This is a genomic window from Glutamicibacter sp. BW78, from assembly GCF_002332245.1.
Classification (GTDB): domain Bacteria; phylum Actinomycetota; class Actinomycetes; order Actinomycetales; family Micrococcaceae; genus Arthrobacter_H; species Arthrobacter_H rhombi_A.
Genome location: NZ_NRGU01000042.1, coordinates 1 through 57,671, shown reverse-complemented (window position 1 = coordinate 57,671; position 57,671 = coordinate 1). Strand labels below are relative to the sequence as shown.

The 57,671-nt window shown below is 65.4% G+C and carries 49 protein-coding genes and 4 tRNA genes (1 of these 53 running past the window's edge); 28 read left to right on the top strand and 25 right to left on the bottom strand.

Going from position 1 to position 57,671, the window contains the following annotated elements; translation table 11 throughout:
- Both CIK75_RS15290 and tadA read right to left on the bottom strand, forming a co-directional pair.
- Nucleotides 1–596, bottom strand: the 5' portion of a protein-coding gene (locus CIK75_RS15290) for an ATP-dependent Clp protease proteolytic subunit (RefSeq protein WP_086993745.1). It extends 19 nt beyond the left edge of the window; 596 of the gene's 615 nt are visible here — the first part of the coding sequence; the start codon lies at nt 594–596; the stop codon falls past the left edge of the window.
- 100 nt (nt 597–696) lie between these two features.
- Complete coding sequence (tadA, locus tag CIK75_RS15285) at nt 697–1,179, bottom strand: tRNA adenosine(34) deaminase TadA (RefSeq protein ID WP_256382366.1); 483 nt, start codon at nt 1,177–1,179, stop codon at nt 697–699.
- Between the two features lie 47 nt (nt 1,180–1,226).
- On the opposite strand from tadA, the gene upp reads away from it, so the two are divergent.
- Complete coding sequence (gene upp / locus CIK75_RS15280; RefSeq protein WP_086993742.1) at nt 1,227–1,865, top strand: uracil phosphoribosyltransferase; 639 nt, start codon at nt 1,227–1,229, stop codon at nt 1,863–1,865.
- A gap of 24 nt (nt 1,866–1,889) precedes the next feature.
- Here upp and CIK75_RS15275 read toward each other — a convergent pair whose 3' ends face one another.
- Nucleotides 1,890–3,464: an ATP-binding protein gene (locus CIK75_RS15275; RefSeq protein WP_241895500.1), complete on the bottom strand. Its 1,575-nt coding sequence runs from the start codon at nt 3,462–3,464 to the stop codon at nt 1,890–1,892.
- Nucleotides 3,461–4,201 carry a response regulator transcription factor gene (locus CIK75_RS15270; protein WP_086995100.1) on the bottom strand — a complete coding sequence of 247 codons (741 nt, stop codon included), beginning with the start codon at nt 4,199–4,201 and terminating at the stop codon, nt 3,461–3,463. The genes CIK75_RS15275 and CIK75_RS15270 overlap by 4 nt, the downstream gene beginning before the upstream one ends.
- Before the next feature lie 601 nt (nt 4,202–4,802).
- Between CIK75_RS15270 and CIK75_RS15265 the strand changes: the two genes are divergently transcribed.
- Both CIK75_RS15265 and CIK75_RS15260 read left to right on the top strand, forming a co-directional pair.
- Nucleotides 4,803–5,615 (top strand): winged helix-turn-helix domain-containing protein, encoded by an 813-nt coding sequence (locus tag CIK75_RS15265; protein WP_086995097.1) that lies wholly within the window; start codon nt 4,803–4,805, stop codon nt 5,613–5,615.
- An 83-nt stretch (nt 5,616–5,698) separates the two neighbouring features.
- Nucleotides 5,699–6,223 carry a histidine phosphatase family protein gene (locus tag CIK75_RS15260; RefSeq protein ID WP_086995095.1) on the top strand — a complete coding sequence of 175 codons (525 nt, stop codon included), beginning with the start codon at nt 5,699–5,701 and terminating at the stop codon, nt 6,221–6,223.
- A 10-nt stretch (nt 6,224–6,233) separates the two neighbouring features.
- On the opposite strand, the gene CIK75_RS15255 is transcribed toward CIK75_RS15260, so the two are convergent.
- The 4 genes from CIK75_RS15255 to CIK75_RS15240 form a co-directional block, all read right to left on the bottom strand.
- Nucleotides 6,234–6,872 (bottom strand): TetR/AcrR family transcriptional regulator, encoded by a 639-nt coding sequence (locus CIK75_RS15255; RefSeq protein ID WP_086995092.1) that lies wholly within the window; start codon nt 6,870–6,872, stop codon nt 6,234–6,236.
- The gene (locus CIK75_RS15250; protein WP_086995089.1) at nt 6,869–9,124 is read right to left on the bottom strand and encodes a YhgE/Pip domain-containing protein; all 2,256 of its coding nucleotides are present in this window, start codon (nt 9,122–9,124) and stop codon (nt 6,869–6,871) included. The genes CIK75_RS15255 and CIK75_RS15250 overlap by 4 nt, the downstream gene beginning before the upstream one ends.
- A complete protein-coding gene (locus CIK75_RS15245; protein WP_086995087.1) occupies nt 9,121–9,768 on the bottom strand; it encodes a hypothetical protein in 648 nt (215 codons plus the stop codon). Before CIK75_RS15245 ends, CIK75_RS15250 begins: the two co-directional genes overlap by 4 nt.
- Before the next feature lie 108 nt (nt 9,769–9,876).
- Nucleotides 9,877–9,953 (bottom strand) — tRNA-Arg (locus tag CIK75_RS15240).
- A gap of 283 nt (nt 9,954–10,236) precedes the next feature.
- Here CIK75_RS15240 and CIK75_RS15235 point away from each other — a divergent pair.
- The 3 genes from CIK75_RS15235 to CIK75_RS15225 all read left to right on the top strand — a co-directional run bounded on the left by CIK75_RS15235 (nt 10,237) and on the right by CIK75_RS15225 (nt 13,637).
- Entirely contained in the window at nt 10,237–12,081 is a 1,845-nt protein-coding gene (locus tag CIK75_RS15235) for a phosphoenolpyruvate carboxykinase (GTP) (protein ID WP_086995123.1), read from the top strand.
- Nucleotides 12,082–12,255: 174 nt separating this feature from the next.
- Nucleotides 12,256–12,783: a PadR family transcriptional regulator gene (locus CIK75_RS15230; protein ID WP_086995084.1), complete on the top strand. Its 528-nt coding sequence runs from the start codon at nt 12,256–12,258 to the stop codon at nt 12,781–12,783.
- Nucleotides 12,780–13,637 (top strand): alpha/beta hydrolase, encoded by an 858-nt coding sequence (locus tag CIK75_RS15225; RefSeq protein WP_198962462.1) that lies wholly within the window; start codon nt 12,780–12,782, stop codon nt 13,635–13,637. Before CIK75_RS15230 ends, CIK75_RS15225 begins: the two co-directional genes overlap by 4 nt.
- Before the next feature lie 151 nt (nt 13,638–13,788).
- Here the strand turns inward: CIK75_RS15225 and CIK75_RS15220 are convergent, their stop codons facing one another.
- The 4 genes from CIK75_RS15220 to CIK75_RS15205 all read right to left on the bottom strand — a co-directional run bounded on the left by CIK75_RS15220 (nt 13,789) and on the right by CIK75_RS15205 (nt 17,419).
- A complete protein-coding gene (locus tag CIK75_RS15220; RefSeq protein WP_086995081.1) occupies nt 13,789–14,970 on the bottom strand; it encodes a globin domain-containing protein in 1,182 nt (393 codons plus the stop codon).
- Between the two features lie 88 nt (nt 14,971–15,058).
- Complete coding sequence (locus CIK75_RS15215; RefSeq protein WP_086995077.1) at nt 15,059–15,499, bottom strand: Rrf2 family transcriptional regulator; 441 nt, start codon at nt 15,497–15,499, stop codon at nt 15,059–15,061.
- 25 nt (nt 15,500–15,524) lie between these two features.
- Nucleotides 15,525–16,007 carry a hypothetical protein gene (locus CIK75_RS15210; RefSeq protein ID WP_086995074.1) on the bottom strand — a complete coding sequence of 161 codons (483 nt, stop codon included), beginning with the start codon at nt 16,005–16,007 and terminating at the stop codon, nt 15,525–15,527.
- The gene (locus tag CIK75_RS15205; RefSeq protein WP_086995118.1) at nt 16,004–17,419 is read right to left on the bottom strand and encodes a phosphomannomutase/phosphoglucomutase; all 1,416 of its coding nucleotides are present in this window, start codon (nt 17,417–17,419) and stop codon (nt 16,004–16,006) included. The genes CIK75_RS15210 and CIK75_RS15205 overlap by 4 nt, the downstream gene beginning before the upstream one ends.
- A gap of 98 nt (nt 17,420–17,517) precedes the next feature.
- Here CIK75_RS15205 and CIK75_RS15200 point away from each other — a divergent pair, with 98 nt between their 5' ends.
- A complete protein-coding gene (locus CIK75_RS15200) occupies nt 17,518–19,650 on the top strand; it encodes a RecQ family ATP-dependent DNA helicase (RefSeq protein WP_096224581.1) in 2,133 nt (710 codons plus the stop codon).
- Nucleotides 19,651–19,679: 29 nt separating this feature from the next.
- Complete coding sequence (locus CIK75_RS15195; protein WP_143413357.1) at nt 19,680–20,669, top strand: hypothetical protein; 990 nt, start codon at nt 19,680–19,682, stop codon at nt 20,667–20,669.
- Between the two features lie 37 nt (nt 20,670–20,706).
- On the opposite strand, the gene CIK75_RS15190 is transcribed toward CIK75_RS15195, so the two are convergent.
- Both CIK75_RS15190 and CIK75_RS15185 read right to left on the bottom strand, forming a co-directional pair.
- Nucleotides 20,707–20,795 (bottom strand) — tRNA-Ser (locus CIK75_RS15190).
- A gap of 61 nt (nt 20,796–20,856) precedes the next feature.
- Nucleotides 20,857–22,974 (bottom strand): prolyl oligopeptidase family serine peptidase, encoded by a 2,118-nt coding sequence (locus CIK75_RS15185; protein ID WP_096224579.1) that lies wholly within the window; start codon nt 22,972–22,974, stop codon nt 20,857–20,859.
- Between the two features lie 117 nt (nt 22,975–23,091).
- On the opposite strand from CIK75_RS15185, the gene CIK75_RS15180 reads away from it, so the two are divergent.
- Nucleotides 23,092–25,092 carry an FAD/NAD(P)-binding protein gene (locus tag CIK75_RS15180; RefSeq protein ID WP_241895499.1) on the top strand — a complete coding sequence of 667 codons (2,001 nt, stop codon included), beginning with the start codon at nt 23,092–23,094 and terminating at the stop codon, nt 25,090–25,092.
- A 62-nt stretch (nt 25,093–25,154) separates the two neighbouring features.
- On the opposite strand, the gene CIK75_RS15175 is transcribed toward CIK75_RS15180, so the two are convergent.
- A tRNA-Ser gene (locus tag CIK75_RS15175) sits at nt 25,155–25,242 on the bottom strand.
- Nucleotides 25,243–25,376: 134 nt separating this feature from the next.
- Here CIK75_RS15175 and CIK75_RS15170 point away from each other — a divergent pair.
- From CIK75_RS15170 to CIK75_RS15155, 4 genes are all read left to right on the top strand, one after another.
- Nucleotides 25,377–26,354, top strand: coding sequence for an NAD(P)H-quinone oxidoreductase (locus CIK75_RS15170; protein WP_096224586.1), 978 nt, complete (start codon nt 25,377–25,379; stop codon nt 26,352–26,354).
- A gap of 52 nt (nt 26,355–26,406) precedes the next feature.
- Entirely contained in the window at nt 26,407–26,982 is a 576-nt protein-coding gene (locus tag CIK75_RS15165; RefSeq protein ID WP_096224577.1) for a bacterial proteasome activator family protein, read from the top strand.
- A gap of 2 nt (nt 26,983–26,984) precedes the next feature.
- Nucleotides 26,985–27,440 carry a hypothetical protein gene (locus CIK75_RS15160; protein WP_086995055.1) on the top strand — a complete coding sequence of 152 codons (456 nt, stop codon included), beginning with the start codon at nt 26,985–26,987 and terminating at the stop codon, nt 27,438–27,440.
- Nucleotides 27,441–27,516: 76 nt separating this feature from the next.
- Nucleotides 27,517–28,362: an aldo/keto reductase gene (locus CIK75_RS15155; RefSeq protein ID WP_086995052.1), complete on the top strand. Its 846-nt coding sequence runs from the start codon at nt 27,517–27,519 to the stop codon at nt 28,360–28,362.
- 91 nt (nt 28,363–28,453) lie between these two features.
- Here the strand turns inward: CIK75_RS15155 and CIK75_RS15150 are convergent, their stop codons facing one another.
- Nucleotides 28,454–28,753: a DUF4193 family protein gene (locus CIK75_RS15150; RefSeq protein WP_086995050.1), complete on the bottom strand. Its 300-nt coding sequence runs from the start codon at nt 28,751–28,753 to the stop codon at nt 28,454–28,456.
- Between the two features lie 817 nt (nt 28,754–29,570).
- Between CIK75_RS15150 and CIK75_RS15140 the strand changes: the two genes are divergently transcribed.
- A complete protein-coding gene (locus CIK75_RS15140; protein ID WP_086995045.1) occupies nt 29,571–29,927 on the top strand; it encodes a GNAT family N-acetyltransferase in 357 nt (118 codons plus the stop codon).
- Nucleotides 29,928–30,015: 88 nt separating this feature from the next.
- Here the strand turns inward: CIK75_RS15140 and CIK75_RS15135 are convergent.
- From CIK75_RS15135 to tmk, 4 genes are all read right to left on the bottom strand, one after another.
- Nucleotides 30,016–30,091: transfer RNA gene (locus CIK75_RS15135), tRNA-Thr, on the bottom strand.
- Nucleotides 30,092–30,175: 84 nt separating this feature from the next.
- A complete protein-coding gene (locus tag CIK75_RS15130) occupies nt 30,176–31,702 on the bottom strand; it encodes an alpha/beta hydrolase (protein ID WP_096224576.1) in 1,527 nt (508 codons plus the stop codon).
- Complete coding sequence (locus tag CIK75_RS15125; protein WP_086995039.1) at nt 31,699–32,889, bottom strand: DNA polymerase III subunit delta'; 1,191 nt, start codon at nt 32,887–32,889, stop codon at nt 31,699–31,701. Before CIK75_RS15125 ends, CIK75_RS15130 begins: the two co-directional genes overlap by 4 nt.
- Nucleotides 32,886–33,539, bottom strand: a complete 654-nt coding sequence (tmk, locus tag CIK75_RS15120; protein ID WP_086995037.1) for a dTMP kinase — start codon at nt 33,537–33,539, stop codon at nt 32,886–32,888. Before tmk ends, CIK75_RS15125 begins: the two co-directional genes overlap by 4 nt.
- Nucleotides 33,540–33,629: 90 nt before the next feature.
- Between tmk and CIK75_RS15115 the strand changes: the two genes are divergently transcribed.
- Nucleotides 33,630–34,775 carry a PLP-dependent transferase gene (locus CIK75_RS15115; protein WP_086995034.1) on the top strand — a complete coding sequence of 382 codons (1,146 nt, stop codon included), beginning with the start codon at nt 33,630–33,632 and terminating at the stop codon, nt 34,773–34,775.
- 36 nt (nt 34,776–34,811) lie between these two features.
- Nucleotides 34,812–35,123, top strand: coding sequence for a DUF2516 family protein (locus CIK75_RS15110; protein ID WP_086995031.1), 312 nt, complete (start codon nt 34,812–34,814; stop codon nt 35,121–35,123).
- 10 nt (nt 35,124–35,133) lie between these two features.
- Here CIK75_RS15110 and CIK75_RS15105 read toward each other — a convergent pair whose 3' ends face one another.
- Nucleotides 35,134–35,979, bottom strand: coding sequence for a class I SAM-dependent methyltransferase (locus CIK75_RS15105; RefSeq protein ID WP_179204208.1), 846 nt, complete (start codon nt 35,977–35,979; stop codon nt 35,134–35,136).
- Nucleotides 35,980–36,063: 84 nt separating this feature from the next.
- On the opposite strand from CIK75_RS15105, the gene CIK75_RS15100 reads away from it, so the two are divergent.
- Complete coding sequence (locus tag CIK75_RS15100; protein WP_086995028.1) at nt 36,064–36,810, top strand: phosphoglyceromutase; 747 nt, start codon at nt 36,064–36,066, stop codon at nt 36,808–36,810.
- A gap of 83 nt (nt 36,811–36,893) precedes the next feature.
- Here CIK75_RS15100 and phoU read toward each other — a convergent pair whose 3' ends face one another.
- The gene (gene phoU, locus CIK75_RS15095) at nt 36,894–37,553 is read right to left on the bottom strand and encodes a phosphate signaling complex protein PhoU (RefSeq protein ID WP_086995025.1); all 660 of its coding nucleotides are present in this window, start codon (nt 37,551–37,553) and stop codon (nt 36,894–36,896) included.
- Nucleotides 37,554–37,732: 179 nt separating this feature from the next.
- On the opposite strand from phoU, the gene CIK75_RS15090 reads away from it, so the two are divergent.
- Together CIK75_RS15090 and CIK75_RS15085 are read left to right on the top strand one after the other, a co-directional pair.
- Nucleotides 37,733–38,968 carry an ATP-binding protein gene (locus CIK75_RS15090; protein WP_096224575.1) on the top strand — a complete coding sequence of 412 codons (1,236 nt, stop codon included), beginning with the start codon at nt 37,733–37,735 and terminating at the stop codon, nt 38,966–38,968.
- On the top strand, nt 38,965–39,645 hold the full coding sequence (locus tag CIK75_RS15085) for a response regulator transcription factor (RefSeq protein ID WP_096224574.1): 681 nt from the start codon (nt 38,965–38,967) through the stop codon (nt 39,643–39,645). Before CIK75_RS15090 ends, CIK75_RS15085 begins: the two co-directional genes overlap by 4 nt.
- Nucleotides 39,646–39,747: 102 nt before the next feature.
- Here the strand turns inward: CIK75_RS15085 and CIK75_RS15080 are convergent, their stop codons facing one another.
- On the bottom strand, nt 39,748–40,281 hold the full coding sequence (locus CIK75_RS15080; RefSeq protein ID WP_086995017.1) for a hypothetical protein: 534 nt from the start codon (nt 40,279–40,281) through the stop codon (nt 39,748–39,750).
- Nucleotides 40,282–40,587: 306 nt separating this feature from the next.
- Here CIK75_RS15080 and CIK75_RS15075 point away from each other — a divergent pair, with 306 nt between their 5' ends.
- The 6 genes from CIK75_RS15075 (at nt 40,588) to glgX (ending at nt 47,167) form a co-directional block, all read left to right on the top strand.
- Complete coding sequence (locus CIK75_RS15075; protein ID WP_086995109.1) at nt 40,588–41,070, top strand: CarD family transcriptional regulator; 483 nt, start codon at nt 40,588–40,590, stop codon at nt 41,068–41,070.
- A gap of 112 nt (nt 41,071–41,182) precedes the next feature.
- Complete coding sequence (gene ispD, locus CIK75_RS15070; protein ID WP_241895497.1) at nt 41,183–41,965, top strand: 2-C-methyl-D-erythritol 4-phosphate cytidylyltransferase; 783 nt, start codon at nt 41,183–41,185, stop codon at nt 41,963–41,965.
- Nucleotides 41,962–42,459: a 2-C-methyl-D-erythritol 2,4-cyclodiphosphate synthase gene (ispF, locus tag CIK75_RS15065; RefSeq protein ID WP_096224573.1), complete on the top strand. Its 498-nt coding sequence runs from the start codon at nt 41,962–41,964 to the stop codon at nt 42,457–42,459. Before ispD ends, ispF begins: the two co-directional genes overlap by 4 nt.
- 9 nt (nt 42,460–42,468) lie before the next feature.
- Entirely contained in the window at nt 42,469–43,932 is a 1,464-nt protein-coding gene (cysS, locus tag CIK75_RS15060; RefSeq protein ID WP_096224572.1) for a cysteine--tRNA ligase, read from the top strand.
- 99 nt (nt 43,933–44,031) lie between these two features.
- The gene (gene rlmB, locus CIK75_RS15055; protein ID WP_086995008.1) at nt 44,032–45,021 is read left to right on the top strand and encodes a 23S rRNA (guanosine(2251)-2'-O)-methyltransferase RlmB; all 990 of its coding nucleotides are present in this window, start codon (nt 44,032–44,034) and stop codon (nt 45,019–45,021) included.
- A 13-nt stretch (nt 45,022–45,034) separates the two neighbouring features.
- Nucleotides 45,035–47,167 carry a glycogen debranching protein GlgX gene (gene glgX / locus CIK75_RS15050; RefSeq protein WP_241895496.1) on the top strand — a complete coding sequence of 711 codons (2,133 nt, stop codon included), beginning with the start codon at nt 45,035–45,037 and terminating at the stop codon, nt 47,165–47,167.
- Here glgX and glgP read toward each other — a convergent pair.
- Nucleotides 47,154–49,709, bottom strand: coding sequence for an alpha-glucan family phosphorylase (glgP, locus tag CIK75_RS15045; RefSeq protein WP_096224570.1), 2,556 nt, complete (start codon nt 49,707–49,709; stop codon nt 47,154–47,156). The genes glgX and glgP overlap by 14 nt on opposite strands.
- Before the next feature lie 133 nt (nt 49,710–49,842).
- Between glgP and CIK75_RS15040 the strand changes: the two genes are divergently transcribed.
- The 3 genes from CIK75_RS15040 to glgB are packed head-to-tail and all read left to right on the top strand — an operon-like array spanning nt 49,843 to nt 57,394.
- Entirely contained in the window at nt 49,843–51,912 is a 2,070-nt protein-coding gene (locus tag CIK75_RS15040; RefSeq protein WP_241895495.1) for an alpha-1,4-glucan--maltose-1-phosphate maltosyltransferase, read from the top strand.
- On the top strand, nt 51,912–53,693 hold the full coding sequence (treS, locus tag CIK75_RS15035; RefSeq protein WP_096224568.1) for a maltose alpha-D-glucosyltransferase: 1,782 nt from the start codon (nt 51,912–51,914) through the stop codon (nt 53,691–53,693). The genes CIK75_RS15040 and treS overlap by 1 nt, the downstream gene beginning before the upstream one ends.
- Entirely contained in the window at nt 53,690–57,394 is a 3,705-nt protein-coding gene (gene glgB, locus CIK75_RS15030) for a 1,4-alpha-glucan branching protein GlgB (protein ID WP_096224567.1), read from the top strand. The genes treS and glgB overlap by 4 nt, the downstream gene beginning before the upstream one ends.
- 45 nt (nt 57,395–57,439) lie before the next feature.
- Here the strand turns inward: glgB and CIK75_RS16425 are convergent.
- The coding region (locus CIK75_RS16425) for a hypothetical protein (protein ID WP_206745480.1) at nt 57,440–57,671 on the bottom strand (232 nt) is incomplete at its 5' end.

Sequence of the window (57,671 nt, the reverse complement as noted above, 5' to 3'; positions counted from 1 at the left end):
CCCGCACGGCGGGTCCCGGTCAGGGCGATCGTCGCGTAGTCATCGACGACCTCGTCGATGAAGCCGTAGTCGAGTGCCTCGGCCGCGGTGTACCAGCGGTCGTGGAGCGAGTCCTCGAAGATCCGCTGGACCGGTTGGCCGGTGTCCTGGGCGATCAGGCCCAGGACGGTGTCGCGGGTATGGCGCAAGTCATTGGCCTGGACCTCGACTTCGGCGGAGGAGCCACCGATTCCTGCCGATCCCTGATGCATGAGGATCCGTGCCTGCGGCAGCGCCCGTCGCTTGCCCGGCGTCCCGGCCGAGAGCAGGAACTGGCCGGCGGAGCAGGCCAGCCCCAGGGCCAGCGTGGACACGTCGCAGGGAATGATCCGCATGATGTCCCGTAGGGCGAGCATCGAGGGGACCGAACCGCCCGGGGAATGGATCCACAGGCCGATGTCTGCGGCGTTGTCTTCGGCCAGGGACATGAGTTGGGAGGCGAGCATCATGCCGTTGTCATCGTCGAGCTGGCCGTCCAGGACGAGGATCCGGTGTATCAGCAGGTGTTCTCGCATGTGGCGGTCGAAGAGGCTGCGGGGTTCTGGTTGTTCGCTCATGCCTCCAGCGTGCTCGAGGCATGAGCCCATGTCGTCGTCGTGCTGCCCAGGGCAGCAGGGCGCGGCCGACGGCGGAACGGCTCACGCCGACGTGGTGGATCTAGCGCATGGAGCGGAAGAAGCCGGTCAAGAGCGCGGCGCATTCGTCCTCGCGCACCCCGGGGAAGACCTCGACCCAGTGGTTCAACCGGGGTTCGCGGAGCACCTCGAAGACGGATCCCGAGGCGCCGGCCTTCTCATCCCAGGCGCCGAAGACAACGCGCGGGATCCTGGCGAGCACGATCGCCCCGGCACACATGGCGCAGGGCTCCAGCGTCACCACCAACGTGCACTGCGCCAGCCGCCATCCGTCGTCGTGCCCCGTATCCTTTAGTGCCGCAGCGGCGGCACGGAGGGCCAGAACCTCGGCGTGCGCCGTGGGGTCCCCGGTGGCTTCGCGTTCATTGTGGCCGGTGGCCACGACGGAGCCGTCGGGTCCGATGATGACGGCGCCGATGGGCACGTCTGTGGTGGTTAGCGCCGCCCGAGCCTGCTCCAGCGCCAACTCCATCCACCGTGCGTGGTGCGCATCATCCCGGATCACCCTCCAACCCTAGCGGAGCAGGCGGGTCGTGCTGGTAGTTTTATTGCATGCGCGTACAGGTAGTCGACCACCCGCTGGTGGCCCATAAGGTCTCGGTTCTCCGGGATAAGAACACCCCGTCCCCCGTCTTCCGGCAACTCACCGATGAGCTGGTGACCCTGCTGGCCTATGAGGCGACCCGTGAGGTCAGGACGACGCAGATCGAAGTCCAAACACCGGTCGCCACGACCACTGGGACCGCCTTCGCCAAACCCACCCCCCTGGTGGTGCCGATCCTGCGTGCGGGGTTGGGCATGCTGGAGGGGATGACCCGGCTGGTGCCCACCGCGGAGGTCGGGTTCCTGGGCATGGCCCGCAATGACACGACGCTGGATATCGTCACCTATGCGGAACGCCTGCCCGATGACCTCACGGGCCGGCAGGTCTTCGTGCTGGACCCCATGCTTGCCACCGGTGGGACGCTGGTGGAGTCCATCAAGTTCCTGTTTGAGCGCGGTGCTTCGGACGTCACCTGCATCTGCCTGATTGCCGCACCCGAAGGCCTGGACCGGCTCGAAGAAATTTATGGGGACGATTCACGAGTCCACCTGGTCCTGGGGGCACTGGACGAGAAGTTGGACGAGAACGCCTACATCGTCCCGGGCCTCGGCGACGCCGGGGACCGGCTCTACGGGTTGGCCCACTAACCGACGATCGCCACCGCCCCCGGCCTAGGGCCCGACCGTCGGTGGTTGTTCCGGCCGGGGAGGGACCTCCACGGCCACTGGCAACCGGACCTCGAACACGGTGTGTCCCGGTTCGCTGGACACCTCGATGGCGCCGCCATGGGATTCGACGATGCCGCGCACGATCGATAGGCCCAGACCCACGGTTCCCTCGGCGCCGGATCGGGCGCCATCGCCTCGGGTGAAGCGGGAAAACACGTGGGGGAGGAACTCTTCGTCAATGCCGTGGCCATCATCGGTGACGGTCAGTACCGCAAGGTGTCCATCGGATGAGCGGAAGACCCCTGTCTCGATCGTGGTGCCCTCGACGGTGTGCTTACGGGCGTTGGAGAGCAGGTTGTTCAGCACCCGGGTCAGTTGCCCGGCATCCCCCCGCACGAGCACCGGTGTATCCGGTAGGGATAACCGCCATTGGTGGCTCGGTGCCGCGACCTGGAAGTCCCGGGAGGTCTCTGCCGCCAACCGGGTCAGGTCCACCTCCGCCGCGACGGGCTTCTGTCCTTCGTCGAGCCGGGCCAGGAGGAGCAGATTCTCGACCAGTGAGCCCATCCGGTGGCTTTGCTCGACCACGCGGTTCAGCGAGGTGCGTCCATCGTCGCTGAGGTGTTCGGTGGCTGCCACGAGTTCGGAGTATCCGCGGATGGACGCCAGTGGGGTGCGCAGCTCATGGGAGGCGTCAGCGACGAAGCGTCGCATCCTGGCTTCGGACTGACGGCGGACCTCGAGTGCCGATTCCACATTGTCCAGCAGCGCGTTCAGGGCATGGCCCATGTTCCCCGCTTCGGTGCCGGGGTCGGCATCGGGGGTGGCGACCCGTTGGGCGAGCCGGACTTCTCCGGCGTCCAGGGGCAGCTCGGCGACCGCACCGGCGACTTTCGAGACGCGTTCGAACTGGAGCAACGATCGGCGCACGATGACCGATCCGATCAGTCCGATGGCCACGAGTCCGGAGGAGGCGACCAGCAGGATGGTCATATCCAGGGCGAAGAGCGTGTCGCGGGTGGTCTCCACCGGAAGGCCCGTGATGAGGATGGCGCTGCTGCCAGCGGTGTCGGCTGCGGAAGGGGCGGCGGTGACGGCCATGAGTCGGTACTTGCCCACCGAGAGGTCCTCGGTCACCGGTGCGGCGTCGGGGGTGATGGCTGACAGCTGCTGGGCGTCGTGCTCGTTCAGTTGCTGACGCTGGCCCATTTCGGGGTCGAGGACGCCGCCGATGAGGATCGTGTTTCCGACGATCCGGGCGTTGAGGGTGCCTGAGCCTTGTCCGGGGGTGTTCAGCGGGTCGGGCATCTTCTGGTCCTGGCTGCTCGGGCTGCCATCGAAGCTCGCCGCACGGTTGGAGGCCTGGTGAAGTTGTTCGTCCAATTGGCTGTAGAGGCTGTTGCTCATCACCGTATGGGTGAAGACGCCGATCACGAGGCAGATCAGGGCCAGCAAGCCGATCAGGGATGCGGAAATGCGCGAGCGCAGGGTCCAGCCGTGGGTCTTGGGCGGGGTGGGGACCGGCCGGTCGGGTCGTGCCGGGGGAGTCGGGCGTGCTCCCGGGGAGGGGTGGGTCACGGGGCTGGCTTCAGCACATACCCGGCGCCACGCACGGTGTGGATCATGGGCTCGCGCCCGGCGTCGATCTTCTTGCGCAGATAGGAGATGTACAGCTCGACGATATTGGCTTGTCCGCCGAAGTCGTATTGCCAGACGCTATCCAGGATCTGGTTCTTGGACATCACCCGGCGGGCGTTCTCCATCAGATAGCGCAGCAGGTCGAATTCGGTGGCGGTCAAGTTCACGACGTTTCCGCCGCGGGTGACTTCACGCATATCCAGGTTCATGCTCAGGTCCCCGACGACCAGCTCCGCCGCATCGGCCTTCGCGGCACCCGAGCGCTCGACCAACCGGTGCAGTCGCAACAGCACCTCCTCGAGGCTGAACGGCTTGGTGACATAGTCGTCTCCGCCGAGCGAAAGCCCTTCGATCCTGTTTTCCACCGCATCCTTTGCCGTCAGGAACAGGGCGGGAACCTCGGGCTGAAAGGCACGGATTTTTCGCAGGACCTCAGGGCCTTCGAAACCGGGAAGCATCCAATCCAAGACCAGGATATCCGGGGAGAACGAACGGGCCTCCTGCACGGCCGACGGGCCATCCCCGGCCACCTTGACCTCCCACCCCAGCATGCGAGCCCCCATGCTGACCAGTTCGGCCAACGACGGCTCATCATCGACCACCAGGGCCCGGATGGGGGTGCCATCGGGATGTTCCAGCCGCGGAAGCTGGTTAGGGGAGAACTGCGAGTTCGTCATGTATCGATACTCCTCTGCACCTATAGGGCCAAGCTGGGATTCCGCTGTGACCGAGCTGTGAAGCGCTGACTCCTACAGTACCGGCGGAGTTGCCGGCTGTCCGCATGCCACCAGCTTCCGCCGGCGGACGGATAGTCAAGCGTGTGACCCGGGTTCGGTACTGTTACGCATAAATATGCGTTCCATGTTTTAGGGTCATCATTCGAGTGGTTCGTTGATCAGATCGAACAGTCGATCGACGTGCCTATGCCCAGACCGCGCGATCCAAAACGCTCACTTCAGAGAACTGCATAATGTGAATCACCTCACAAATTCCTGAAATCGTCTCAATATGTGGACAAATGCGATGAATATTACTTGCGGGTTCGAATTATTACGGCAAGACTAGGTCTCGTGAACATCGATCCAGCAGCACTTGCGGCCCCCGGCCCCCGTTGGGGCCACGGTGTCGGACGTGCGCGCAGCTGTTGTCGAATGTCGGCCTAGTTTCTTCCCACCTCCAGAAGACCCGAAGCACGGATGAACCGCACGCCACGACCCTGGCGTCGGCCAGCCGCACCAGACAGTTCACCGACTTTTCGCACAGTTAGAGGTTCCACCAATGTCCGTTACGTCCGGATACGTCCATATCTCCATCCGCAACGCCCAGAACCGCGCCGCTGCTGCCCAGCGCCAGGGCGCAGGCCATAGCGAATATGGTGCTCCCCAGGGATATCGTCAGCTACACGCTGTTCCTTCCCCGCAGGACCACCCTCCGATGACCGCTCCGACTCCTGTCGTTGCCGGAAACGGAACCCCCGGACCGCAGTCGGTCGATCGCGATACCGAGGCCCGCGGCTTCGTCCTCTACGTCGGTCTCGACGAGGCGACGGCCCAGGAGCAGGGCACCTCCCTCGGGAAGCTGGCCACCCAGGTCAGGGCCTTCCTGCAGACCCTCTCGCCCAACGCCCAGACCCATGCCGCCGTGGCCTTGGCCCCGGCAAACGCCCCCGGTGAGAGCATCGACGTCGTGCGTCAGGCACTGGGGGACCCGACGGTTGCCCGACGTCCGCGCGGTGAGGTCATTCGCCATCAGCCGGCAGCCTCGCGTCCCTCGGGCGTGCTGATCGACCTGTCGCGCCGCGAGGTCCACCTGGACGGGGAGACACTGAACCTGACGTTCAAGGAATTCGAGCTGCTCAACTACCTGGTCGAGAACGGTGCGCGCACCGTCGGCCGCGATGAGCTGCTGAGCAACCTCTGGCGCAATGCCGAGGAGATTCCCAATGAGCGAACCATCGACGTGCATATCCGCCGACTGCGTTCGAAGCTCGGTCGCCTGGCCAATACGGTGCGTACGGTCCGTGGCCAGGGCTACCGGTTCTATGAGCATCCCGAGGTCATCGTCTGGGCAGCCCCGGAATACAGCATCTGATTTCCGTTTCATCTCACGACGACGGCGGCGCCTGCCAGACGGGCGCCGCCGTCGTTGTTCCGCGGGGCACCTAAACTGGTCCTATGAGCCAGCACCACCTGAAACGCCTGATGCTCCTGCGCCACGCCAAATCCGACTTCCCCTTCGGGATCGAGGACCATGACCGGCCCCTGGCCAGCCGGGGCAACCGCGAAGCCCCGTTCGCCGGGGCATGGATGGTCGAGAACGGCTGGGTCCCGGATTCCCTGATGTGCTCGGATGCGCTCCGCGCCCGGTCGACCTGTGCCTGGGTGTCCAGCGAACTAGGGGAGAAGGGCCCGACGCCGTATCTGGATTCGCGGATCTACGGAGCCTCGGCCACGCAACTGGTATCGGTGATCAACGAGACGCCGGATACCGTGGGAACACTCCTGGTCATCGGGCATCTGCCCGCGGTCCAAGAGGTGGCGATGGCGTTGGCCTCGGTGGAATCCGAGGAAGAGCCCGTGATGGAACTGGCCACCCGTTACCCGACGTTGGGGCTGACCCTATTGGAGACAGAGAAACCCTGGGCCGAACTTGATGGCCGGGATGCCCGGGTGAGCGGGTTCGTCGTTCCCCGGGGCTGAGGCCCGTTCTTCAGCCCAGTCCGGTAAAGGCGCTCACGGCCTGCACGCAGGTGGCGATGCTCCGTTCGGGGTGGAAGACGTGGCGGTCACGACCGATGATCAGGACCGCTCCGAAGACGGCAGTGGCCATCGCCGCACGGTCGGTGGCTCCGAGGCCCGGGTAGTTCCCGGTCGCGTCGAGGCGGTCCAGTGCCTCCCGGATGACCCCGATGATTTCACTACCCAAGGCGGCGAGGGTCTCGGCCCAATCGCTGGGGGACTGCCACTGCTCGCTGATCCACAGCTGGGCGAAGGAGGGGTACTCGTCCATGAATTCCAAGGAGGCGGCCACCATGTCCCGGAAACCTGCCGCCGGGTCGGGATCTGCCGTTCCCTTCTCCAGGCGTTCGAAGAGCACGTCGGCGCCGAAGCGCATCAATTGCCCGATCAGCTGCGCCTTCGAACCGAAATTATAGTAAACAGTCCCCTTGGACACCCCCGCCGCGGCGGCAATTTCGTCGACCGTGACCCGGTGGTGTCCCCGGTCGCCGATGAGGATCATCGAGGCTTCGAAGAGCCGATGTTTGGAATCGGTGGCCCGGACCCGACGGCGTGTGGTGGCTCCGCCCTCGCGGCCGGCCGGCAGGGGTCCGCTGGAGGGGGCGCTCATGCCGAGAGTTCCGGGTGCAAGGTTTTCAGCGTCCACGTCTTACCCCGATGGACCGCCAGGATGCTCATGGCCAGGCCGATGGCCGCGTAACCCAGCAGGGCCAGCACCAGCGGGGCAAGCCCCTCGAGCGAGGCCCCGTACATCAGGTGACGCAGCCCGGTGATCACATGTCCCATCGGCAGCAGGTTATGGGCCACATGCAGGGGATCGGGAGTGGTCTCCCAGGGGAAGGTGCCGCCGGCGGAAACCAGTTGGAGGACCAGAAGGACGAGCACCACCAGTTTGCCGGGGGTGCCCAGCAGGGCGCAGATGCCTTGGACGATGGCGGTGAACGCGACGCTGGCCATCAGGAACAGCCCCCAGGTCAGCCAGGGGTGGGCCGTCTGCAGGCCGAGGCCGAAGAGCACCACCCCGTAGAGAACCGTCGCCTGCAGCATCGACAGGAACACGAAGGGGAGCCAACCACCGATCGCGATCTTCCAGGACGCCGCATTGGAAGCCAGGGCGCGTTGGGTGACCGGGCGCATGATCTGGACCAGGATGAAAGCTCCGATCCAGACGGCGAGGGTCATGAAGAAGGGGGCGAGTCCTTCGCCGTAGGTTCCCGCACTGGCCTGATCCGCACGATCCACTGAGACCGGATCGCCGATGACATGTGATACTTGGTTCTTTTGTTTATCGGTGGGGTTGGGGACCTCCTTCGTCCCATCGGTGAGCTTCTCGGCGAGGGTTCCGGAACCGTCGACCAGTTGGTCGGCACCGGAGCCCAGATCGCCGACGCCATCGCGCAGATCCGCTGTGCCTCCCGTCAACGTCCCGGTTCCGTCGACGAGGGATGCCGCACCGCCGTCCAGTTTCTTGGCACCGGCCAGAGCGTCCTGCTGCCCGTCCAGCAGGGTGTTCGCCCCGCTGGCCAGCTTCCCGGAGGCGGCCGAGAGCTGCTGGGCGCCGTCCGCGGCATCGGAGACCCCGTTGGCCAGGGCCTGTGAGGAGTCCGCGAGGGTATCGGTGCCCCCGGCCAAGGTGCCCAGCCCGCCGCTGAGCTTCTTGGCGCCGTCGGCGACCTGGCGCGAGCCGGTGCCGAGCTGGTCGATATTGGCCTTGGCGGTAGCCAGGTCCTTCCGGGTCTTCTCGGCCTCCGCGGTCACTCCTGAATCGGCGCCCAACTTCTTGACCGAGGCACGCGCCCTCTCGGCCTCGTCCGCGGTGATCACCTTGTCCTTAATCAGCTGGTCCACGGTGCCGTCGAGTCGGGACTGGGCGTCCTTTTCCAAGGAGGTGATCGTGTCCGCGGCGTTGTCGACCTTGGCGCTGAGTTGTTCGTTGCCGTCGGCGACCTGTTCCGCTCCGGCGGCCAGTTCCTTCCCCGCACTATTGGCCGAGGCGGCACCATCGGCGAGTTGGCGGGTCTTCTGTGGCAGTTGTGCGGTTTTGGATTTCATGGTGTCCAGCCCCGAAGACAGCTGGTCGGCACCGCCCTGGAGCTGGCCCGCCCCGTTGGCCAGTTTCCCGGTACCGGTGACCAGCTTCTGCTGGCCCTCGATGAGGGAGGAGGTCCCGCCCTTGAGCTGATGGGCGCCGTCGTCGAGCTGATTCGCGCCGGAGTCCAACTTTTTGGCCCCGTCGGCCAGGGTGCCGATTCCGTCGTCGAGCTTGACGGTGCCATCGTGGAGCTCATCGGCCCCGTCGGCCGCCTTGGCCATCTGGGAGTGGATGCGGCCGAAGCCGGTCAGCAGGGTGTCAGCGGTTTCGGTGCCGACTTCCTGGGCGACCGTGTTGTGGACCTCCCCGGCGAGCTTATCGGCGAAGGTCCCGACCATGTAGTTATTGGCGTCGTTCGTGGTGATTTCCAAGATGGCCTGCTTCGCGGCGTCAAAGTCCTCCGGGGAGGCCAGATTCTTGGAGAAGTCGGCAGGAATGGTCATGGCGAAGGCGTACTCGCCGGTCCGCACGCCTTCTTCGGCCGCTTCCTCGGAATCCACGACGTTCCACCCGAAGGTTGCATCCTCGAGCAAGGAGTCCACGACCTCGTCTCCGACGTGCAGATCCTTGCCGTCTTGCTGGGAGCCCTGGTCCTCGTTGACCAAGGCCACCTTGACGTTGTCCAGGTGGGAGTAAGGGTCCCAGTTCGCATACAGGTACAGGGCGCCATAGAGCAGCGGGACCAGGGTCATGGCAATGATTGCCATCCACGGCAGGACGCCGCTGGTCATGCGCTTGAGTTCGGAGAGGGCTAGACGAAGAGTGGTCATTCGGGGGACTCCGTGGGGTGGGGGAGGTTATCTGCGCCGGCTTCTGCCACCGGGCCGGTCCACTCGGTGGGGACGGTGCGTACGACGGCGATGATCGCCGGTTGCCGGCGCCCTTCCGCCGTCTGTTCCAGATGGGCGACCCATTCCCCGTCGTTGATGCCGTGCCGATCGGGGGTATCGAAGACCAGCAGGGAGGTGTCGTGCCCTTCCAGGGCCAGATGCGTGAGGATCCGCTGGCGATCCAGCGGATCGATGGCATCGACGAATTCACCGGCCAGATGGGTCAGGTGGTGGCGTTCGAGCCAGGCTTCGATGCTGCTGCGGCGCCAGAACGGCCCGGGGTGCAGTGCCAAATCCTCGGAGACCAGATCCTTGACCTTCAGATGGGCCTCTGGTTCGTTGATCTCGGGGGAGTCGACGATCATGCTGATGCTGCGCACCACCTCCAGAGCCGGATCGCCATTCCAGGCCACCGTGCCGGCGTCGGGACGCATGCGGGCGCTGAGTGCCAGGGCCAAGGCGGTCCGGGTGGTCTGCGGCTCGGCGTGGACCAGGAGCAGTTCGCCGGAGGCCACCTTGAGGCTGGTGGAGTCCACGAGCGGCGCGTGGCGGCCCTGGATGGAAAGTTCGTCTGCAATGAGCACTCCACCATGCTAATCGAACTGACCGGTCAGTTCAATTAGTGATGATGTGGTTTTCGCCGCATCGGGGGTACGCACAAAAAAGCCCCGCCGAAGCGAGGCTTTTTTCTGTGGTGCGCCCAAAGGGATTCGAACCCCTGACCTTCTGTTCCGTAGACAGACGCTCTATCCAGCTGAGCTATGGGCGCTCGGTCTGCGACACCGCCGCTGACCTCGAATAACTATACAGACAGTTGGCGGCGGCGCAAAATCGGAGGTTCCCTCGAAGGGGGTGCCCGGATGATTCACAATACAACTAGACCGGTCTATGTGATCTTAATCACAGTAAGGTCGTTTGAAACCCCGCGAATCCGGGGAAGAACGGCTGCCGGGCCTCCCGTCGGGGCGGCAAGCGATCCGCATCACCTCCAGAGCCTAGCGGCCCCGTCCTAGCATCGAGGGACCAGTACAAGCCCAATGGAGGGAATGGACATGAGCGAGCGCTCCGATCAAACGGTTCTCGACGCAGAGCGTCAGACCGCACCGACGACCCACGCAAAGCTACTGGCCTGGGTCGGCGACATTGTGGAGCTCACGCAGCCGGAGAGTGTCCACTGGGTCGACGGGAGCCAACAGGAGGTCGACCGCCTCACCGCCGAGCTGGTCGACGCCGGTACTCTCGTGAGACTAAATGAGGCGAAGTTCCCCAACTCCTTCGCCGCCTTCTCGGACCCCAAGGACGTGGCCCGAGTTGAAGAACGTACCTTCATCTGCTCGACAGAGGAGCAGGATTCGGGGTTCACCAATAACTGGATGGACCCGCAGCAGATGAAGCCGATCCTGAACGAACGCTTCAGCGGATCGATGCGCGGACGCACCATGTATGTCATACCCTTCGTCATGGGCCCGCTCGATGCCGAGCACCCGCAGTTCGGCGTGGAGATCACCGATTCCGCCTATGTCGTGGCCTCCATGCGGATCATGGCCCGCATCGGCATCGACGTCCTGGCCAAGATGGAAGCCAGCGACGCCTTCTTCGTGCCCGCGGTGCACTCCGTCGGCGCCCCGCTCGCAGCCGGTGACACCGATGTCGCCTGGCCCTGCAACCCCGAGAAATGGATCGTCCATTTCCCCGAGGAGCGGGCGATCTGGTCCTACGGCTCCGGATACGGAGGCAACGCACTCCTGGGCAAAAAGTGCTTTGCCCTGCGGATCGCCTCGGTCATGGGCCGGGACGAAGGCTGGCTGGCCGAGCATATGCTCATCCTCAAGCTCACCAGTCCCGAGGGCAAAAGCTACAACGTGGCGGGGGCCTTCCCCTCGGCGTGCGGCAAGACGAACCTGGCCCTGCTGGAACCGACCATCGAAGGCTGGACCGCCGAGACCTTGGGCGATGACATCAACTGGATGCGCATCGGCAAAGAAGGCGAACTGCGGGGCGTCAACCCCGAATACGGTCTCTTCGGCGTCGCCCCGGGTACCGGCTGGAGCACCAACCCCAACGCCATGCGCGCCATCACCAAGGGCAACTCCATCTTCACCAACGTCGCGTTGACCGACGACGGAGGCGTCTGGTGGGAGGGGATGACCGACGAGGTCCCCGAACACCTGACCGACTGGCTCGGCAACGACTGGACTCCTGCCTCCGGGACGAAGGCGGCGCACCCGAACTCACGGTTCTGCACCCCGATCGACCAGCTCGACATGCTCTCCCAGGAGTTCTACAACCCCGAAGGGGTGGAGATCCATGCCATCCTCTTCGGTGGTCGGCGCAAGACCACCATCCCCTTGGTGACCGAGGCCAGCTCATGGACCAACGGCATCTTCATGGGTTCCACGCTGTCCTCGGAAACCACTGCGGCAGCCGCCGGCGCCGTGGGCCGGGTTCGCCGCGACCCGATGGCGATGCTGCCCTTCATCGGGTACGACGCCGGTGACTACCTGCGCCACTGGGACTCCATTGAATCCAAGGCCGATCCGGCCCGCCTGCCGCGGATCTTCCTGGTCAACTGGTTCCGCCGCACCCCCGAGGGCGGATTCGCCTGGCCGGGGTTCAGCGACAACTCCCGCGTGCTGAAGTGGATCATTGGACGCATCGAAGGCATCGCAGATGCCCAAGACACCCCGATCGGCAAGGTGCCCACCGGGGACTCCATGGATCTGAGCGGTCTGGATTCTTTCACCGCCGAAGACCTCGAGGTGGCCGTGACGGTCGACCCCGAGGAATGGAAGCAGGAGCTGGCCGATATCGAGGAATGGTACGCCAAGTTCGGGCCGTCCCTGCCGCAGTCCCTGCAGGATGAGCTGGCCGGATTGAAGCAGCGTCTGGGAGCCTAACCGGTCCAGGCAGCGAAGAACACGACGGGCGGGGAGCCGGCCCGCGGACCCTCTCTGATGGTCTGCGGGCCGGCTCCCCGCCCCATGTATCTGCTGACGGCCTTCAGTTGGAGTTGAGGGTACACGCTGGGCCAATAGGCGATAGTTCACCTAGCAGGCTGGCATGATGGAGACATGATCCTCGCACGTTTGATTCTCGGGCTCCTGAGCCTGTCGCCGATGACCGGCTACGACCTGAAGAAACACTTCGACTCGAGCATCAACCACTTCTGGAATGCCGATAAGGCGCAGATCTACCGGACCCTGGCCCAGTTGGTCGCCGACGGGCTGGCCACGGTGCAGACCGTGCCACAGGAAAACTATCCAGCACGCCAGGAACACCACATCACCGAGGCCGGTCGGGCGGCGTTGCAGGACTGGCTGACCGGAACGTTGGACCGCCAGCCGGCCCGCGAGCCCTTCCTGGGACGAATCTTCTTCTCCGGGGAACTCGAACGCCACGAGGTCGTGGAACTGCTCGCGGCACGCCGTATCGAAGCCGAAGACCTGCACCTGTCGTATCGGGCACTGCGCGCAGAATTGGATGAGGCGGCGCTGACCGATCGACGCGGCTACCTGATGGCCGCCACGCTGGATCACGGCATTGCCCATATCGGTGCCGAACTGTCCTGGCTCGACTCCGTCGAAGGGAATCTGCCATGAACGAGCGCCCCACGGCGCGGCCCGCTGCCGCAGAGCGCCCCGACCCGGCCGGCTATCCGGAGATCCACCGGCCGTTGCGCCCGCGGATGGACGGTAAACCGGCCCAGACGCTGGTCTTCCTCCATGGCGGCAACGTGGCGAACTGGATGTGGGATCCGCAGGTCAAAGCGTTCCCGGCGTATCAGATTTTCACCCCGCATCTACCGGGTTTCGGAGCCCGGGCCGAGGAGGACTGGTCCGGGCTCGATAGTGCTGCCGACGATGTCGCGGCCTTCATCGCCGAAGAGGTCGAGGACGGCAGGGTCCATCTGGTCGGCCAATCCCTGGGTGGTGTGGTGGGCTTGCGGGTGCTGGCCCGGCATCCTGAACTCTTTGCCAGCGCACTGTTCACCGGGGCAGGGATCCGCCCGGTGGGGGCCGGGACGCGACTTTCCACGGCGGCACAGCTGCGTTTCGGGGATGCCGAATGGTTCTGGAAGGTCCAGGCGGGTGCCTTCGGGATTCCCGCGAATTCGCGCAGGCTCTACTCCGAACATGGGCTGACCCTCCGCCCGGAGAACATGAAGGCCATGCTCGAGGAGGTCCAGGCAGGCGGTCTGCCCGACGGTCTGGGGGAGTACACCGAACGTCTGATGATGGTGGCCGGGGCCCGGGAACCGGCCCTGGTGCGCAAGGGGTTCGCCGATGTGGCCGCCATCCGCGAGGATACGGTCTTCCGCCTGGCTCCGGGACTGCACCATCAATGGAGCGTCGAGGATCCGCTGTTCTTCAACGCCATGGTCCGCGCATGGATCGAACGCGGTGAGGTCCACCCGCGCCTCGAAAGGGTCCCGGGGCTACAACATGAGGTCTGAGCCCCCGCGGGACAGGACGACGGCTGTGGCTACCGTGGAAGCTCCTGCGGGTCCCTCAGCGTGTAAACGTCACGGAGCGGCCCGCGATCTGGCTCATCCAGTTCGCGGGCCGCTCCGGTGTGCTGCCCCTTCCGGGGCAGCGGGCTCGGGCCTAGGCGGCGAGCCACAGGTCGGGGCCGAAGACCTCGTAGTGGATGTTGGTGGGTGCCACGCCCGCGGCGATCGCCTGGCTGCGCACCGCACGCATGAAGGGCAGCGGGCCACAGAGATACATCCGGGCATCCTCGGGTAGTTCGATGCCCGAGAGATTCATGAACCCCTCGGCGGCCTGCAGGCTCTCGGTGGTTCCGGTGGTGTCTTCGAGCCAGAGACGCATCTCGACATTGGGCAACTGCTCCACGGCGGCGAGCATCTGGTCCTTCAGCGCCCAGTTGGACTCCACGGCCTCGGCGTGCAGGACCAGCACCTGACGGTCCGATCCCGTGGAGACCAGGGACTGCAGGGCCGAAGCACTCGGGGTGCAACCAATACCCGCGGTGGCAATGACGATGGGGCCACCGTCCATGTCCAGGGTGATGTCACCGTAGGGGTTGGACAGTTCCACGACGTCGCCGACCTCGAGGTTGCGGTGCATGAAGGGGGAAACCTCCCCGCCTTCGTCGAGCTTGGTGGTCAGCACCCGCTCGGTGGTGGATTCAACGTTATCCGACAGGGAGTACTGGCGGCACTGGCGCAGACCATCGGCCAGCGGCACGCGGATGCTCACGAACTGGCCGGGCTTGGCCACCGTGACGGCAGTATCGTCGGCCGGCTCGAAACGGAACGTCATGCAATCCAGGCCGGAGGACTGCTTGGAGGTCAGCTTCCACGGGGAGTAGATCCGGTCATTGGCCTGTTCGGCATAGAGGCCCTTCTCGATCTTGACCAGGGCGTCGGCCATCAGCCAATACACCTCGGACCAGGCGGCGACGACCTCGTCGGTGGCCGCGTCGCCCAAATCCTCGGCGATGGCCGCGAAGAGGTAGTCGAAGACGATTTGGTATTGGTCAGGCTGGATACCCAAGGAGGTGTGCTTATGGGCGATCCGGGATAAGACCGATTCGGGCAGCGAATCGGGGTGTTCGACCAGATGCGAGGCGAAGGCGGCGATGCTGCCGGCCAGGGCCTGCTGCTGGGCTCCGTTCTTCTGGTTGGCGCGGCTGAACATGCCGTCCAGGAGTTCAGGACGTGCCGCAAACATCCCGGCGTAGAACTTCTTGGTGATCTCACCGATCCGTTCGCCAATCACGGGAAGTGTCGCCTGGACGACGGGGCGGGACGTTTCTGAGAGCATCGGATCTCCTCGAGGTCGAATTACTTGCGTCTGATCCGCAAGTATTATGAGTCATTTCTACACCTTGTAGAAAACATGGGCAAATCGGTTACGGAAAAGTAGGGAACGGGAGGGTGCGGAGCGCGGGAGACGTGGCAAGATCGCGGATCGGCCAACGGTCCAGCTCCTGGTAGAAGGCCTCCTGGGCCCGGCCCAGCGCCGTACGGAGGCGGCAGCCGGCAATCAGCGGGCAGGCGTCCGCGCCGTCGGCGGTGGTGCATTCGGCGAGGTCGCCCTGCCCCTCGAGGCTGCGCAGCAGCGTGCCGGCGCCCAGCGATAAACCCGAGGGGTTGATCTGCACGCCACCGGTACGGCCACGCTTCACGTCCAGGTGACCCAGCTGGCCGAGCCGGTGCACGGCCTTGGACACCTGGTTATAGGGGATATCGATCGCCTCGGCGATGTCCCGGGTTTTCAGCAGGGTGTCGGGCCGGGAGGCCAGCAACATCAGCAGTCGCAGGCAGACATCCGAGAAGGCGTTGATTCTCATGACATCGCCGCCCGGCCCGCAAGAATCAGGCCCAGATCCTCAAGTCGGCGGCTTCCGGGGCGGGCTCCTCGAAGGTCCATTCGCCACCGTCGGCGGCGGGGGAGGAATACGGCTGAATGATGGCCACCGCGCCACCGAGGCTGTGCTCGGCGAGGGCGTGGACGGCGTCGGATTCTTCCTGCAGGAGGGTCACGTCGGAGACCAGGGCCACGGCGACGAAGTTCTCGCGCTGCCCGATCAGCAAGGTGACCAGGTCATCCATCATGACCTCGGCGTCGACATCCGCCTCGGGATCCTCTTCGTTCTCATCCGGCTGGACGGCCAGTAGTCGCAACTCGCCTTCTGCGTCGCCGTCGGGCTCCAGGCCAATGGCGAAGGGCAGGAAGACACCATTGGTTTCGAGCTGCTCGCGGGCGACGCCCAGGGCGGTGCCAAGCACCTTATTCAGGTCCTGGTGGGCTGCCTCACCGAGTTCGGCCAGCCGGTTTTCCGTGGGGTTCTCGCTCATGCATTGCTCCTGACAAGGGTGAGGACGGCGTCGCGGACGCGTTCCATGGTCGTGGTGTCTACGGCTTCCCCGTTATAGCGGAGGAAGGGTTCGGTGTTGGAAGGGCGCAGGTTGAACCAGAAGGATCCATCCGTGGCCTTCACCGTGGTGCCGTCCAGCCTATCGACGACGGTGTCCTGCGTCGAAAAGTGTTCCAGGACGCGGGCCACTGCCGCCTCCTTGTCCTCGACCTCGGAGTTGATCTCCCCCGAGGAGAAGTAGGGCTCGTATTCGGCGGCCAGATCGCCCAGGGGGCGGTCCTGGGACCCCAAGGCGGCCAGCACATGCATCGCGGCGAGCATGCCGGTGTCGGCATTATAGAAATCACGGAAGTAATAGTGGGCGCTGTGCTCGCCGCCGAAGACGGCGCCCTCTGCGGCCATCACCGCCTTGATGAAGGAGTGCCCCACCCGGGTGACCACCGGCCGACCGCCGTCGTGCTCCACCAGTTCGGGCACCGCGCGGGAGGTGATCAGGTTGTGGATGATGACCGGGGTCTGCTCACCGGCAGCCTTCGCCCGGGCAATCTCGCGGCGGGCCACCAACGCGGTGACGGCCGACGGGGAAACCGGCAGACCCGCCTCGTCGATGACGAAGCAGCGGTCCGCGTCGCCGTCGAAGGCCAGACCGAGGTCGGCGCCGTGTTCAACCACGGCGGCCTGCAGATCCTTGAGGTTTTCCGGCTCCAGCGGGTTCGCCGGGTGGTTGGGGAAGGTGCCGTCCAGCTCGAAGTACATCGGCACGATCTCCAGCGGAAGCCCCGGCAACAGATCATCGCCCAAGACCGCGGGGGTGGTCATCCCTGACATGCCGTTGGCGGCATCGACGACGACCTTCAACGGGCGGATCCCCGACAGGTCCACCAGCGATCTGAGGTAGGTGGCGTAGTCCTCCAACACGTCCCGGGTACTGATCTCGCCCTGGGGGACGTCCCCGGAAACCGGGAGGCCCTCCTCCAGGTAGGTCTGGGCCAGGTCGCGGATGTCATAGAGCCCGGTATCGGAGGAGACCGGCACGGCGCCGGCCTTCGCCATTTTCATGCCGTTATAGGCGGCCGGGTTGTGACTGGCGGTGAAGACGACGCCGGCCGCGTCCAGATGACCGCAGGCAAAGTAGAGCTCGTCGGTGGAGATCAGTCCCAACAGGCAGACATCGGCCCCGCGGTAGGAGGCCCCCCGGGCGAAGGCCGCACTGAAGGCGGGGGAGGAGGGGCGCATGTCGCCGCCGACCAGAACCTGTTTCCCGGCCAGGGACAGGATGTCGACGAAGGCGGCGCCGACGGCCTCGACGATCTCCTCGTTAATGGTTTCGCCGACGATGCCGCGGACGTCGTAGGCCTTGAAGGAAAGGGAAAGATCAATCTCGCTGCTCACGGGTTCGAGCTTAGCTGTTCGGGGCGTGTCCACGCGATGATCCACCGACTTCACCCGGCCGGTGCCCAACCGTGGGTCCTCGCTGGGATACTGGGGCCATGGTTGAAACGCGGAACGCACAATTACACGAAGACGCCACGACGGTCCTGCGCCGGCTGGTCGGAAACGACGGGGCTGAATTCCATGACGGCCAGTTCGAAGCGATCGAGGCGTTGGTCGAAGGGGGCCGCCGGGCCCTGGTGGTCCAGCGCACCGGTTGGGGCAAATCCGCCGTGTATTTCGTGGCCAGCCTGCTGCTGCGCGCCCGTGGTTCGGGGCCGACACTGATCGTCTCCCCGCTGCTGGCCCTCATGCGCGACCAGGTCGCCGCAGCGGCCCGTGCCGGGGTGCGGGCCGAAGCCATCAACTCGGCCAACGCCGTGCAATGGCAGGAGATCATCGCCAAGCTCGAGGCCGACGAGGTGGACGTTCTGCTGGTCTCGCCCGAACGACTGAATAATCCTTCCTTCCGCGAACAGCAGCTGCCCGAACTGATCCGCAGAATGGGCTTGCTGGTAATCGACGAAGCCCACTGCATTTCCGACTGGGGGCATGACTTCCGCCCCGACTACCGGCGGATCAGGGACCTCATCGGCGCCCTGCCGGGAAATGTTCCGGTGCTGGCCACCACGGCGACCGCCAACGAGCGGGTGGTCCACGACGTGCAGGAACAGTTGGCCGTGGGCGGGGCCGAGGTCTTCACCCTGCGCGGACCATTGGCCCGCAAATCGCTGCGGCTCGGTGTCCTGCGGCTGCCGAGCCCGCGTTCCCAGCTGGCCTGGTTATTGACCCACCTGGACGACCTGCCCGGCAGCGGCATCATCTACACCCTGACGGTTTCGGCGGCCGAGGACATCACCCGGCTGCTCCGTGAAGCAGGGCACGAGGTGCGTTCCTATACCGGGCGGACCGACCCCGAAGAGCGGGCGGCGTCCGAACAGGCGCTGAAGGAGAACCGGGTCAAGGCCCTGATCGCCACCAGTGCGCTGGGGATGGGCTTCGATAAACCCGACCTCGGCTTCGTCGTCCACGTCGGGGCCCCCAGCTCGCCGGTCGCCTACTACCAGCAGGTGGGGCGTGCCGGCCGTGGAACCGATAACGCCGACGTGCTGTTGCTGCCGGGCACCGAGGACCGCGAAATCTGGAGGTACTTCGCCACCTCCTCCATGCCCGACGAGGAAAGGGCTCACGCGGTCCTCTCCGAACTGGAAGCTGCCGGAACGGCGGTTTCGGTCCCGGCCCTGGAAGCCCGGGTGAACCTGCGACGCTCCCCGCTGGAACTGCTGCTGAAGGTTTTGGCCGTGGACGGGGCCGTGGAACGGGTCGCCGGCGGGTGGGCGCGCACCCGCGAACCCTGGTCCTACGATGCCGCCAGGTATGCGCGGGTCGCCGCGGCCCGCGTCGACGAACAGAATTCGATGCTGGAATACGAGCGCACCACCGGTTGCCGGATGGAGTTCCTCTCCCGTGTGCTGGACGATCCGGCAGCGGCACCGTGCGGGCGCTGCGATAACTGTGCCGGCCCCTGGTATCAGGACACGATCGGCGATGAGGCCCGCGACAGGTCCCAAGCGGCCCTCGGACGGGTGGGCGTCCAGGTCGACCCCCGGGCCATGTGGCCCGGCGGGATGGACCGCCTGGGTGTCCCGCTGAAGGGCAAGATCAAATCCGCTGACCAGGCCCGCACCGGTCGGGCCCTGGCCCGACTCACCGACCTGGGCTGGGGAGCCCGGCTCCGGACCCTGCTCTCGACCCCCGTCGACGAGGCCCCCGACGCCCCCATCGAGGAGGCGATGCTCCGGGCCTGCGTGCAGGTGCTCTCCGAATGGGATTGGGCCGAACGCCCGGCAGCAGTGGTGAGCCTGCCCTCACGCACCCGCGGTGAACTGGTGGGCTCCTTCGCCCGGGGGATCGCAGGAATTGGCCGGCTTCCCTACCTCGGGGCATTGGACTACCCGCATGGCGGACCCCGGGGAGCTTCGGGAGGTAATAGCGCCTTCCGGCTCGCCGCCGTCTGGGGGCAGTTCGCCGTGGGAGCCGACCTGGCCGAGAAACTGGCGTCCCTGGACGGCCCGGTCCTGCTGATCGACGATTACGTCGACAGCCGGTGGACCCTCACCGAGGCCACCCGGGTGCTCCGAGAAGCCGGGGCCGACGCCGTCCTGCCTTTCGTCCTGGCGGTCTCTGCCTAGACAGTGGACCCACGCCCTAGACTTGGGGCATGGAGACGTTGTTATGGGTTGTGGTCCCGCTACTGGTGTTGGCTGCCGTGTGGTGGTGGGTGGCGCGGCTGCGTCGGAAGACCACCGCGGAGGTGAACGGTTCCGTCGGGCCCGCATCGGCCCGGGAGGCCGCCGGGCAGTTGGGCGCCGAAGCCCACCGTGCCGTGTACCGTCAGCTCGCCCAAGGGAACTTCATGGGCGCCGTGCAGGCCTACCGCTCGGCCACCGGTGTGGGGGTCAAGGCCAGCATCATTGCCGTGCGCAGCCTCGAAGCCCACCCGCAGGTCCACCAGGATCGGGGCTCGTTCGCCCAGACACAGGAACCGGTGCAGGACACCCGGCCGCCGGCGGAAGCCACGGGCAGCGAAGCATCCGCAGCTGCTCCCGGGGAACCGGGCGCCGACCCGGCGGCCGGGGGCGACGTGGCAGGGGCCGGGCCCACCGAACCCACGGCCGAGGCTGCCGACCCGTCAGGTCCCGCGGCGCAGGCGAATCTGGACGATTTCACCATTCCTGAGGAATGGGCCGAAAAATTCGGGAGCGGGGCCAGCCGCAAAACCTCCAATTTCCGGATCTCCGCGGAGGAAGACGGCGTCAAACGGGAGTTCGGTACCGATGAACTGCCCCCTGCCGAGTTTGACCAGTTCCAGTCGCTGCTGCGTGACCACGATCTTGACGGTGCGGCAGACCTGCTGGCCAAATTCTCGGGCCTGGACCGGGATTCCATCAGGGAACTTCTCGATACGGCGCCGGTCGATGGCAACCCGGCATCGATGTCGGAAGATATTGCCGACTTCAGCTTCGAGGGAGACGGCCCCGAAGGACACGTGCAATTCAGCGCCAGCGACCTCCCGGGGGAGGACAGGACCCGCTTCTTGGGGTTCGTCCGTGCCGGGGAGCTCGGGCAGGCCGCGGAGATCGTCCACCGGCATACGGGCCTTCCCGCCGAGATGGTCGAACAACTGCTGACGGCCTTCGGGAAAAAATAGGCACAAAAAAACCCCTACCTGAGTAGGGGTTTTTCAGCGGAGACGGGGGGATTTGAACCCCCGGTCGAGTATAACCCCGACCCTTCATTAGCAGTGAAGTCCATTCGGCCGCTCTGGCACGTCTCCAGCGCTGCCGTGGCAGCCCCCCAAGACTACCGAACAGTGCCCCCCAAATTCAAAATGCCCCTCAGCTCACGGCCCGCCACAGAAATTCGTAGCTGGTTGCCAGCATCTGGGCACTCTGCCGGTTATCCGATGCCCCGGCATGGCCGCCCTCCAACGACTCGCGGTACCAGATCCCCGGAACCTGCGCGTCGAGCATCTTCGCCGCCATCTTGCGGGCCTGCACCGGCCCGACCCGGTCGTCGCTGGTCGCGCTCCAGAAAAGAGTGGTGGGGAAGGTCTTCCCCGCAGCCAGGGCCGCATCGAGCAGATGGTAGGGGGAGAACCCGGCGATGAATTCCCAGTCCTCGGCAACATCCGGGTCGCCATATTCGGCAATCCACGAGTGTCCTGCCGACAGCCGCGTATAACGGCGCATGTCCAGGAGGGGAACACCGCAGGAGATCGCACCGAAGAGTTCCGGATAAACGGTGAGCATATTACCGACCAGCAAACCGCCGTTGCTGCGTCCGGTGGCTGCCAGATGTTCGGGGCGGGTCACCCCGCGGTGCACCAGATCCCTGGCGATGGCTGCGAAGTCCTCATACGCCCGCGGCCGGTTCTCCCGCAAGGCCGCCCGATGCCAGGCGGGACCGTATTCGCCACCGCCACGAATATTGGTCAGCACATAGACTCCGTTCCTGCCGGAGGTGGATTCCCGGCGGAGCCAGGCACGGCCCACCACCCCGGAGTACGACGGCGTCAGACTGGTTTCGAATCCGCCGTAACCGTTCATCAACACCGGGTTGGCCCCATCAAGGGCCAGATCCTTCGGTCCGACCTGGAAGTAGGGGACCGCCGTCCCGTCGTCGCTGGTCGCGAAATGCTGCTGGACCTCCAAACCCGTGGCGTCGAAGCGGGCGGGGGAGGATTTGATCGGTTGCGGGGCTCCCGCCCCGATGGTCCCGCGGGAGAGGGTGGCCGGGCTCAGGAACCCTGTGGAGACCAACCAAAAGTCATTGGCCGTCTCCGGGTCCTCATCGTCGACCGGCCCGATGGATAGGTCTTGGTGTTCCTCCCCACCCACCTCGAGCCGACGCACTTGCCAGCCGTCGGCAGGATCTGCCACCAGGATCCGTGAGGAGACGTGATGCAGCACGGTCAGCAGCAGATGGTCGGCGGTGAAGGAGGAGGACTGCAACGACGTGTCGGCGTCCGGGGTGAAGACCACGGTCACGGTGCGCTCCCCGGAAAGGAAGGCGTCCAGGTCGGCCACGGCCAGACAACCGGAAGGCAGGGTCCGGGTGCCCAGTTCCCACTCTTGCTGCGGACTGAACATCAGCCATTGGCGGTGCAGGCCGACCCGCACGTGGGTGGGGACCTCGACCGGCACCCACTGCCCCTCCCGCAGAATCGAGGTGGAAGTGTTGAAGAAGTCGACGACGTCGGTGGCGGTGACATGCCGGTATCCAGGGGTCTGGTCGACCGAAACCTGAGCCATCACATGGGAGGCTTCGATGGCGAAGACCTCGGGCGCTTGCCCCGGGTCCATCCCGCGGTGAACCCGGCGGACGGTGCGGGCATACCCCGAACGGGTCAAGGAGCCGGGGCCGAAGTCGGTGGCCACGTACCAGGCGTCGGGACCGTCCCAGCTGACCTGGCTCTTCCCGGCCGGCAGCGAGAAACCGTCGGGGACAAAACGTGCCGCCTGCAGATCGAATTCGCGCACCGCCACCGCGTCCCCGCCATCGGGGGAGAGGCGCAGGAGGGCACGGAGGTAGTCCCCGCCCTCCGGGGGGCGCAACAGGGCGGCCCCGGCGAAGACCCAGTCGGTGCCCTCCGCCGCTGCCAGGGCATCGACGTCGAGCAGGATCTGCCAGTCGGGGTCCTCGCCGGCGTAGGACTGCCAGGTGGTCCGCCGCCACAGGCCCTTCGGATGGGAGGCGTCACGCCAGAAGTTGTAGTAATACCTGCCGCGTTTGGTGGCCATCGGGATGCGGTCCTGGGCATCGAGGACCGACAGGACCGAGGATTCCAGCGACCGGTACGCCTCATCGTGCAGCATGTCCTCGGTCGCTGCATTGCGTTTCCTCACCCAGTCCACGGCTGCTGCCCCGTGGATATCCTCCAACCAGGAGAAGTTGTCGTCGGGATCGGAATCGGTGGTCGGCCCCGTCAACGGGGCTGCAGAGGTGCTGTCCATGGGGCTCAGTCTACGAGTGGCCCGGTGGCCGGGCGGTACGCTGGGAACCCTCGGCCCTCTGCGGAACGGCGGGGAAGCAGGCGGGGTACCCGCATGGTCCAAGCGAAGGAGCAGCACGTGGCAGCACCCCCGTTCACCCTGGTGATCGTCGGTTCCGGACCTCGCGGGACCTCGACCCTGGAACGGGTGTTGGCCCGGCTTGAAGCGGCCGATCAGGTCCGGGATCCCGAGGGCTCCCGTCCTGCCCGGAGGCTGGAAATTACCGTCGTCGACCCCTGCGAACCCGGGCCGGGCCATGTCTGGGCTCCCGAGCAGCCGCGGTACTACCTGATGAACACTCCGGCGCTCTACCCCACGGTCGCCCCGGCGCGGGGGCTAGGGAACAACGCGGGGCTGACCTTCGAGGAATTCAGGGTCGGCGGTGGAGACGGTGCCGACCTCGATGCTGTGGAACGGGCCGAATTGGCTGAATTGGCGGCCAACGGCTTCCCCAGCCGGGCGATCTACGGCAGCTATCTCCGCCACGTGTTCTCCCGGGTACGCGACCGGCTCGAAGCGCATCCTGCCGTCGCCTCCTTCACCGTGGTGCGTGCCGAAGCCACCTGTCTCCGCCGCGAAGCCAACGGCTACCGCCTGAGCCTGGAGCGGAAAACGGGGCAGGGGCCCGCCGTGCCCGACCTGGTGGCCGAAGCCGTCGTGCTGGCCGTCGGACACGTTCCGGCGCATGCGAACCCGCTGCAGCGTACCGCCGGGGAACGCGCCACCGCCGTCGGACTGCACTACCAGGGACCCAACGTCCCCGCCGACGTTGATTGGGGGATCTACCCGGCCGGGGAGCCGGTGTTGGTGCGCGGGCTCGGGTTGAACTTCTTCGACGCCATGACCGCGATGACCGTCGGCCGCGGCGGTTGTTTCGTCTCCACCGGAAAGGGGCCGGGCCATGCCCTCGAGTACCGGGGCACTGGCCGCGAACCCTTGCTGCACGCAGCCTCCCGCCGGGGGGCTCCCTACCGGGCCAAGGCCTGCATCGATTCCTTCCTGCCGGCCTCGGTTTCCCTGCGTCACCTGACCTTCGACGCCGTCCATGCCCTCGCCGCCGACGGCGCCCCGGGTGAACCCCGCGGCAAGGTCGGGTTCAACGCCCATATCTGGCCGCTGCTCCACCGCGATGTGCTCCACACCTACTACGCCACCCTGGCCCGCGTCTCACCCGAACTCTTCGAGGAACCCGGGACCTTCCTGGCGGAACTGGACGATATCCTCGACGCCCCGCACGTCCATGGCCAGGAAGTCTGGCGCACCGTGGCCCGTGAACTCGTCGAACGGGCGGCCCCCGAGGCCAGATGGCTCGATGTTGCCGGGCTGGGGCACCCCTTCGCCGACCGCGGATTCGTCGGACATTCCGCCTACCAGGGGGCGGTGCTGCAATACCTGGAACATGATGCGGAATCCTCGGCCCGGGGGGAGGATGACCCGTTGAAGATGGCGATCGGCGCACTGAACGCCGGCCGCGGCATCGTCAAACGCCTCGTGGCCGAGGGGATGCTCGATGATGCCAGCCGGCTCGATGAGCTCGGCCGCTGGTTCGAGCCCCTCGTCGAAGGACTGGCCAGCGGGCCGCCCCTGCAGCGGATCGAGGAACTAGCGGCGCTGGCGCGCGCCGGCATCGTGCAGTTCGTCGGCCCCGATCCGGTGTTCTCGCTCGACGAGGAGGCGGCATGTTTTGCCGCATCCTCGCCCTGGGTGCAGGACGAGCCGGTCACCGCCCAGTACATGTTCGAGGCGATGATGCCCGCCAACCGGGTCGCCCAAACCGCCTCCCCGCTCCTGGAGCAGTTGTGGGCCGATGGGCTGGCACGCCCCCGGCTGATGCTCAACCCCGAAGGTGAGGGAGTGTATGGCTCGGGATTCGACGTCGTCGGACAGCCGTACCGGCTCGTCGACGCCGCGGGAATCGCGCACCGTGGGATCTTCGTGCTGGGTCTGCAACTCTCCAGCGTGCAGTGGGGCACCGCGATCGCCGCGGAAGCCGGGGCCGGCTTCGCCGACGGCGCCCGCACCCTGGGGGATGCGGACGCCGTGGCCTCGGAAGTCCTCAGGATGGCCGCCCGAATCTGAGGTTTCGGGTTAACGGCAACAGGGAAGCGGGCCCGTGATGGACCCGCTTCCCTGTCTGAACGCGGAAGGTAAGGGATTTGAACCCTTGGTGCGGGGTTACCGCACACTGGTTTTCAAGACCAGCTCCATAGGCCGCTCGGACAACCTTCCAGACACGAGAACTATACGCGAGCAGCCCCGGGCAGGAAAACCGTGGGCGATAGGCTCGGTGGTGGACGCCGTTTTTCGTGATTGAAGGGACCCTTGTTTTGAGCCCGAACACCGCAGCCGATCTGCCCACCACCATGCGCGCCGTGGAGTATTCCGGGCCAGGAGGCAGTGAGGTCATCCGCATCGCCGAGCGCCCGGTCCCGGTACCCGGGCCCGGAGAAGTCCTCATTCGGGTGGCAGCGGCAGGACTGAACCGCGCCGACGTGGCCCAACGTCAGGGAAACTATCCACCACCCGAAGGGGCCTCCGATGTCCCCGGTCTCGAGGTCTCGGGAACCATCGCCGCCTGTGGTCCCGGTGTCAACGGGTACGACGACGATGAGCCGGTCTGTGCGCTGCTCGCCGGTGGCGGATACGCCGAATATGTTGCGGTTGCTGCCGTGCAGGTCCTCCCGGTCCCGCGGGGCGTGGGATTGGTCGAAGCCGCGGCTCTTCCGGAGGTGGCCAGCACCGTGTGGTCGAACCTCTTCATGGAGGCCGGGCTGTCCGCGGGGGAGTGGGCCTTGATCCACGGTGGGGCCGGAGGCATCGGGACGATGGCCACGCAATTGGCCACCGCCTACGGTGCCCGGGTGGTCGTCACTGCCGGTAGCGACGAGAAGATCGAATATTGCCGTGGATTCGGTGCCGTGGACGGGATCAACTACCGCGAGGAAGATTTCGTTGAACGGATGCGGGCCATCAGCGCTGGACACGGGGCCGACGTCGTCCTGGACATCATGGGGGCGAAATACCTGAAACAGAACCTGGAAGTGCTCGCCCCCGATGGCCGGTTGGTGATCATCGCCCTGCAGGGTGGTGCGAAAGCCGAGATCAGCCTGGCCCGGCTGATGACCCGGCGACTGCGCGTCATCGGGACCACCTTGCGCGCCCGCAGCCTCGAGGCCAAGGGCCGGGTCGTCGACGGGGTACGCGCCGGGGTCTGGCCCGCTGTGGAGGCAGGGACGGTCCGCCCGGTGGTGGAGAAGACCTTCCCCTTGGCCGAAGCAGCTGCCGCGCACGACTACTTCGACTCCGGCGAACACCGCGGCAAGATCCTGCTGACCAGCTAAAGCGATGCGAGGGGCCGGGGCGGGCCGGCCCGCATCATGGCAAGATGGAAGCATGAACGAACACGATAAGCCGCAGTCGCCGGCCCTCCCGGGCGACGGGGCCGGGGCCGACGCTGCCCCGTCACCCTTCAGGATCCAGGGGTTGGTTGAAGAACCGGCGAAGGTCATGCGCATCGGTTCGATGATCAAGCAACTCCTCGAAGAGGTCAGGACGGCCCCGCTCGACGACGGGGCCAGGGCCACCTTGGCGGATATCCACGAACGTTCGGTCTCCGAACTCGAATCCGGACTCTCCCCGGAACTGGTCGGGGAGCTGCGCCGGATCAGGTTGCCCTTCACCGAGGACCAGACCCCCTCCGAAGCCGAATTGCGGATCGCCCAGGCCCAACTGGTCGGCTGGCTGGAAGGTGTTTTCCACGGAATCCAGACGGCGCTTGCCGCCCAGCAGCTGGCCAGCGAACAGTTGGCCCGGCGGATCCAGTTACGTGAACTGCCTCCGGGGACCCCGGTGGCCCCCGGCATCGTGATCAACGACCGGGGAGAGCCCGAACGGGTGGCGCCGGGCCGGCCTGCCCCGGACAGGGCGCCAGCCGAGGACAACGACGGCGGACCGGGACAGTACCTCTGAACATGGGGTGGGTTTCACGGATGCGCGGTGCCCGCCGCGACGACAAAGATTTGGGCGATGGTGTCTGGCGTCGGGCCAACGACCGTTTCGGGCGTGGACTGGACCGGTTCCACCAGGTCCTCGAGGGGATCGAAGCCGATGACCTGCACAACGCTTTGGTGATGATTGCCAACCACCTGGCCGAGCTGCAGCCACGGGTGCGCGCCGTGTGCATGGCAGCGCAAGCCCAACGGCCCAGCAGCGGGCAAGATATTCCGGGAAGCCACGCGGCGGTTCACCGGGCCCTGTCCAAGGCGGCCAACGATCTGGCCGCAGCGGCACAAGCAGCCGCGATGTCTCGGCTGGATGGGGAACGCTGGGGGTATAACTCGGCGGGGCTGGAGAATGTGGCCTTCCGCGCCGATCTGGTCGTCGACGGGGTCCGCCTCGCCGAACAAGCGCTCGCCGACGCGGGCTGAACGCGGGGCGTTCGCCGAACGCGGAGAGCGGGCATCGGCTTCCTTCGTACACCGAGGGCGGTGGCAGGATAGCTGGATGACCACCTACGAATCACCTCAACTGACGTTCAACGATGGCAGGACCATCCCCCAGCTCGGCTACGGAGTCTGGAAGGTGAAGGATGACGTCGCCGAGAAGGTCGTTTCCTTGGCCTTCGACGCCGGATACCGTCACGTGGACACCGCACGGATCTACGGGAACGAAGCAGGCGTGGGCCGCGCCGTTGCCGCCTCGGGCCTCGAACGGTCAGACCTGTTCGTTACCACCAAGGTCTGGAATGCAGACCAGGGCTACCAGCAGACCCTCGACGCCTTCGACGCGTCCATGGAACGGATGGGGATGGAGTTCATCGACCTCTTCCTCATCCACTGGCTGCAGCCGAAACAGGGCAAGCACGTGGAAACGTGGAAGGCGCTGATCGAACTGCAGAAGTCCGGCCGCGTGGGTTCCATCGGCGTCTGCAACTTCACCGCCGAGGCACTGGCAGAGCTTGAGGAAGCCACCGGGATCGTTCCGGCCATCCACCAGGTGGAAACCCACCCGTTCTTCCCGCAGACCGCCCTGCGCGAGTACGAGGCCTCCCGGGGCATCCTCCACCAGTCATGGTCCCCGCTGGGTCAGGGCTCGGAGCTGCTCGGGAACCAGGTGCTGACCGATATCGCCGCCAAGCATGGCGCCACCCCCGCCCAGGTCGTCATTGCCTGGCATCTGGCGCTCGGGCTCGTGGTGATCCCCAAGTCGGAGACCCCCGCCCGGATCGTGGAGAACTGGGAGTCCCTGGGTGTGACGCTGGATGACGAGGACATCGCAGCGATCAACGGATTGGATCGCGGGGAGGAAGGGCGCATCGGCCCGGACCCCGCAGTTAGTGACTTCGAGTAAGCCGTCGGATTCACCCCCGATACAGCGAAGGACCCGTCACCGCTAGGTGACGGGTCCTTCGCTGTGCAAGGCAATGACTAGTCGGTGGTGATCAGCCGTCGCATTCGCGGCAAATCTTCACGCCGTTCTTTTCGCGGGAGAGCTGTGAGCGGTAGCGCACCAGGAAGCACTCACCGCAGGTGAATTCGTCCTGACCCTGTGGCCGGACCTGGACAACGAGCTCGTCGTCAATGATGGCTCCGGGCAATTCGCCGCCATCCAGCGGCTCATCCTCGTCCAATTGCTCGACGGCAGTCTTCTGGTTCGGCGCGTCCATCGCCTTGACCTGCTTGAGGGTTTCTTCGCTTCGTTCAGCGACATCGGGGCGGACTTCGTCGTAGTCGACAGCCATGCGGGTACTCCTGGTAATTCGTGTGGTGGGAAGCGACATATTAGGCCAACATCGGGCTCAAAGCCAATCGATTTTTTGAAAGGTGTTTCAACTCACCATTGCCGGCGCCGAAAGGCCGGGGCAGTCCACGGCCCATGATGTTTGAGGGGGTGCCCTTTTCGATGCCAACGGTTGGTGGCAGCAGGGGCGCATGGAACGGTATTTGTGGGTCTTGAAGTCCGCCGTGCTCGCAAGAAGCATCTGAAAAACTCCCGACGAGGTGCATCAGAGAATGTCAGCGACGCCGGTGCCCGAGGGGCTACCTCATCAGCGTCGGATAAGGCCCGGGGCAGGGCCTACGTCGTCGAGGAGGCCCTCGCCATGGTCGGTGGGGAGCTGGCCCGTGTCGCTCACGAGGAAGCAGAAACGCTCAAGGACGAACGCCTGGCGGGTGCACGTGACGGAAAATCCAGTGGACCGGATGCTTCTGGATTCCCCGATCCGCAGGGCGGTGATGGAGGCAGGGCGCGATCCCATCAAAGAACACCAGCGGGGTGAAACGCGACGATCGTTGGGTGCTTCGTGCCGCGAGCCGGTGGTTACTCGCGCCGAGGAGGATGGGGCCCTTGGAGTCGTCGCATCCCCAGCAGATCTTCACATCGTTCTTCTCACGGGACAGCTGTGAACGGTAACGCATCAGGAAGCACTCGCCAGACGTGAACCCGGCCTGTGCCTAGGGGCGGACCGTGATGCTGGAACACCAAGGAGCGCGGGCCCGGACCGCCAGCATCATGGCCCATGCTCTTGCGCAGATGCCATAACCTGCCACGATGTAGGGATGACGAACATCAGCATCCGCTGGGTCGGCGACCCACCAACAGCATCATCGGGCTGGTTAGCGGCTTTCACCGAAGACGGTACGAACGTCGGGGAAGCCAGCTACCGGAGCTGGGAAGAGGATTCCCGACTGACCTATCTGGGCGACTTCATCGTCGACCCCGAGTACCGCAAACACGGTATCGCCAAGGACATGATGTGTACCGTGTTCGACCATCTGGGCCGGGAACGGCAATACATCGTCTCGCTCACCGGCAACTTGGGCAGGATGTTCATGGAGGCCGTGGCCAGCGAGAAGGATGCACCGAAAATCTTCGAACTCCACGAGGACGGCACCACCTACCGCCCCATGAACTAGGCAGGGCTCAGGGGATTCGTGCGGTCATCAAGCGCACGAAAAAACGCCATTTCCTTGTGTGTTCACGGGAAATGGCGTTTCTTCGTGGTGGAGCCCCCTGCCAGAATCGAACTGGCGACCTTTTCATTACGAGTGAAACGCTCTACCAACTGAGCTAAGGAGGCACGGCGACCTCAGGGGCCACCAGCCGATAGTTTATAGGAGCATTTCACCAGCGGTCAAAACGGGTGCTGTCGCCGAGCCCATCCCTAGCACTTCAACCCGTCCTTCGGAACGGTCGAGTCCAGGAAATAGTCGTCGACGGCGTTGCCGATGCATTCGTTGCTCCGCCCATAGGCGGTGTGCCCGCGACCGTCGAAGGTCACCAGCACCGAGGACTCGAGCTGCTGATTCAGGGCCTGGGACCAGGGGTAGGGGGTCGCCGGGTCGCCGGTGGTGCCGATGATGACGATCGGGGCAGCACCGGGTGCCGAGACCGGGGCCGGCTGACCGGTGGGTTTGAACTTCCAGTCCTTGCAGGCCAGCCCTTCGAAGGCCAGATACTTGCCGATCGTCGGGGATGCCTTCTCGAGTTTTTTCTCGTCTTGACGTTGTCCATCGAGGCTCGTATCCACCTGATAATCCAGGCAGTTGATCGCCGTGAACGCGGCCTCGGCATTGTCGTTATAGGAGCCGTCCTCGTTGCGGTTGGCGCTCATATCCGCCAACTCGAGCATCGGCGTGGGGTTCCCGGCAAAGGCCGCGTTCAGCGCGTCGGTCAGCTGCGGCCAGTAACCGTCGTCGTAGAAGGCCATCAGGAATCCACTGACGAAGTCGGTGATGCCGACCTCTCGGCCGTCCTCGGCGGTCAGCGGGGCCTGTTCAACGGAGTCGAAGAGATCCCGGAGCTGATCGCGGGCCTGATCGACGTCACCGTCGAAGGGGCAGTCCTGGCTTTGGAGGCAATCCTCGAGATAGTCGGTGATTGCCTTCTCGAAGCCTTCGGCCTGGCCCAAGGTGACGTCCTCGTTGCTCAGAGAAGGGTCCATCGCCCCATCGAGCACCATGTGTCCGATGTGGGAGGGGAACAGGTCGGCATAGGTGGCGCCGAGCTTCGTGCCGTAGGAGAAGCCCAAATAATCCAGCCGCGGGGCGTCACTGACGGCCCGAAGGATGTCCATGTCCTTCGCGGAACTCACCGTGTCGACATGGCCCAGGGAGGCACCGGAGCGTTCGGCACACTCTGCGGCGTAGTCTTTGCCCTCCTGCTCGAGCTTCTTCAACCCGGCCTTCGTGTCGGGATCGATGTCCCGGGTGCGGTCGGCGTCGCGCTGGGCGTCGGTCCGGCAGCTCACCGGCGCCGACCGGCTGACCCCCCGGGGATCGAAGCCCAGCAGGTCATAGCCGGAGCGCAGATCATCGGAGAAAACCAGTGTCCCGGCATCCCTGACCAGGTCGACGCCCGAACCTCCGGGGCCGCCGGGATTGACCAAGAGGGTTCCCTGCTTCTTCTTGCTGGCGCCGAGTTTGATGACGGAGAGATCGATGGATTTCTTCTCCGGTTGTTCGTAGTCCAACGGGACCTTCACCTCGGCGCATTCGAACTGTGTTGAACAGCTCGTCCACTCCACGCTCTGGGAATAGTACTTCGCCAGGTCCGCGGGAGCCGAAGGCATGGGGGCCTCTGATGCCGGTGCCCCCGCATCATCGGAGGGTTGGCCGCTGCAGGCGGTCAGGAGCACTAACGAGGCGGCCGCAGCGGCCGCCCAGCGCAGCCGTCGTCGGAGGGGGATCATGCGGTGGTGTCTCCTTGGTTCCTAGCCGGCAGTAGCCCGGCCATCATGGCCTCCATGGCCAGCAATGGTTGGACGTTGGCGGTGATGCGTCGGCGGGCTTCGGAAATGTAGTCGATCCGGGCCAACGTTTGTTCTGCTGTGGTGCGGTGGGCCACCGTGGCGAGTTCGCGAGCCAGATAGTCATTGACCAGCTCGCTGCCGGTGGCCAGCTGCAAGGTCAGCACGTCACGGTAGAACGTGGTCAGGTCAATCAATGCCCGGTCCAGCGAGTCGTTGACACCGCGTTTGGCCCGACGTTTATTGAGTTCCTCAAGTGCCTTGAATTGGCTGCGCAGCTGCGGTGGGATCGGGGAATCGGAGTCCAAACCCAGGGATTCGCGGAGAGCGGCGGTATCGGCCGTCGCACGGGCCTCCGCCGAGGCGGTGGACTCCTCGGTGGAGAGCTTGACCAGATCTCCGGCAGCAACCACCGCATCGGACACCGACTGGAGGCGCAGGGGCAGCTTCACCGTCCGATCCCGCCGGAGACGGGCTCCCTCGTCGCGGGCCAGCCGACGGGCAATGCCGATATGGCTTTGGGATACCCGGGCGGCGAAATCGGCTTGTTCGGCCGTCAGCCCGTCGCGGCGGACCAGCAGTTCGGCCACCGCCTCACGGGAGGGAACCCCGAGGGAGATGGGCCGGCAACGCGAACGGATCGTCACCAACACGTCTGCCGGGCTCGGGGCGCACAGGATCCAGACGGTATGCGGTGGGGGCTCCTCGATCGACTTGAGCAGGACGTTGGTGGTCCGCTCGGTCATCCGGTCGGCGTCCTCGACGATGATGACCCGCCATTTACCGGCCGATGGCCGGTCCTGGGCCCGGGTGATCAGCTCACGGACATCCACGATCTGGTAGGTGACCTTCTCGGTGGCGATCAATGAGACGTCGGGGTGGGTTCCCGCCATGACGGTGCGGCAGGCATGGCACTGCCCGCAGCCGCGGTCCTGCGGATCGGGGGCATCGCATTGCAGGGCAGCGGCAAAGGCGCGGGCAGCATTCGAACGACCCGACCCCGGGGGGCCCGTGAACAGCCAGGCATGCGCGGGAGCACCCAGGGTGGCTGCCCGTTGGAGGGCGTCGATGGCCGCGTCCTGACCCGGCAGGTCGGCCCAGACCCCGGTCAGCTCGACGGCGGCGCTCATGAGGAGGCCCCGGCGGCCTGGATCGCGGTCTCCACGGCGGAGGCAATCCGGGCTTCCAGGTCCTCAACTTCCAGGGAAGCATCAAGCACCAGATAGGTGCCGTCGTCGTTCCTCGCGCGGTCCAGGAAGGCCTGCCGGATGCGGGCATGGAAATCGTCGGGCTCGGATTCGAGCCGGTCCTCGGCCCCGTGGCCCTGCGTGCGACGGAGCCGACCAGAAAGTGGGTCGACGTCGAGCAGGATGGTCAGATCGGGGCGGAGTCCGTCCGTGGCCCAACGGTTCAGCCGCAGCACTTCCTCGGTCCCCAGTCCGCGTCCCACCCCTTGGTAGGCGACCGAGGAATCAATGAAGCGATCGCAAATGATGGTGGTCCCGCGGGCCAGCGCCGGAAGGATGAGCTGCTCGACATGGGCGGCACGGGCCGCGGCGAACATCAAGGCTTCGGTGCGGGCATCGACCTGGCCGCGGCCGTGGTCGAGCACCAGGGAGCGCAGTTCCTCACCGATGACGGTGCCTCCGGGTTCGCGGGTGCGGAGGACCTCGCGTCCAGCGTCCTGGAGCCGACGGGCCAACAGGGCAGCCTGGGTGGATTTGCCGGCACCATCGCCGCCTTCGAAGACGACGAACAGGGCCCCGGGCGCGCGCTGCATTTCATTCACCCGGTAAGCCTATCGGCCCCGGGCCGGTAATACGCGGTCGCGACTTCGAGGCTGCCCGACGCGGCGGTCTACGATGCTGACATGTCCTCTTCACACCCGCACGATCTTGCCCCGGATACCGTCGTCGTTGCCGCAGGACGACCCGCGCGCGAGCCCGATGCCCCCGTGAATCCACCGATCGTGCTCTCTTCCACCTTCGTGGGCACCGGCACCCCGGGGCAGGGGGAGCGAACCTACGGACGATTCTCCAACCCGACCTGGGACCCCCTGGAAGAGGCCTTGGCCCAACTGGAGTCCTCCCCGCTGCCCGGGTTGGTCTTCGCCTCGGGGATGGCTGCGGTGGCCGCGGCCATGTCGTTGCTGCCCCAGAACGGGACCATCGTCATCCCCCGGCATAGCTACAACGGCTCCCTTTCGTTGGTGGCCGACCTGCAGTCCCGCATCGGAATCCAGGTGCGTCTGGCCGATATTGCTGACACCGAGGCCACCCTGGCCCTGCTCGACGGCGCCGATATGCTCTGGCTCGAAAGCCCCACCAACCCGATGCTCGAGGTCGCCGATGTGGCGGCACTGGCCGCCGGTGCCCGTGCCGCCTCGGTGCTGTGCGTCGTGGACAACACCTTCTCCACACCCCTCTTGCAGCGCCCGCTGGAACTCGGTGCCGACGTCGTGGTGCATTCGGCGACCAAATACATGGGCGGGCATTCCGACGTCGTTCTGGGGGCGATCCTCACCGGCGATGCCGAGCTGCGGGACAAGCTCCACGCCTACCGGTCGCTCCATGGGGCGATCGCTGGGCCCTTCGAAACCTGGTTGACGCTGCGCGGATTGCGGACCATGGCGCTGCGCGTCGAACGGGCCCAGGCCAACGCCGGTGAACTGGCCCGCCGGCTGGACGCCCACCCCGCCGTGGAAGCCGTCAGGTACCCCGGGTTGGCAACGGACCCCGGGCACGCCCGGGCGGCGGCCCAGATGGAAGGATTCGGTTCCATCCTGTGCATCACCGTGGCCGGGGGAGAGGTAGCCGCCGAAGCGGTCCTGGCGGCACTGCGGTTGTGGACCCCTGCCACGAGCCTGGGCGGCGTCGAATCCCTGGCCGAACGCCGGCGGCGCCATCCGGGGGAACCGGAATCCGTTCCGGAGCATCTGATTCGGCTCAGTGCGGGGATCGAGAACGTCGAGGATCTGTGGAACGATCTGCGCGCCGCGCTGGAGAGCACACGCTAAAGACTGATCGGGCTCCGGTCGCCTAGACTGTCGGATGTGGTTACCGCATTGTTGTTTGAGATCTACCTCTTCAAGGCCCTGAGCCTGGTCGCGCTCGTGCTCGGCCTCTGGGCCTTCATCGATGCCGCCCGCCGTCCGGCGCAGAACTACCAGCGTGAGAATAAGCGGACCAAGGGTTTCTGGATGGGGCTCACCGGCGTGGCCGCCGTCTTCTGCGTCTTCAGTTTCCTCGCCGGCGGTGGTGCAGGATTCCTGCAACTGATCGCCGCCTGCGTCAGCTGCGTCTACCTCGCCGATGTCCGGCCCGCCGTTGGTGGCAAGGGCACCCCGGGGTACTACAACTACTAGGCCCCGGCTCCTAGAGAGCCAGCGACCCCGTCCGCGGGGCCACGCACGCCCAATCCACGGTCAATTCGCCCAAACGCCACCGTGAGGGCCCATCACGGACCGGCCACCCCGCGGCCCGCAAGGCCCGGCACATGGCCATCCAGCGCTGCCGCTGCCCGAAGGTGGCCAAGGGGGCTGCCGCCAGCCACGCAGCATCGGCGGCCGCCAAGAAATCGTGGACCCGTTCGCCGGGATGGTTGCGGTGGATCAGCGCCTTCGGTAGCCGTTCGGCAACCTCGCTGGGTCGTTGAACGGCGCCGAAGCGGATCGAGATGCTCAAGGTCAGTGGGCCCTCGGGGGAGACCCCCACCCAGGTGCTGACCCGGCCGATTTCATCGCAGGTCCCCTCGATGAGCAGACCCGCAGGGTCCAGGCGGGCGGCCAACGAGGACCAGATCGCCGCCACATCCTCTTCGTTATATTGGCGCAAGACGTTGAAGGCCCGGATCAGGAGGGGATTGCGGTCCGTGGGGATCTCGAAACCTCCGACGGTGAAGGACAGGCCCTCGACCTCCAGGAGCTTCGCTGCCAGAACCCTGCCGGGATCGATTTCCAGTCCGACGACGGCCACCCGCGGGTTCACGACACGCAGACGCTGGAAATACTCGACAGCGGTGCGCGGTGAAGCCCCGTACCCCAAATCCACGCAGATCGGTGGTGCCCCGGTGACATCGGGGCGGAGCCTGAAGTTCTGGGTTCCGGTCATCCAACGATCCACCCGGCGCATCCTGTTCGGACTCGTCGTCCCGCGGGTGGGGTTGCCCAAGGGGCGTCCGGCCTGGTGCCGGCCGCTGAGCCTTCGAGACTTTTGCACCACGAAAAAAATATAAACCTCCGGAAGGGTCCTTCATGACCAGATACCGGTGAAAGTAACCGACTTCACGCCCGATAGGATGGGACCATGACGCACACCCTGATCCTGCTCCGCCACGGGCAGAGCGAATGGAACGAAAAGAACCTCTTCACCGGCTGGTACGACGTGCCGCTGACCGAGAAGGGCCGCACGGAGGCCATCCGCGGGGGTGAGCTCCTCACCGAAGCAGGTCTCACCCCTGACGTGCTGCATACCTCGCTGCTCAAGCGCGCGATCATCACGGCCAACCTTGCCCTCGAAGCCGCCGATCTCTCCTGGCTGCCGGTCCGTCGTGACTGGCGCCTGAACGAGCGCCACTACGGCGCGCTGCAGGGCAAGGACAAGGCCCAGACCCTGGCCGAGTACGGCGAGGAGCAGTTCATGAAATGGCGCCGCTCCTACGACACGCCGCCGCCGCCGTTGGACGATGACTCGGAGTTCTCCCAAATCGGGGACCCCCGCTACGCCGACCTCGGCAATGAGGCGCCGCGTACCGAATGCCTCAAGGACGTGCTCGAACGGATGCTGCCCTACTGGGAGGGTGCCATTCGTCCCGATCTGGAGGCTGGCAAGACGGTTTTGGTCACCGCGCACGGCAACTCGCTGCGGGCCATGGTCAAACACCTGGACGGTATTTCGGATGAGGATATCGCCGGGTTGAACATCCCCACGGGCATCCCGCTGGTCTACGAACTGGATGAGGACTTCAAGCCGGTGACCCCCGGCGGCCGCTACCTGGACGCCGCCGCCGCTGCCGACGCCATTCAGGCCGTCGCGAACCAGGGCCGCAAATAGCCGTCCCTTGAACGAGCTGCAGAAAAAGACCGGGGCCGGTCCGCGTTGCTACGCGGACCGGCCCCGGTCGTGTCAGGGGTGGGTTAAAGCGCCCCGCTGCCGGGCTCCCATTCACCGGTGACCAGGTAGTTGACCTTGCGGGCCACCGAGACCCCGTGGTCGCCATACCGTTCCAGATAACGACTGGTCAGGGTCACATCGGCGGTGCGGGGCCCCGATTCGTTCCAGTCAGGGCCGGCCACCGTCTTGAAGACGCTGGCGTGCAGATCGTCGATCCGGGCATTGAGCGCAACAATTTCCCGGGCGATTTCCAGATCCCGTGTTTCGAGCAAGGTGATCAGCTTCCGGGCAATCTGGACGTCGAGCCCGGCCATTTCCGCGAAGACGGGGGCCACCGATGCCGGTGCCACGGTGACCGGAAAACGGAGTCGAGCGAGCTGGGCGATATGACGGGCCAGATCGCCCATCCGTTCCAGGGAGGCGCTCATCCGCAGCGACCCGACGATCATGCGCAGATCCGAAGCCACCGGACCCTGCAGGGCCAAGACGTCGATGGCCCGCTCATCGAGCTGTGTCTGCATGAAGTCCACCCGCGCGTCGGCGGCAATCACCTCCTGGGCCACCTCCGTATCCGCCTCCGCATACGCGGTGTGGGCGCGTTCCATGGCATCCGCCACGAGTCCGGCCATCTGGGTCAGTTCCTCGCCGATCGTTAGGAGTTCCGCCTGGAAGACCTTGCGCATGAGGGTGTCCTTTCATCATGGTGTTCCCCCACGTTCAGGCAGGGGACGGGCACTGTAGTCATCAAGACTGCCACCCCAACGTTAACCTCCGGGCCTTCGCGTATGAACATTCGGTGAATGGCTGCCCGAGCCCACCGAAGCAGACAGGAACCAATCAGTGGCACGGCTAGGCTGGAACCGTGGATGATGCACTGGTCATAGTGGTCGCCGGGCTCGTGGGGCTGGCGCTGGGCGTTGTAGGGCTGTTGGCCTACCGTTACAGCCAGCTTCAGCGCGAGGCCGTCACCGACGTCGGAGAGCCGACATTGCCCGACGGCGCCGCGGAGATCCTCTCCGTCGTCGGACGGGCCTTCGTCGTGGTCGACGACATCGACGGGGTCGTTCGGGCCAACCCGGCAGCCTATGCCTACGGCCTGGTGCGCGGACACACGGTGGTCCACGCGGAACTGCTGGCACTGGCCCGCAGGGTACGTTCCGACGGGGTCATCGAAGAACGCCAGTTCGAGCTGCCCTTGGGCCCGCTGGGCCAGGGAACCATCGTGGTGCATGTGCGGGTCGCCCCGCTGGGTGAGGAATACATCCTGCTGCTGGCCGATGACCGGACGGAGATCACCCGTACCGAAGCGATCCGCAACGACTTCGTCGCCAACGTCTCCCACGAGTTGAAGACCCCCGTCGGGGCCATCCAGCTGCTCTCCGAGGCCATCGATGGTGCCGCGGATGACGAAGTGGCGGTGAGACGTTTTTCCACCCGACTCGACAAGGAAGCCCACCGGCTGGCGGCCCTGGTGCAGGACATCATCGAACTCTCCCGATTGCAGGGCACCGATGTTGTCCTGCAGGGCCAACCGGTGGACGTGAACCGGATCGTCGCCGAAGCCGTGGACCGCAACCGGCTCACCGCCGAAGGCAAGGCCATCACGATCACCGTCGGCGGCCACACCCAGGACCGGATCTTCGGGGAGCGGGACCTGCTGATGACCGCGTTCCGCAACCTCATCGACAACGCCATCCGCTATTCGCCCGAGGGGACCAACGTCGGGGTCGGCGTGCGCTCACGCGACGGGCTCGTTCAAGTGTCGGTCACCGATCAGGGCCCAGGGATCGCCCCCGAAGAACAGGAACGCATCTTTGAGCGCTTCTACCGCGTCGATGCCGCCCGATCGCGCCAGACCGGCGGTACCGGCCTGGGTTTGAGTATCGTCAAACACGTTATTTCCAATCACGGCGGCGAAGTCACCCTGTGGTCCCGACCGGGGCAAGGCTCCACCTTCACGGTGCGCATGCCACGGCACGAAGACGCCCACGGGGCAGCACGAGACCCGGGCCAGGCCCGGGAAACGGAGATTGCCACCGACCATCCCTCCGGCGGCGCGAACGCGCACCGGCCACGTACAGAAGGAGACCCAATTTGACCCGCATCCTGGTGGTCGAAGACGAGGAGTCGCTGAGCGACCCGCTGGAATACCTGCTGACCAAAGAAGGCTTCGAGATTCAGGTCGTCGACAACGGGCTCGAGGCCGTCATCGAGTTCGACCGCAACGGGGCAGATCTGGTCCTGCTGGACCTCATGCTCCCCGGGCAATCCGGTACCGAGGTCTGCCGGCAGTTGCGCCAGCGCTCGTCGGTACCGGTGATCATGCTGACGGCCAAGGACTCGGAAATCGACAAAGTCGTGGGCTTGGAAATCGGTGCCGACGACTATGTGACCAAGCCCTACTCGGCGCGGGAACTGATCGCCAGGATCCGGGCGGTGCTGCGCCGCCAGGGCGAACCCGAGGAACTGATTGCCTCCACGGTCCAGGCCGGTCCGGTCCGCATGGACGTGGAACGCCATACGGTCAGCGTGCACGGTGAGGCGGTGTCGTTCCCGCTGAAGGAATTCGAACTGTTGGAGATGCTGTTGCGCAATGCCGGGCGGGTCCTCACCCGCGGTCAGCTGATCGACAGGGTGTGGGGTTCGGATTACGTCGGGGACACCAAGACCTTGGATGTGCACGTCAAACGGCTGCGCTCAAAGATCGAGCCGGATCCCGGGGCACCCGTGCATCTGGTGACCGTGCGCGGCCTGGGCTACAAATTCGAGTCCTGAACTCCCAGCGGATGACCCCGGTGTGATGGGGTGAAACACTGCTGGCCGGGTCCCTGCGGAAAACATTCCGTCGGGACCCGGCCAGCAGTGTTGCGGCTGAGGTTATTCGCTGTCGAGGATCGGCGCGGTGGGTTCCAGGTGCTTGACCGTGTCCTCGTTGTAGCCCTCGGGCAGGTACGGGCGGTACTCGGGCAGTGCTCCGTTGACCACGGGGACCGTCTCCTGGACGCTGTTGGAGCCGACCTTCATGGTGGCGTCGGCATCGGATCCGGGCTGGACGCCGGCGCTGGGGAAGACGGTCTTGTTCTCGTCGTCCTCGAGCTTGAGCGAGGTCTTCGCCGGAACCTTGATCTTCATCGACTTGCCGTCGACGGTCAGCTCCAGCGAGGCTGCCTGATCGGTGTCGTTGATGAGACTGCCGATGGCACGCGCCGGCTCGTTCTTGTCGTTGGTGACCAGCAGAAGGTTGCGCACCTGGACGTCGGCGACGTCGAAGACGATGCCGTCCGAGGCCGCGTAATGCATGGTGGTTGATTGCTGGTTCACCGCACCACAGCCGGTCAGGCCGATGGCCAACAGGGCGACGGCAGCAACGGATGCGGTTCGGCGGCCGCGGAACTTCTGTGCGGTGATCACGGCACAAACTCCTCTATAAGGTTCATCTCTGGTGTTGTCGCACCCCTGCGGACGAGTGTTCCCGCGTCAGGGCGCAAAAAAGCGTTGGTCCCAGCCTAATCGGTATCGCAGCAAAAGTATGACTTGGCCGCACCGCGGATGAAGCTGCCCTGTTTTAAGCGGACCGCGTCCGAACGCGCGCACATAACATCAATCCCTCACATGGCAAGGGCAGATTATGGTCCTCTTTCCTTGCGATGACTGGCAACTCGCCGAGGTGAGTGGCATTTCATGGTAAACTTGATGGTGGGAAAGGGGTTTATCCAGATGGTTTTTGAGGTTGGCGAGACGGTTGTTTACCCTCACCACGGTGCGGCGAAGATCGAAGAGATCAAAATGCGTACCATCAAGGGCGAAGAGAAGATGTATCTCAAGCTCAAGGTGGCGCAAGGTGATCTGACAATCGAGGTTCCGGCAGAGAACGTAGATCTGGTCGGCGTCAGGGACGTCGTCGATCAGGAAGGCCTGGATCACGTATTTGACGTCCTACGTGCCGAATTCACGGAGGAACCGACGAACTGGTCCCGCCGTTATAAGGCCAACTTGGAGAAGTTGGCCTCCGGGGATGTCGTCAAGGTGGCAGAGGTCGTTCGCGACCTGTGGCGTCGTGACAACGACCGCGGGCTTTCGGCCGGCGAAAAGCGCATGCTCGCGAAGGCGCGCCAAATCCTGATCAGCGAATTGGCCTTGGCCAAGAAGCTCGATGAGGAGAAGGCGGAAATCGTCCTCGACGAGGTGCTGGCCTCCTAAGGGCAGGACCACCGTCCGGCGCAGCCGGTACGGCGTTCGGCAGCACCTTGAAAGGCCCGTCCACCCAGCAGGGTGGACGGGCCTTTCTGTTGCCCGCAGCTAAGCTGGACGCGTGACTGAAATCCCCTCCACCGGGCCCCGCGTTGGCCTGATCCTTGTGGCCGCCGGTTCCGGGACCCGACTGGGCCACGGGATCCCCAAGGCGCTGGTCGAAGTGGCCGGAACGACCCTGCTCGAACATGCCCTCCACGCAGCCCTGGCCTCCCGGGTGGCCCACGAAGTGGTGGTGGTGCTCCCGACGGGAGACGAGCGGCTGCACGCCGTCTGCTCGAAAATCGCCGAGAAGACGGCAGCCACTGTCTCCACGGCGACGGGTGGTTCCTCCCGCAACGACTCCGTTCGGGCAGGCCTGGCAGCCCTGGGACCTGTCGATCACGTACTCGTCCACGATGCCGCCCGCTGCCTCACCCCAGCCGACGTGTTCGTCACCGTCGCCGAAGCGCTGGTGGCAGGAGCCACCGCCGTCGTGCCGGGTATTGCGGTCGCCGACACCATCAAATCCATCGACCCGGCAGCCGCCACGGCACCGGGCCTCGCCGCAGCCCACCTGGTCACCGGCACCCCCGAACGCTCGGGGCTGCGCGCCATCCAGACCCCCCAGGGCTTCGACGCGAGGGCGTTGACAGCCGCCCATGCCGAGGCCGCCGTCCTGAACGCGACGGAAACCGCGGCGATCACCGACGACGCACGGCTGATGGAAGTCGCCGGAGCCGAGGTTTTCGTCGTTCCCGGATCCGTCGACGCCTTCAAAATCACCACGGCACTGGACCTCCTCTTGGCCGAAGCCCTGGTGGCCAGCCGTCACCCCCAACCCCCATTCCAGGAGTACCCATGAGCCCGAGCCCCCTCATCCCACGGACCGGCATCGGCGTGGACGTGCACGCCTTCGATGACTCCGGGACCCGCGAACTGCGCCTAGCTGGGCTCTCATGGCCCGGCGAACGCGGACTGAGCGGCCACTCGGACGGTGACGCCGTCGCCCACGCCGCCTGCGATGCCCTGTTCTCCGCAGCAGGGATCGGGGATCTCGGAACCCATTTCGGGACCGACCGGCCCGAATTCGCCGGAGCGTCGGGGGCCCGACTGCTGGCCGAGGCGGCACGACTGGTGCGTGAGGCGGGCTGGGAAATCGGTAACGTCTGCGTTCAGTTCGTGTCACGACGCCCCAAATTTTCTCGGCGCCGCGAGGAAGCCAATGCGGTGCTCTCCGCGGCAGCAGGAGCCAGCATCACGGTCACCGCCACCACGTCGGACGGGCTCGGCTACGAGGGGGCAGGGGAGGGGCTGACCGCTTACGCCACGGCGCTGATTTACCCGTCGGTCAGCTAATCTGGTGCGGTGAGCATCCGTTTTTATGACACCAAGCAAGCACAGGTCCGCGACTTCGTCCCGCTGACACCGGGGCGGGTGGGCCTCTACTACTGCGGTGCAACGGTCCAGGGCATCCCGCATGTCGGGCACGTCCGTTCGGCCATCGCCTTTGACATCCTCGTGCGCTGGCTCGAATACCGGGGGCTCCGGGTCGACGTGGTCCGCAACGTCACCGATATCGACGATAAGATCCTGGAAAAGTCGGCGGCCTCCTTCGACGAGGACTTCGTCGAGGAGGGCCACTACCTCCCCGAAGAGCCATGGTTCGCCCTGGCCTACCGGTTCGAGCAGGCCTTCACCCAGGCCTACGACAGCCTCGGGGTCCGCAGGCCCACCTACGAACCGCGCGCCACCGGCCACGTGACGGAAATGCATGAACTCATCAACCGGCTGATCGACGCCGGGCATGCCTACCCGGCCGAAGACGATTCGGGTGACGTCTACTTCGACGTGCGCTCCTTCCCCGCCTACGGGGCACTGACCCGCCAACGGCTCGAGGACCTGCAGGACGCAGCCGACGCCGACCCGCGCGGTAAACGCGACCCCCGTGATTTTGCGTTGTGGAAGGGGAGCAAGGACACCGACCCGGCCACCGCCTCCTGGCCCAGCCCGTGGGGGCGGGGACGGCCCGGCTGGCATCTGGAATGCTCGGCCATGGCCCGCAAATACCTGGGGGCCTCCTTCGACATCCACGGTGGCGGACTCGATCTGCGCTTCCCGCACCACGAAAACGAGCTCGCCCAGTCCACCGCCGCCGGCGACGGCTTCGCGAACTTCTGGATGCACAACGGGATGGTCACCTACGAGGGCGAGAAAATGTCCAAATCGGTCGGCAACACGATCTCCCCGGAGCAGATGCTCGAACAGGCGCCGGCCCGCGTGGTCCGCTATTTCCTCGGCCAGGCGCATTACCGCTCACAGCTGGACTATAAGCCCAGTTCGCTGGCGGAAGCCGGGGCCGCCCTGGAACGGATCGACAGCTTTGTCGCCCACGCGCTGCAACGTCTCCACGGGATAGAAGCCGGCGCCGACTTTGACCTGGATTTTGAGCATTTCGCTGTTACCGAGGACTTTGCCGCAGCCATGGACGAGGACCTGAACGTCCCGCAGGCTCTCGCAGCGGTCCATGAGACGGTCCGGGTGGGGAACACGGCGTTGGCCGAGCATGATCTGCCGACCGCCGATCGGGCCCTGCAGCAGGTGATGGCGATGACCTCGACGTTGGGGCTCGACGACCCCGCAGGCGCCGGGCACGGTACAGGCCCCGGCAGCGCCGTCCTGGACGATCTGGTCCGCGCCCAACTGGCTGAACGGGACGATGCCCGTGCCTCCAAGGACTGGGCCCGGGCGGATAGCATCCGCGATACGTTGTCCGCCGCAGGCGTCGTGGTGGAGGACTCGGCGGACGGGGCCCGGTGGACGCTGAAATAGGTTTTGTCAACAACCTGCCGTTCCACCTGTAAAATAGAAGGTTGGCGGGCATCGCGACCGCGCGGACCCCGACCCCACCAACACCGAGGATTTCATCCCATGGCAACACCCAAGCGTCACGGCGGCGCACCGAAAAAGAAAAAGGGCCCCTCCGTGGGCACCGGCGGCCACGGGCGTAAGGCGCTCGAAGGCAAGGGCCCCACCCCGAAGGCCGAAGAGCGGACCTACCACCAGGCCTACCGCAGCCGGCAGCTGGCAGAGCGTGCGGCCTCCAAGCCGGGCGCCTCCCGCCAGCGTCCCGCAGGGCGCAGCACGGGCCGTAGCAAGAACGCCGAGGAAATGGTCAGCGGCCGTAACTCGGTGTTGGAAGCATTGCGCGCCGACATCCCCGCCAAGGCCTTGTACATGGCCATTCGCATCGACGTGGATGACCGGGTCCGGGAGATCCTGAAGCTGGCCGCCGAGCGCGGACTGGCCGTCATGGAAACCGGCAAGCCCGAACTGGACCGGATGACCGACGAGTCCATCCACCAGGGCCTGGCCCTGCAGGTGCCGCCCTATGACTACCCGGACGCCCTGGAAACGGTGAAGGCGACGTTGGCGAAGGTCGCCAAGGGCCATCTCAGCAACACCCCGCTGTTCATCGCCCTGGACGGGATCACCGATCCGCGTAACCTCGGCGCCATCATTCGTTCGGCGTCGGCCTTCGGCGCCCATGCCGTCATCGTCCCGGAACGCCGGTCCGCCGGCCTGACCGCTTCGGCGTGGAAGACCAGCGCCGGGGCTGCAGCCCGGGTACCGGTAGCCCGCGCCACCAACATGACGAACACGCTCAAGGCCATGAAGCAGGCAGGGGTGTATGTCGTTGGACTCGACGGGGACGGCGAGGTCGACCTGACCGGTCTGCCCCTGGCCACCGACCCGCTGTGCATTGTCGTCGGCTCCGAGGGCAAGGGCCTATCGCGTCTGGTGAAGGAGAACTGCGACCAGATCGTGTCGATCCCGATCGAATCCGCGATGGAATCCTTGAACGCTTCCATGGCCGTGGGGATCACCCTCTACGAGATCTCGCGCCTGCGCAACGCCTGAACTGGATGACGACGTGAACCACAGCCCCGCAACCGGAACCCCTCGCCGGGAACCACCGGTGGGTGAATCCACGGCACTGGTTTCCGGGATCTCGGCAGCAGTGCCGGTCCCGGGAGCCGAAGCCGTCGACGACTCCGTCAACGTCGCCGTCTTCGCCCCGGATCTGGAATCCGTGGACATCCACTACACGGACCCTTCGGGCCAGCTGGTGGTCACCGTGCTGACCGGACACACCGGGCAGACCCACCACGGCCTCGTCAAGGGTCTACGTCCCGGAGCCAGCTACGCCTTCTGGGCCCACGGGGCTGACCTGCCCGGGGACGGGCAACTTCTGCTTGACCCCTATGCCCGCGCCATCGTCGAGGACGACGACGGGGCCCTGTGGGGGGTGCACGTCAGCGAAGACTTTGACTGGGGTGGGGATGCTCCACCCCAGGTGCCGTGGCGCAATACCGTCATCTACGAGGCCCATGTCCGCGGACAGTCGATGCTGCACCCCGACGTGCCCGAAGAGCTGCGGGGGACCTACGCCGGGATGGCCCATCCCTCGGTCGTCGCCCACCTGCTGTCCTTGGGCGTCACCGCTGTGGAACTGTTGCCGATCCACTTCCACCTGGACGAACCGCATCTTCAGGACCTCGGATTGCCCAACTACTGGGGCTACAACACCTTGGGCTTCTTCGCCCCCCACGGCGACTACGCCAGTGCCGCCGCCCGGAAGGCAGGGCCGGCGGCGGTGCGCGACGAGCTCAAGGGCATGATCCGGCTGCTGCACCAGGCGGGTCTGGAAGTCATCCTGGACGTCGTGTACAACCACACGGCAGAAGGTGGGGCCGACCAGAAGACCTATTCGTGGCGGGGGCTAGGAAACCTGGCCTACTACCGGCACGACGAGGCAGGCAACTATGTGGACACCACTGGTTGCGGGAACACCCTGGATTTCTCCACGCTGCCGGTGATCGAGATGGCCTTGGCGTCGCTGCGACACTGGGTGGCCGACTACCATATCGACGGATTCCGCTTCGATCTGGCCGTCACCCTGGGCCGCGACGAGGAGAACCGTTTCACCCCGCACCACCCGTTCCTCGAAGCCCTGTCCGCCGATCCGCTGCTATCGCGTGTCAAACTCATCGCGGAACCGTGGGATGTGGGCTTCGACGGATGGCAGACCGGACGGTTCAACGGCGATTTCGCCGACTGGAACGACGGCTACCGCGACACGGTCAGGGAATTCTGGGTCTCCGGACGCGGCGCCCTCGATGGCGGCGGACAGGCGCCGAACGTCGCCCGTCTGGCCAGCGTCCTGGCGGGCTCCCGGGAGACCTTCGCCGCCTCGGGGAGGGGACCGCTGGCGTCGATCAACCTGGTCACGGCACACGACGGCTTCACACTGCGGGACCTGGTCAGCCACGACCGCAAACATAATGAGGCCAACGGCGAATCCAACCGGGACGGCTCCGATGACAATCGCAGCTACAACCACGGTGTCGAGGGGATGAGCGCCGACGAAGCCATCGACGAGGCCCGCCTGCAGACGGCCTCGAATGTCATGGGGACGCTGCTGCTCTCGCTCGGTGTACCGATGATCACCGCAGGTGACGAGTTCGGCAAGACGCAGCGGGGCAATAACAACGCCTACTGCCAGGACAACGAACTGTCCTGGTTGGACTGGACCCCTGATGCCTTCGGCGAGAGGATCCTGCGCCGCACCAAGGCCTTTTCCAAGATCCGCAGAGAATTCCTGCAGCACCAACCCTTCGTCTATCCGACCATCGCCGAAAGCTCCTACCTGTTGTGGCTCAATGCCGAGGGCGTGCCCATGCGTCAGGAGGAATGGACCGATGGCGGCACCCGGCTGGTGCAATTGCTGATGGGTTCCGCTTCGGGCAGTATCGACGGGTTGATCATCTTCAACGGGCACCTGGATGATCAACAGATCCGGCTTCCCGCAGCTGAATCGTTGAAGGATTTCCGGCCGTCGGAAGCCGCGGAGACGTCGTTCGAACTGCGCTACGGCACCGCAACGGATATCAAAACCAGGCAGGGCACGGTGCTGACCGCTGGGGATCAGGACTTCGTGCAGGGCAACTCGATCAGTGTCTACCGCTGCGAGGCACCCCGCAGCCGAAGCGTCACGACCCCGTAGTCGCCACCAGTCCCAGTTCGGCCGGGGAAGCCACCAACGGGTGCGCCGGAACCACCCGGACCGCGTACCCGAGGTCGCCGGCGCGTTCCAAGGTCCAGGTGCCCCGGAAACGGAACCTTCCGTTGCCCAGCTCCTCGGCCATGTCCAACGGGTGCACGGTGGGCTCGGTCAGCTGGCCATCGGTACCGATCCGCCCGTGCACGGCTTCCACCTGCACTGCTGCTGCATCGAGTCCACCGAGCCGGAGGTAGGCCTCGAGGGTGAAAGCATCACCCAGACCCAGTTCCGGGCCCATATCCGGTGCCTCGACGTGTTCAATAGACACGTCTGGCCAGACGGTGGAGACCTCCCGGATGAAGGAGGCCACCGAGCGGGCCCCGGCAAAGTCTTCGGCACGGGCAAGGCGCCCGGCCTCTGCGGCCGGAAGGTACAAGGTGTTCACATAGTCCTTGACCATGCGTTCTGCCGAGACCTGAGGCCCGAGGTCAGCCAAAGTGTGCCGCATCATGGCCAGCCACGTCAGCGGCAGCGGCCCCTGGCCCGGCGCCGGGCCATCCTCGAGGGACGGGTTGGTCTCCTGGCCGTAGAAACGTGGGGCAACGGTCCTCTCGATCAGCTCGTAGAGGGCGGTGGCCTCGAAATCGTCGCGATCATCGGCCGAGGATCCCTCAACTGCCGTGGGAATCGCCCAGCCGTTATCGCCGTCGTACATTTCGTCCCACCAACCGTCCAGCACCGAAAGGTTCAGCCCGCCATTCAAGGCGGCCTTCATCCCCGAGGTGCCGCAGGCTTCGAGCGGGCGCAACGGATTATTCAACCAGACGTCGCAGCCGGGGAAGAGGGTGCCGGCCATGGCCATGTCGTAGTTGGGCAGGAAGATGATGCGGTGGCGGACCGCCGGATCGTCGGTGAACTGTACGAGTTCCTGAATCATCTGCTTGCCGGCCTCGTCGGCGGGGTGCGATTTGCCGGCAATGACCAGTTGGATGGGCCGGGTGGGGTGCAGCAAGGCAGCCTTCAGGCGGACGGGATCACGCAGCATCAGGGTCAGCCGTTTATAGGTGGGAACCCTGCGGGCGAAACCCAGGGTCAGCACGTCAGGATCCAAAACGGAATCGGTCCAACCCAATTCCATGGAGGTCGCACCGCGTTCGAGCCAGGAGGCACGGAGCCGGGAACGGACATCGTCGATGAGCTGGACACGGAGCTCGCGCCGCACCGCCCATAACTGTTCGTCGGTGAACTGCTCGTCTGCCGTGAGCCGGGTGATCCGTGGATCGACCCAGGTGGATTCGTGGACGCCGTTGGTGATCGAACCGATAGGGGTTTCGCTGGCCTCGAAGCCGGGGTACAGGCCGGAGAACATGTCACGCGAGACGTGCCCATGCAATTGGGAGACCCCATTGGCGCGTTGGGCCAGCCGCAAACCCATGGCAGCCATATTGAAGATGTCCTGACTTCCACCGAGCTCCGTATCGGAACCAAGGGCGAGCACCGAGGCGGTCGGTACCCCGGGGGCCAGGCCCGCCTCCAGGAAACGGGAGACCTGGGCGGCCTCGAAACGGTCGATCCCCGCCGGGACCGGGGTATGGGTGGTAAACAGGGTGCTGGCCCGCACGGCGGCCACAGCGGATTCGAAATCCAGTCCGTCGGAGATGAGCTCGCGGATGCGTTCGATGCCCAGGAAACCCGCATGCCCTTCATTGGTGTGGAACACCTCGGGTTCGGGGGCACCGGTGAGGCGGGAATGGATGCGTAGGGCCTTGACCCCACCCATTCCCAGGAGCAGTTCCTGCTGCAACCGGTAGTCACCGCCGCCGCCATAGAGCCGATCGGTGATCGCCCGGGCCGCCTCGTCATTGCCGGGGACATTCGAATCCAATAACAACAGCGGCACCCTGCCGACGTCGGCACGCCAGATCCGTGCTTGCAACTGCCGGCCGTCGGGAAGCGGCAGCGCCACCGTCACCTCGGATCCGTCGGCCTCGCGGAGGGCCGTCAGGGGCAGCCCCGCAGGTTCCAGGGCCGGGTAGGTTTCCTGCTGCCAGGCCTCGGGGGAGAGCGATTGGTGGAAGTAGCCGGCCTGATAGAGCAATCCGACGCCCACCAGGGGTACCCCCAGATCGCTGGCCGCCTTGAGGTGATCGCCGGCGAGGATACCCAGGCCGCCCGAATATTGGGGCAAGAGGGCGCTGATCCCGTATTCGGGGGAGAAGTAGGCGATGGCCGCCGGCGGACGGGACTCCAGACCCTGATACCACCGCGGGGCCAGCAAATACCCGTCCAGCTCTGCGGCCTGCTCCTGAATCCTGGCCACCAGCGGGGCATCGGCTGCCAAACGGGCCAGGGACGCCCGATCGAAACGCCTCAACAGGGCCCGCGGATTCTGGCCCACAACCTCCCACCCGTGGGGGTCGAGATCGCGGAACAGCTCGGCGGTGGGTCGGTGCCACGACCAGCGAAGATTCGCAGCAAGCCGATCCAGCCCGGAAATCTTCTCCGGCAGGACGGTACGGACAGTAAAACCTCGGATGGCCTTCACGTGCTGAACGCTAGCCTAGAAAGTCCCCGTTGGGGACGGTTGACCGTCATATTGCGCAGCGCGGGGCAGCCGCCGGACGGTGGGCACCATGAAATCCTTGGCTTTACCGTCCCGACTGACTAGCGTCTATGACGTGAGCACTAGGCGCAGGTCCAGATTCGGTCGCATACCCGTTACTGACGTTTTCCCCGTCATCGAGGGCGGACGGTTCCCCGCCAAGGCCATCACCGGTCAAGATGTCCTCATTCGGGCGACGGCCTTTCGTGAAGGTCACGATGCCCTCGCGGTGGAGGCGGTCCTCTACGACCCAGACGGCCGTGAGGTCCAACGCGTTCCGATGCGTCCCGGTGCTCCCGGACTCGACGAATGGTTGGGCACCCTGCGCCCCACCAGTGAAGGGGATTGGACCTTCGAGGTCGAAGCATGGGATGACCCCATGGGTACCTGGTGGCACGACGCCGGAATCAAGGTGGCCGCGGGCATCGACACCGAACTGATGTTCGCCGAAGGGGTGTTGTTGTTGCGCGAAGCGGCAGCCGCTTCCCCCCGGGCCCACATCCTGGAAACCGCTGCGGCCGCCGTGGCCGATACCTCACTATCCGACGCGGCCAGGATGGGCGCAGCCTCCACCGAGGCGGTGCGTACCGAACTGTTCCACCGCCCGCTGCGGCGATTGGTCACCGGCAGCGGACGTTTCCCCTTGCTGGTCGAACGCGTTCTGGCCGGACGCGGGGCCTGGTACGAATTCTTTCCCCGCTCCGAAGGGGCCAGCTTCGACCCGGCGACGGGGACCTACAGTTCGGGTACTTTCGCCACCGCCGCCGAACGGCTCGAAGCGGTGGCCGGCATGGGCTTCGACGTGATCTACCTGCCGCCGATCCACCCGATCGGCAGGACCTTCAGGAAGGGGCCGAACAACACGCTGACCGCAGAAGAACACGACCCCGGGTCACCGTGGGCTATCGGTTCCGCGGCAGGCGGCCACGACGCCATCCATCCTGATCTGGGCACCGCAGCGGATTTTGCTGCGTTCGTGCAACGCGCCCACGATCTGGGCCTCGAAGTGGCCCTGGATCTGGCCTTGCAGGCTTCCCCCGACCATCCGTGGGTGACCGAGCATCCCGAATGGTTTACCACCCGGGCCGACGGGAGCATCGCCTACGCCGAGAACCCGCCGAAGAAGTATCAAGACATCTACCCGCTGAACTTCGACAACGACCCGCAGGGCCTCAGCGCCGAAGTGCTGCGCATCGTGAACCTGTGGATCGAACGCGGGGTACGGATCTTCCGGGTGGATAATCCACATACCAAACCCGTCGGTTTCTGGGAGTGGCTCATCGCCGAAGTCAACGAGGACCATCCGGGGACGGTGTTCCTGGCCGAGGCCTTCACCCGGCCGGCCATGATGCATGCCCTGGGGCGGGCCGGCTTCCAACAGTCCTACACCTACTTCACGTGGCGGAACACGAAGGAAGAGCTGGAGGAGTACCTCCCGCACGTTTCGACCGAAACCTCGGCGTTCTTCCGCCCGAATTTCTTCGTGAACACCCCCGATATCCTCACCGAATACCTGCAGTTCGGCGGACCTGCCGCCTTCCGGATCCGGGCCGCCCTGGCCGCGACGGCTTCCCCGCTCTGGGGCGTCTACGCGGGATACGAGCTCTACGAACATGTGGCCCGGCCCGGAGCCGAGGAATACATCGATAACGAGAAGTTCCAATATAAGATCCGTGACTTCGACAGCGCCGAAGTCGAGGGCCGCTCCCTGGCCCCCTATCTGCGCCGACTCAACGCCATCCGTGCCGACCATCCGGCGCTGGGCGAATTGCAGAACCTCGTCGTCCACCCCACCAGCGACGACGCCACGATTGCCTACTCGAAGTCCCGACGCACCCACCCGCTGACCATCCCCGCACCGGGGACCAACGCGGCGGAGCCGATCGACGATCCCCTGGACGAGGGGCAAGCGATCGATACCCTCGTCATCGTGGTCAATACCGACCCCCATGGCGCCCGCGAATGCACGGTCAGCCTGGATCTGGAAGCGTTGGACCTGCGAGAGCGGGACCTGGACGACGACGGCAAGTTCACCGTGGATGATCTGCTGACCGGCCGCAGCTGGAAATGGTCGGCCCATAACTACGTCCGGCTGGACCCGCACCAGGAGTCGGCCCATATCCTGCACATCCGCCGGGGGACCTGATGGCCAACCCGTACCAGCTCAACGTTCCGGGTCTGACCCATGATCCGCAATGGCACCGCAAATCGGTGTTCTATGAGGTGCTGGTCCGGGCATTTTCCGACGCCAATGGTGACGGTAGCGGGGATATCGCCGGGCTGATCGACAAGCTCGACTACCTGCAGTGGTTGGGGGTGGATTGCCTCTGGGTTCCACCGTTCTATAAATCGCCGCTGCGTGATGGCGGCTATGACATCTCCGATTACTACGACGTCCTCGATGAATTCGGCACCATCGGCGATTTCCGCCGGCTGGTCGCCGAAGCCCATGAACGCGGCCTGCGCATCCTGATCGACCTGCCGATGAACCATACCTCCGACGAGCACCCCTGGTTCCAGGCCTCCCGGAGGGATCCCGACGGCGAATACGGCGACTTCTACGTGTGGTCTGATACCGACGAGAAATATTCCGAAGCCCGGATCATCTTCGTGGACACCGAGGAATCAAACTGGGCCTTCGACCCGGTGCGCCGACAGTTTTACTGGCATCGCTTCTTCAACCACCAGCCCGACCTGAACTTCGAGAACCCCCGGGTCCATGAGGCCATGTTCGACGTCGTCAGATTCTGGCTCGACCTGGGGGTGGATGGTTTCCGGGCCGACGCGATTCCCTACCTGTTTGAGGAGGAAGGGACCAATTGCGAGAACCTGCCGGCGACCCATGACTTCCTGCGCCGGCTGCGGGAGGTCGTGGACTCCGAATATCCAGGCCGCATCATCATCGCCGAAGCGAATCAGGCGCCACAGGAAGTGGTCGAATACTTCGGCACCACCGAGGAACCGGAATGCCATATGTGCTTCCACTTCCCCATCATGCCTCGACTGTTCTCCGCGCTCCGGGACCAGGTCGCGGCACCGATTATCGAGGCCTTGGAACAGACCCCCGATATTCCGCCCGGCACCCAGTGGGGGACCTTCCTGCGTAACCACGACGAGTTGACGCTCGAAATGGTGACTCCCACCGAACGTGAAGCCATGCTCGGCTGGTATGCCCCCGACCCGCGGATGCGCGCCAACGTGGGCATCCGGCGGCGGCTGACCCCGTTGCTGGATAATTCGCGGTCCGAACTAGAACTCATCCATGCCCTGCTCTTCGGTCTGCCCGGCAGCCCGTTCCTGTATTACGGGGACGAGATCGGGATGGGCGACAATATTTGGTTGGAAGACCGCGACGCCTCCCGTACTCCCATGCAATGGAACCCCGACCGCAATGCAGGGTTCTCGGTCGCCGACCCCGGCCAGCTCTATCTTCCCGTGGTCCAATCGCTCGTCTATGGCTACACCAGCATCAATGTCGAACAGCAGCTCGAACACAGCGGATCGTTCCTGCATTGGGTGCGGCAAATTCTGGGGGTCCGCCGCGAACATCCGGTCTTCGGCCTGGGGGATTACCTGAACGTCCGGGCCTCCAGCCCCAGCGTTTTGGCCTTCGTGCGGTGCCCCGAGGATCCCGGGCCGCACGGAGCCACCCCGGAGGACGAGGAGGAAATGGAGACGCTGCTCTGCGTCTATAACCTCTCCCAACACCCGGTGGCCACCGAACTGGAGCTACCCCAGTACGCAGGGCGCGGCTTGCGGGATATCTTTGGAGGCGCCGTCTTCCCGCCGATTTCCCCCGAGGGGCGTCTGAACCTGGCGCTCGGATCCCAAGGGTTCTACTGGTTGCGGCTGCGCTCGCTCCGTTCTGACGTCCACGCCGCGTCGACCTCGACACTTCCGGTGATCAACCCGGGGGAACGACGATGAGACATGACAGTGAAGTAACCCGGGTGCTGGCCGGCTGGGTCGGGGAGCAACGCTGGTGCCCGGCCCCGAAGGGCACCTTCACCCTGTCGGTGGCCGGTGTGCTGCCGGTGCCGCAGCCCGATCCCGATGCCCTCATGTTCAGCCTCTTATTGGCCATCCGCCCCCTCAATGACGCCAGTGTGGAGACCGGGCAACTAGTGGAACAGTCACCTGGTCCTGACGGGGTGGTGGTCCAGGTTCCCCTGAGTTTGCACCGGAACCCGTTGGAGGAAGCGTCGGCTTGTCTGGGATCAGTGGACGAGCTGACCGTGCAGTCCCTGGCGCCCCACCCGAGCGATGGCGCGGGCGCAGGTATCTGGTGGGTCCATGATGGAACCGGCGATCCGGGCTTCGTCAACGCCTGGGTGGCCCTCATGGGCGATGCGTCATCTGAGGAAAGCGCGCCCCCGGCCACGATGCGGGTTCTGGAGGGGGAACAATCCAATACCTCGGTCGTCCTCGATGCCCCCGAGGGGCCGGTCATCATCAAGTTTTTCCGCCTCCCGCTGGCAGGGATCAATCCCGACGTGGAACTTGGTTCACTGCTTTCGGACGCCGGCTCACAGGACGTGCCCCGCACGCTGGGCAGCCTGGAGGGCCGGTGGACGGTGGGGGCCACCGAAGTCAGCGGAACGCTGTCGGTGGTGCGCGAATTCTTCAATTCGGCGCTTGACGCCTGGCGTCTGGCCAGCATCGCTGCCATCGAGGACCGGGATTTCACCTTGGAGGCCACCGAACTCGGACGCGCAGTGGCCCGTCTGCACCACCAACTGGCGGAGGTAGCACCCACGGCAGTGGCCAGCCCGGAGGAAACCGGGGAGTTCATTGAGGCCTTGCGCCTCCGACTGACCTGGGGGTGGGAACGGGCGGCACCTGCCGACGGGGCCCTGGCAGATGCCTTCAGCGAAGTCCTGGAATCACTGGGATCCCTGGGCCGGCTACCGTTGCTGCAGCGGATCCACGGCGACCTGCACCTGGGCCAGATCCTGCGCACCGCAGAGCACGGCTGGGTTGTCCTGGACTTTGAGGGGGAGCCCCTGCGTAGCGCGGGGGAGCGACGGGCACCCGATGTGGCGTTACGTGACGTGGTGGGCATGCTGCGTTCCTTCGACTACGCGGCGGGACGGGCCACCCGCACCGATACCCCGGGCGAAGCTACGCTCCCCGTTCCGGAAGCGGCCCATCAGGCGGCCCGCCAATGGTCGGCGCGGACCCGCAAGGCGTTCCTGACGGGGTACCGTGAGGAAACGGGCGAGGGCGTCGATATCCAGTCGCCGCTCTTTCTGGCCCTCTGGCTGGACAAGGCCCTGTATGAAGTCGTGTACGAACGGCAAAACAGGCCGACCTGGGAACAGGTACCGGCCTCGGCGGTCCAGGAGGTCCTCTCAGCCATGCAGAACCCAGCGGATTCACCCCGGCGGGCCGAAACCGGCGCCGCAGCAACCCCCGGTGCGACGGATCGCCTCTCCACGCCCCGTCCGGTAGCGCCGGATGTCCTGGAAGCCATCGCGGCAGGTCGCTTCCACGCACCCCACGGAGTCCTCGGAGCCCATCTGGCCAACGACGGCTCGGTGACCGTACGCACCCTGCGCAAGTTGGCCGGCACCGTCACCCTGATCACCGAAAGTGGCCGTCATGAAATGACCCACGAGTACGACGGCGTCTGGGTAGCGGTGCTGAATCCTCCTCCGGGACGAGAAGGCACCGTGCCCGACTACCGACTCGAGGTCACCTACCCGGGAGGCTCCCCTGCCGTGGTGGACGATCCGTACCACTATCTGCCCACGCTGGGAGAGATCGATCTGCACCTGATCGGTGAGGGCCGACATGAGCGCCTCTGGGAGGTCCTCGGCGCCCGGGTGCGTCGCTACCACACGGCCTTGGGCAATTGCGAGGGCACGAGCTTCGCGATCTGGGCACCTAATGCCCAAGCGGTCCGTGTCTTGGGCGCTTTCAACGGCTGGGATGGAACCGGCCACGCCATGCGCTCGCTGGGACGCTCGGGAGTTTGGGAACTCTATATCCCCGCGGTCGGTGCCGGCACCATCTACAAATTCGAGATCCTCGGCCAGGACGGTCACTGGCGCGAGAAGGCCGACCCGATGGCGAGGAACACCGAGATTCCGCCGCTGACCGGATCCGTCGTCGTGGAATCGTCCTATGGTTTCCAGGACGGGGAGTGGATGGCGGCCCGGGCCCAGAGCGACCCGCATTCGGGCCCGATGAGCGTCTACGAAGTACATCTGGGCTCCTGGCGTCCCGGACTGGATTACCGGCAAATGGCCGAACAGCTCAGCGAATACGTGACCTGGCAGGGATTCACCCATGTGGAGCTGATGCCCGTCGCGGAGCATCCGTTCGGCGGCTCCTGGGGCTACCAGGTGACCTCCTACTATGCGCCCACCTCACGTTTTGGCCATCCTGACGATTTTCGTTATTTCGTGGACCGGCTGCACCAGGCAGGCGTCGGGGTCATCATGGATTGGGTCCCCGCGCACTTCCCCAAGGACGAGTGGGCCCTGGCCCGGCTGGACGGCCAACCCCTCTACGAGCACCCCGACCCGCGCCGCGGCGAGCACCCCGACTGGGGGACGCTCGTCTTTGACTTCGGCCGCAACGAGGTCCGTAACTTTCTGGTCGCCAATGCGCTGTACTGGATGGATGAATTCCACATTGACGCCCTGCGCGTCGACGCCGTGGCTTCGATGCTCTACCTGGACTACTCCCGTGAGGACGGCGGGTGGGAAGCGAATATCCATGGGGGGCGCGAGAACCTGGAAGCAATCGCCTTCCTGCAGGAACTCAATGCCACCGCCTACCGCCAACATCCCGGCATCGCGATGATCGCTGAGGAATCCACTGCCTTCCCCGGTGTCACCAGTGATACCGATGGAGGTGGGCTCGGTTTCGGGCTGAAGTGGAATATGGGCTGGATGCATGACTCCCTCGAGTACATGGCTGAGGACCCGATCCACCGGTCCTATCACCACCATAAAATCACCTTCTCCATGGCCTACGCCTATACCGAGAACTTCCTGCTGCCGATCAGTCACGACGAAGTCGTCCACGGGAAGGGCTCCCTGTTGCGCCGTATGCCCGGTGACCGGTGGCGCCAGCTCGCCCAGGTCAGGGCCTACCTGGCCTTCCAGTGGGCTCATCCCGGTAAACAGCTGATCTTCATGGGCACCGAATTTGCCCAAGAGGGGGAGTGGAGCGAACAGCATGGACTGGACTGGTGGGTGGCCGACACCCACCAACACCGAGGAGTCCAGCTCACCGTCAGGGCCCTGAACGGGATCTACCGGGAACTGCCGGCACTCTGGGAACTAGATAACGACCCGGCGGGCTTCGAATGGATCAATGACCACGAAGCAGCGGGAAACACCCTGAGTTTCATCCGCCGCGACGAGAAGGACGAGGTGATGGTGTGCGTCGCGAACTTCTCGGGGGAACCCCACGCTGGCTACCGACTCGGTTTGCCGGCCTCCGGGGCCTGGACCGAGGTACTGAATACCGACGCCGAGGAGTTCGGCGGCTCGGGGGTCAGCAACCCGGGAACACTCACGGCCAACGGTGGGGCCCATGATGGTCAGCCCGCCTCCGTCACCGTGGACCTGCCCCCGTTGGGCGTCCTGTACCTTGTCCCGGGCAGCGCCAGCTGAGCCGGGGGGCCCTTAAACCCCGGAAAGACGGGGTTTGCGGGCCCATCAATTGTTGGGAGAGTCGCCGATTAGGTGAACCAGCAAGATGTGGGTATAGTTATTTCCCGCGCCGGTCGCCAATAAAACTTCTCCACGGAGAGGACAACGGGACGGCGCAGACTTCCGAAAAGCCAACGAAACGGTCGATTTGACCGGGTTCAGGCCAACGGGTAAGTTAGACAAGTTGCTCCAGAGCGAAGCGGTTGGCCGGGAGGCGAGATCGTGGAAGTTGGAAGCG

Bases quoted from the DNA above. Each gene is read 5' to 3' on its own strand.
- CIK75_RS15165 (WP_096224577.1), top strand. From the start codon at position 26,407: ATGAACGAACACGATAAGCCGCAGTCGCCGGCCCTCCCGGGCGACGGG.
- CIK75_RS15265 (WP_086995097.1), top strand. From the start codon at position 4,803: ATGTCCGTTACGTCCGGATACGTCCATATCTCCATCCGCAACGCCCAG.
- CIK75_RS15195 (WP_143413357.1), top strand. From the start codon at position 19,680: ATGGAGACGTTGTTATGGGTTGTGGTCCCGCTACTGGTGTTGGCTGCC.
- CIK75_RS15230 (WP_086995084.1), top strand. From the start codon at position 12,256: ATGATCCTCGCACGTTTGATTCTCGGGCTCCTGAGCCTGTCGCCGATG.
- rlmB (WP_086995008.1), top strand. From the start codon at position 44,032: ATGGCAACACCCAAGCGTCACGGCGGCGCACCGAAAAAGAAAAAGGGC.
- CIK75_RS15260 (WP_086995095.1), top strand. From the start codon at position 5,699: ATGAGCCAGCACCACCTGAAACGCCTGATGCTCCTGCGCCACGCCAAA.
- CIK75_RS15075 (WP_086995109.1), top strand. From the start codon at position 40,588: ATGGTTTTTGAGGTTGGCGAGACGGTTGTTTACCCTCACCACGGTGCG.
- CIK75_RS15100 (WP_086995028.1), top strand. From the start codon at position 36,064: ATGACGCACACCCTGATCCTGCTCCGCCACGGGCAGAGCGAATGGAAC.
- CIK75_RS15215 (WP_086995077.1), bottom strand. From the start codon at position 15,499: ATGAGAATCAACGCCTTCTCGGATGTCTGCCTGCGACTGCTGATGTTG.
- CIK75_RS15255 (WP_086995092.1), bottom strand. From the start codon at position 6,872: ATGAGCGCCCCCTCCAGCGGACCCCTGCCGGCCGGCCGCGAGGGCGGA.
- CIK75_RS15170 (WP_096224586.1), top strand. From the start codon at position 25,377: ATGCGCGCCGTGGAGTATTCCGGGCCAGGAGGCAGTGAGGTCATCCGC.
- CIK75_RS15130 (WP_096224576.1), bottom strand. From the start codon at position 31,702: ATGATCCCCCTCCGACGACGGCTGCGCTGGGCGGCCGCTGCGGCCGCC.
- ispF (WP_096224573.1), top strand. From the start codon at position 41,962: ATGAGCCCGAGCCCCCTCATCCCACGGACCGGCATCGGCGTGGACGTG.
- CIK75_RS15220 (WP_086995081.1), bottom strand. From the start codon at position 14,970: ATGCTCTCAGAAACGTCCCGCCCCGTCGTCCAGGCGACACTTCCCGTG.
- treS (WP_096224568.1), top strand. From the start codon at position 51,912: ATGGCCAACCCGTACCAGCTCAACGTTCCGGGTCTGACCCATGATCCG.
- phoU (WP_086995025.1), bottom strand. From the start codon at position 37,553: ATGCGCAAGGTCTTCCAGGCGGAACTCCTAACGATCGGCGAGGAACTG.
- CIK75_RS15250 (WP_086995089.1), bottom strand. From the start codon at position 9,124: ATGACCACTCTTCGTCTAGCCCTCTCCGAACTCAAGCGCATGACCAGC.
- CIK75_RS15115 (WP_086995034.1), top strand. From the start codon at position 33,630: ATGTCCTCTTCACACCCGCACGATCTTGCCCCGGATACCGTCGTCGTT.
- CIK75_RS15150 (WP_086995050.1), bottom strand. From the start codon at position 28,753: ATGGCTGTCGACTACGACGAAGTCCGCCCCGATGTCGCTGAACGAAGC.
- CIK75_RS15140 (WP_086995045.1), top strand. From the start codon at position 29,571: ATGACGAACATCAGCATCCGCTGGGTCGGCGACCCACCAACAGCATCA.
- CIK75_RS15160 (WP_086995055.1), top strand. From the start codon at position 26,985: ATGGGGTGGGTTTCACGGATGCGCGGTGCCCGCCGCGACGACAAAGAT.
- CIK75_RS15235 (WP_086995123.1), top strand. From the start codon at position 10,237: ATGAGCGAGCGCTCCGATCAAACGGTTCTCGACGCAGAGCGTCAGACC.
- CIK75_RS15225 (WP_198962462.1), top strand. From the start codon at position 12,780: ATGAACGAGCGCCCCACGGCGCGGCCCGCTGCCGCAGAGCGCCCCGAC.
- CIK75_RS15270 (WP_086995100.1), bottom strand. From the start codon at position 4,201: ATGACGAACTCGCAGTTCTCCCCTAACCAGCTTCCGCGGCTGGAACAT.
- CIK75_RS15125 (WP_086995039.1), bottom strand. From the start codon at position 32,889: ATGAGCGCCGCCGTCGAGCTGACCGGGGTCTGGGCCGACCTGCCGGGT.
- glgB (WP_096224567.1), top strand. From the start codon at position 53,690: ATGAGACATGACAGTGAAGTAACCCGGGTGCTGGCCGGCTGGGTCGGG.
- CIK75_RS15155 (WP_086995052.1), top strand. From the start codon at position 27,517: ATGACCACCTACGAATCACCTCAACTGACGTTCAACGATGGCAGGACC.
- tmk (WP_086995037.1), bottom strand. From the start codon at position 33,539: ATGCAGCGCGCGCCCGGGGCCCTGTTCGTCGTCTTCGAAGGCGGCGAT.
- CIK75_RS15185 (WP_096224579.1), bottom strand. From the start codon at position 22,974: ATGGACAGCACCTCTGCAGCCCCGTTGACGGGGCCGACCACCGATTCC.
- CIK75_RS15200 (WP_096224581.1), top strand. From the start codon at position 17,518: ATGGTTGAAACGCGGAACGCACAATTACACGAAGACGCCACGACGGTC.
- upp (WP_086993742.1), top strand. From the start codon at position 1,227: ATGCGCGTACAGGTAGTCGACCACCCGCTGGTGGCCCATAAGGTCTCG.
- CIK75_RS15210 (WP_086995074.1), bottom strand. From the start codon at position 16,007: ATGAGCGAGAACCCCACGGAAAACCGGCTGGCCGAACTCGGTGAGGCA.